The sequence below is a fragment of the Lacihabitans sp. CCS-44 genome (assembly GCF_024343735.1).
In the GTDB taxonomy this organism is placed as follows: domain Bacteria; phylum Bacteroidota; class Bacteroidia; order Cytophagales; family Spirosomataceae; genus Leadbetterella.
In genome coordinates this window covers 57,672-115,342 of sequence record NZ_RJUE01000055.1, presented here as the reverse complement: position 1 = coordinate 115,342, position 57,671 = coordinate 57,672, and the positions used below count along the sequence as shown (strand labels likewise).

Genomic DNA, 57,671 nt, shown 5'->3' with positions numbered 1-57,671 from the left:
AAATCTCTAAAAACCGAAGCTTCTTGAGCCAAATATCCGATACCTAACTTGGCACGTTTGTACATCGGAAGACTAGTAATATCCACATCATCAAGCCAAATTTTACCTTCGTTCGGCTTTACCAACCCCACGGCCATATAAAAAGAGGTGGTTTTACCAGCACCATTTGGACCCAAAAGTCCGACAATTTCACCCTGAGCCACTTGATAGCTCACTTCGTTGTTCACGAGCCTCTGTCCGTATTTTTTTATAAGATTTTCGGTGCGTAATATCATTCTTTATCAATTTGGCTGTAAAAATACCAATTTATTCTTTAAGTGAGGTTGTTAAAAAATGTTAGATAGGCCTAAAACTTAATATCCCTCACAAACAATTGCAAAGTAGTTTTATCTCGAAAAGTATTTTCTTCAATCGAATAAGCCATGCTAAATTTATGTCCTGCTTTGAGGTTTTGATAAAAATCATCTACCATTCCGAAACCTATTGCCGAAAAAACCGAACCTGTGTCTTCGTCCAAAATCTCCAGTTTCAGGTGTTTTTCTTTTAAAATTCTTGGTTCTGCGGCCAAGGACAAGTTTTCTGAAACAAAAATAGGCTGCATATTGTGCGGCCCAAACGGAGCCATTTGTTTCATGATCCTATAAAACTTCGGACTGATTTCAGACAAATCTATTTTGATATCAATATTGATTTTAGGAACCAATTGTTCCTCCAAAATCATTTCAGTTACAATTTGGTCGAAAAGAGCCTTGAATTCATCAATTTTATCAATTTCGATGGTCATTCCAGCTGCGTGCATGTGCCCACCAAATTGTATCAACAAATGTGCACTTCGTTCGATAGCCGCATACAAATCAAAACCCGGCACTGACCTTGCCGAACCAGCCGCCACTTTATCTCCTGATTTTGTGAAGATTATAGTTGGTCTATGAAAATTCTCAATACATCTGGAAGCCACAATGCCAATCACGCCTTTGTGCCAATTTTCAGAAAACAAAACCGTGCTTTTGGCTATATTGAGCAGCCAATCGTCCTTCCGAATCATGTCCAAAGCTTCCTCTGTTATTCTCGAATCATGCCCTTTTCGCTCGGTGTTGTTATTTTGAATTTCATAAGCAAAACTCAATGCCTCATCAAAATCATCTGCCAACAGTAACTGAACTGCCGCTTTAGCATGTTTTATTCTCCCAGCCGCATTTATTCTTGGCCCAAGTACAAATACCACATTTTCAATACTCATTTCTCCTGAAAAACCCGCCACTTGTTTGAGAGCTTTCAGGCCAGTCCTAGGATTTTCATTGATTTTTTTTAGACCAAAATAAGCCAAAATTCTATTCTCACCAACGATAGGCACAATATCAGAAGCGATACTAACCATGGCCAAATCTAGAAACTCAAACAAGTTTTCAATCGGAATTTCCTTACGAATACACAATGCGGTAAGGAGCTTAAAACCAACACCATTGCCCGTCAATTCCTTAAATGGATAAGGACAATCTGAGCGTTTGGGGTCTAAAACTGCCACCGCAGCCGGGAGTTCATCACCTGGTTCGTGGTGATCGCAGATGATAAAGTCTATGCCATATTTCGTTTGAGCATATTCAATTTTGTCGATGGACTTTATACCACAATCTAGACTAATCATCAAAGTAGCTCCAATTTCAGCGGCATAATCAATTCCCAAAGTAGAAATCCCATAGCCTTCTTTATATCTGTCGGGGTTATAATATTCGATGTTGGGATAATAGTTTTTCAGAAAACCATAAAACAAAGCTACGGCCGTAGTTCCATCCACATCGTAATCGCCAAAAATCAAAATTATCTCATTTTCGTCAATAGCTTTTATAAGTCTATCTACAGCAATATCCATGTCTCTCATCAAGAACGGATCATGCAAATCATCGATTTGAGGTCTAAAAAAGTGTTTGGCTTCATCAAAATCTTTCACTCCTCGTTGCCAAAGCATTGTAGCCATCGACTTGGAAACAGATAGTTGATTTACCAAATCGCTAACAATTTGGAGGTCTGTAGACTGCGTAGGTGTGGGTTTAAAATTCCAGTTTTTTTCCATAATCAACAAATTTAGAAATTATGGCACAGAAATTGAAATCAAATCAAAAGAAAACAAGCAATGTTGACATTCAGGGCATTCAAGGTTTTACCCAGAAAATGTATTTTCGCTAAATTTGTCAAATAAACCGTTTGAGAGAGTGCCGTGGAGGCACTCTTTTTTTGTTTTTGGGCAAATAATGTTTGAATGACTTGATTAATCCTATTTCGTATACTTATTTTAAGTTTCAAAAAATGTTTTAATGAAAAACCTCCTCAAAAATCTTATTTCTTCCACCGATCTTAGCCTCGAAGAATCTCGCCAAGCCATCCTAAAAATTGGTTCTGGCGAAATAAATCCAGCTCAAATAGCAGCTTTTTTGATGGCAATTCAGCAAAAAGGTATCACGGTAGATGAATTGAAAGGATTTCGTGAAGGAATGCTCGAACTTGCCATTGGCATAGATTTGACCGAATTTGATGCCATGGATGTGTGCGGCACTGGGGGAGACGGAAAAGATACTTTCAATATCTCCACAACCTCAGCATTTGTAGTAGCTGGAGCAGGTCAAAATGTAGCTAAACATGGTAATCATGGCGTAAGTTCGCCAGTAGGAAGCAGTACCGTTTTGGAGCATTTGGGTGTACAATTCACTAATGACGCAGATTTTCTGAGATCTAAATTAGAAAAAGCCGGCATTTGCTATTTACATGCACCCCTATTTCATCCGGCTATGCGATTTGTAGGGCCGATTAGAAAAGAACTAGGCATAAAAACTTTCTTTAATATCTTAGGCCCGCTAATGAATCCTGCCAAAGTGCAGAAGCAACTGAGTGGAGTTTTTGATCAAAAGACGTTTGAATTATATAAAGACCTATTTCTTACGACAGGAACAAAATTTGGTGTTTTACATGCTTTAGATGGTTATGACGAGGTTTCTTTAACGGGTGATTTTAGGCTTGCAAATAACCAGTCAGACAAAGTTCTGGAACCGAATAATTTTGGCTTTGCAAATATTAACGCTCAAGAACTTTCAGGTGGAAACACTTTAGAAGAATCTGGAAAAATAATGACAGATATTCTGAAAAACCAGGGAACCAAAGCCCAAACCGACACCGTAATTATCAATGCGGCTATAGCGTTGAGTGTAGCCCGAGACATCAAAATAGAGGAAGGAATAGCCCAAGCCAAAGAATCTCTCGAAAGTGGAAACGCATTAAGGTGTTTGGAGCTTTTGGTGGCGTAATTTTAAATTTCAATTTATAAGATACTTTAAATATGCTAAAACTAGGATTTGTATCTGCCATATTAGCAGATTATAGCTTTGAAAAAGTTGTCGATTTTGCGGCAAATAATGATTTCAAATGTGTGGAAATGATGTGCTGGCCAGGTGATTCAGCAGACGCACGTAGATATGCAGGGGTAACACACATTGATGTGGAAAACATGGATATCAACCACATAAATAGCTATTTGAAGCAAAAAAACATAAGTATATCTGGCTTAGGCTATTACCCAAATCCACTTGACGCAGATACCAAGAAATCGGAGTTCTACATCGAACACATTAAGAAAATAATCGGATCTTGTAATCAGCTAGGCGTACCTGTAATGAACACATTTATAGGTAGAAATCAGGCATTGAATATGCAAGATAACCTCGAACTGTTCAAAAAGCTTTGGAAGCCCATCATCGAAACTGCCGAAAAAGAAGGCATAAAGATTGGTATAGAGAACTGCCCAATGTTCTTTACAAATGACGAATGGCCAGGAGGTAAAAACTTAGCGATTTCCCCCGCAGTTTGGGATAGAATGTTCGAAACTTTTCCTACTCCCCTATTCGGACTAAACTATGACCCGTCGCACATGGTTTTCCAGATGATGGACGAAATCAAGCCGATTTATCAATACAAAGACCGCCTGCATCATGTACATATCAAAGATGTAAAAGTCTACAAAGACAAACTTGACAGAGTAGGCATTTTAGCCAATCCGCTAGAATATCATTCTCCAAAACTCCCTGGATTGGGTGATGTAAATTGGAGAGCTTTCTTTGCGGCATTGACAGACATTCGTTACCGTGGCCCAGTGGTGTTAGAAGTAGAAGACAAAGCCTATGAAGGCAGCGAAGAAGATGTGCATGCTGCTATCAGAACAGCGAGGAATTATGTGAAGCAATTTTTGGATTAAAAATTCAAAAAATACAAGCATATTAAAATACTATAAATCAAGTATTTAATATTCAATGTCGGAAATTTCTCATAGATTTATTTAAATAAAATTCCAACGCTCAAGCGTGTTTCCGGGTCAATAAGAAAAAACAACATTACAAATGAAAATGCTAACATTATTGGCCATCATGGCTTTCACCTTCACATCTTGCGAACAAACTGAGGTAGTTGTAGGAGAGAATTTCTCAGTAAGCTACAAGCCTACTCAATGCTCAGAGCCATGGGATGAGGCCGCTTATACTGACAAAGGGAATCTGTCAAGACAAGAACGATTCAAACTTTTCTTGAAAGATAAAGGGGTAACCGAACTGAAAGAATTCAAGAACACACAGGATGACAAAATATATTGTACTGCTTGTACTTGTCCTTCAAACGACCTTTTCTCGTTCAAAGTAAGTGAGTCAGACTTAGCAAAATTGAAAACTTTTGAGCCGTTTAAAACTGCTTTGAAGTAAGCATTTGGGTTATAATGAAAAAGGCTGGAGCTTCGCTCCAGCCTTTTTTTGTTATTTCAATGAGTTGATATAACTCGCTATCGTTAGTGCATCTTTCTTAGGCACCTGCGGCATTGGAGCCATTGGTGTGGCAAAATCTGGCCAGTTTTCTGGCTTTGGATTATATATCAATTGTACGATTTTCTCGTTGGTATATTTACGTTTTGCTATTTCTTTAAACGCTGGCCCAACTACTTTCTTATCTTCAGAGTGGCAAGCCAAACAAGTGTGTTTTTGAAGCAATGGCTTCACTGTTGCAAATGTTACTGCCGCTGGCTTCGCTGTTGTAGTAGCTGTAGGCTTACCTTTTCCATCTGGGGAAACTAACTCTTTTGCAGGTTTTGAAGGTGTTGTTGCCTTTGTTTTTCCAGAATTAAAAGTTTTTAATTCAGAAGCGGCAATTTTATTTCCAGCAGGAATGGCGTTTAATGTATAGTAAACCGTAGGATGCACCAACGACCAAGAATTGGCAGCCGAACGAATACCTTCGAGATTTAGCTCATGAATATAGTAAGGTCTCAATCCATCCAAAACGACTCTTAGCGTTTTGCCATCTTCGCTCAATTTCACTCCTTTGATTTTCAAATCTTGTTTGTTTACCGGCGGTGAACCATAAACTGGATGATGTTTGTACAAAAAGCTGCTTGCTGCTATTGAAGCCAAGTCTTCTGCTGACTTTCTATCCACTGGCATCGTAAAGTTGATCTCGAAACCATCAGGCATGGCCTTGCAAGTCAACATTTCGAATGGCACTTTGCCGTTCCAAACCAATCTTTGCAAACCTTGGTTGGCATCACCAGCACTTCCCCAACCACGGTTGGTTTCGCCCACAAACATAGAACCATCTGGTGAGAAAGTCATACGCATTACACCTGACTGAAAACCACCACGGAAATCCCAAGCTGCTCCTTGAAATTCGCCGTTTACTTTTTCCATAAAAACCCTCATGATTTTAGACTGACCTTGGTCACCAATAAAAACTTGACCAGCAAAAGGCCCAAAATCCCCATTGGTTTCGTCTCTAATGATTTCGGAGTTAGAAATACCCAAGATACCATGAGGCAGCCAAACTACTGGCGTCTGCACCATCGGATATTTTTCTTTCAATTCGTAAAGCATCTTAAACTTCTCTTCTACTACATTCTCTGGCTTGATATAATAACCATTGGCACCTCTAACTTTCCTATTGTCTCTTTCAGCAAAAAACTGCTCTTCAGTTAGTTTTACTGGAGAATTTTGTGATGCTGCCCATTGCAAACTCGCGGGATGACCCACGAAAACGCCTTTTCTTACATGCCAAATACCACCAGAACCCATCCAGTCGCCTTGGTTATCAGAATAAAAAAGTTCACCATCTATCATGCCCAAGCCCGCTGGCGAACGCATGCCTGCCGCCCATGGTTCGTATCTTCCATCTTCGTAAATTTTAAATACAGAACCTCTGGTTTTGGCTCTGGCCTCACCTCTCCACCATTCTTCGTCTCCAAAAGCCACATTACCGCTTACAAAAAAACCACCATCAGGTGCAATTTTCGGCCCGAAAGAATACTCGTGATAATGTCCAGAAACTTCCCAAGCATGGATAGTTTCGTAGCTGTCTGCTTTTCCGTCGCCATTTTTATCGGTCAATTTGGTTAGTTCTCCTCTTTGAGCACAATAAAACGAACCATCTTTATAAACCAATCCTAGCACTTCGTGCAAACCTGAAGCAAACTTCCTAAAATAAGGATTTCTTGAACTTGGGTTTTCTACTACCCAAATATCCCCTCTTCTGGTAGCCAAAGCCATTGAGCCATTTGGCATCATGGTTATCCCACCTACTTCGAGCAAAATTCCCTCTGGAACCGGCAAGGTTACTATCTTGTAATAATCCTCTTCTTTTGGCGATTCTTGTGCCCAAGCCACACAGGACATCATTAATAAAAAGCCTAATATTTTAACTTTCATCTCTATCGAATATTTAGAATATGATTGAATAAATGATTTTATTATCAACTGGACTCGCTACCAGTTCATTACCGTTTCTGATAGTAGCCGGGCTACTTATTCTGATGAAATAAGATTTTCCATCTACAGCAAAAAGACCTTCAGCTACTTTCTCTATTATTGAGCCTTCGGCAATTCTGGCTACAACGTTTCCAGCCTTTGAAAGACTGATTTCTCTATTAAATTGTTTTCCTTCTACAATCCTGATTTTGTCTTGAACTTCAGTTCCCAATATTCTGTATTTAAAAGTCGGCAAGTCGTTTTCATCCATTGTATAACCCAAAGGCTTGTAGCCAGTTCCTGATGTATCTTTTGGCCAAGCTGCATTAGCATCTCCAGCTAAAGTTAAATCATGATTCAGTATGGTAACGCTTCCTAAAGGCCTAGAGGAACCGTCTCCCCTATCTTCCCACATCGGTGTGGCATCAAGAAACTGACCTTTCCATATTTGTACAATAGCACCTTTGTCCAAATCATATGTGTAATGCATACCCTCAGGAGAACCAACCGAAATGGCATGTACAATTCTAAAGTTCTTGTCTACCAAAGATTTCTTAAAGTCCATAAAACTCCTCAAAGTTGTGTTTGTATTGGCATTCACCAAAATCGGATCGCTAGGTTTTGAAGCGATCAATGAACCCACCACATGGTGCGGAGTACTTCTAAATCCTGGCCCTTCTGACCAAAAACCAAGAGCTGGCTTTAACCATCCATCTCTTTTATTATTAAAAATCTCGAAAGAGTGCTCGCCCGCAGTAAGATCAATACTGGCTTGGCGTTGTTGCGAAGCTACCGTCCAATTGTTGCCCAAAATCTCTTTGTTGTCAATTTTCAGTGTACTATTACCTCCCAATTGTGTGTAAAAAGTATATTTCCCAGCTACTGGAGCTGTGTAAGTTCCTTTGATTACAAACACATAATCGTTTTGTTTTTTAGTTACTTCCCAAGTCAAATCTTCGGTTTTTCCTTGCTCATCAATTTTCAATTTCGACAAGTCGGCATCGTGCATATAGCTTCCGTAATAGACTTTATAAGAGAGATTTGACACTTTACCAGCAGTTTTATCATACTGATTTACAACAATATTCTTAAAGGCCACTGAGCCATGGTCTCCCTGAATTCTCAAAGGCCCACTTTTGGTTTCTTCTTGTGATATACTTCCCCTAGTCACTCCAGAAAGCTCAACGTTTTCATGAAGCAAAACACCATTTAGCTTGATGTACAAAATCTTTGCATTGGCTATTTTCTTTCCTGATGCATCGAATCTCGGGGCTTGAAATGAGATTTTCATATTCTGCCAAAGACCAGGAGCTTTGTAGGCATTAAATCTCGGGGCATAGCCTTCGTATCCCTTTTGCCCCTCAGGCTTACTGTCATTCCAACGCTCATAAATACCTCCACAATCATAATATTTTGGCACATTTGCACCCCAACTATCATTCAACTGGATTTCATACCTTCCTTGTAGATAAAGACCTGAATTTGATCCTTTGGCCATCATGAAATCGAATTCTATGTCTAAATCGCCATGCTCAAGTTTGCTGAAAAGATCATAGTCTAAGCCATATTTACCTTGTTCGTGTTCGCAAAGTAAAATACCCTTCCCAGCAACAGAACTTACCGAATTTTTCTTATCAATATCCACATTCACATCTCCAACAATCTTCCAATTGGTAGATTTAGAAACAAATGCCGACAAATCATTTAAAGGAATGGGGGTTTGCCCAAATACCATACTTTGGCAAAAAGCCAGAAGTAGAAATAGTTTTTTCATAAAAGAAAGGTTTTTTTGTTACAAAAATAAGGTATCGAAACGCTAATTGCGATATTTTTTAAAAAAATTTATTAAATATTAAACTCCACTAAAAACACAAAAAGGTTGAAACTCTATTGAGCTCCAACCTTTTCAAAAAAAGTAATACTATTCTTAAACTACAGCTTCGGCCAAAACCAAAACCTTGTTATTAAACACTTGTAAAACTCCACCATCTACCAAAATGGTTTCTTTCTTGTTTCCAATTTCATATACCAAATCGCCAGTCTTGAGTGTACTCACCATCGGAGCGTGATCTTTAAGCACTTGAAATTGTCCGTTTTTACCAGGCAAGATAACTGAATCTACCTCGCCGTTAAAAACGTTTTTTTCTGGAGTTATTATTTCTAAATTCATAATTATTCAATTTGGAAATTCGCAAATTTGATAATTCGCAAATTAAGATAAACGTTATCAAGTTATAAATATCCTAATCAATTAACTTTTTTGCTGGATGAAATGATTTTATTTACAATCCTAGCTAATTCCAAAACATCCTCTAACTCTTCATTAACATTTGGATAGTTTTCAGACTCCTTACAAAGCATTAGCCAATATTTCGTTTCATCAATTTCTTTGGCTGCAATCTTCATTTTATGAATAAAATCAGCCTTACTTTCGGCATTTTGAGCTTCATGAATATTAGCACCAATCTAGTTCCCGACTTCAAGAGTTGATTTGAAACTATAAACTTTCTGTTCTGTTCTAATATTTCACAATATCTAACAATCTTTAGTGCGAATTTAAATGATTTTGTTACAACAACATTTTCACCCAAAATATTCATACTAATTTTTGCAACATAATTAGCAAATTTTCAAATTGCCAAATTTGCTAATTAAAAAAGCCAATTATTTAGTCGCCTCAGCAATCAATCTCTCTCCTTTCACTACTGCGTCTTCGATAGTTCCTACCAAGTTAAAGGCTGCCTCTGGAAGGTGATCAAATTCACCTGCCATAATTTGATTGAAGCCTTTGATGGTGTCGTTAATATCTACCAAAACGCCTTTCAAACCTGTAAATTGCTCTGCAACAAAGAATGGCTGAGAAAGGAAACGTTGAACACGACGAGCACGAGATACAACCAATTTATCGTCTTCTGAAAGTTCTTCAAGACCAAGGATGGCGATGATATCTTGCAATTCTTTGTAACGTTGAAGAATGTTCTTCACGTTTTGAGCACAGTCGTAGTGAGCATCACCCAATACTTCTGCCGAAAGAATTCTTGAAGATGAATCCAGTGGGTCCACCGCAGGATATATACCTAGCTCAGCAATTTTACGACTTAATACCGTAGTAGCATCTAAGTGAGCAAACGTTGTAGCTGGAGCAGGGTCAGTCAAGTCATCGGCAGGTACGTAAACGGCCTGTACCGAAGTGATTGATCCTCTTTTTGTTGAGGCAATACGCTCTTGCATCACACCCATTTCTGTAGCCAATGTCGGTTGGTAACCTACTGCTGATGGCATACGACCCAAAAGTGCCGAAACCTCAGAACCCGCTTGTGTAAAACGGAAGATGTTATCAATAAAGAAAAGGATATCACGTCCTTTGCCTTCGCCGTCACCATCGCGAAAGTGTTCCGCTACTGTAAGACCAGAAAGGGCAACTCTAGCACGAGCACCTGGAGGCTCGTTCATTTGACCGAAAATAAATGTCGCTTGAGACTCTTTCAAAGCTTCTCTATCTACTGAGTCAAGATCCCATCCACCTTCTTCCATTGAATGTTTGAAAGCCTCACCATATTTCACGATGCCAGACTCAATCATCTCACGAAGAAGGTCATTACCCTCACGTGTACGCTCACCCACACCAGCAAATACTGAAAGACCAGCATAAGCTTTGGCGATATTGTTGATAAGTTCCTGGATCAATACGGTTTTACCCACACCAGCACCACCGAACAAACCAATTTTACCACCTTTTACATAAGGAGCAAGAAGGTCAATAACTTTTATACCTGTAAATAATACTTCAGTGGCAGTAGCCAAATCCTCAAACTTAGGTGCATTGCGGTGAATCGAAAGCCCAGGAGTGTTTACTGGACCTAAACCATCAATAGCCTCACCAACTACGTTGAAAAGACGACCTTTGATTTCCTCGCCTGTTGGCATTGTGATTGGAGAACCCAAGTGCGTAACTTCTTGTCCTCTTTGAAGACCGTCCGTACTGTCCATTGCGATGGTACGAATTCTATCTTCACCAAGGTGTTGTTGACACTCAAGGATTACTTTTTGACCATTTGACTTTGTTACAGACAAAGCATCTAATATTGCAGGTAGAGAAGCGGCTTCCCCCTCAAAACTTACGTCCACAACGGGTCCGATGATTTGTGAGATTTTACCAATATTTGCCATTTATGAAATATTTAAAATTTATCTACTGATTTTTGGACTGCAAAATTATGAATTATGCATGATAAAACAAATTCGAACCAAATCTTTTTTTGTATTTTTTTTAGAGAATATCAAAAATATGGCACTTTTTATTGTAGTAAACTATGAATGCTCTCTTATGGATTTACTCAAAGTACTCAAACTTTTGATCTAAAACAAAAAACTTGCATGAGGCAAGTTTTAAGATTGTTTCAGTTTGGATTCAATAGTCTGCTGGGTATGAGGAACCGCTCTGAGTCTTTCCTTTGGAATCAACTTGCCCGAATCTCTACAAATACCATAAGTACCGTTCTTGATTCTTATAAGTGCTGCCTCTAACTGAGAAGCAAATTTTTGTAGTCGAGAGGCTGACTGACTCAACTGTTCTTTCTCCCTAACATCAGCTCCATCTTCAAGTGTTTTTGAACCAACAGCTGTGTTATCCGTACCGTTGTCGTTTTTTCTGCTAAGAGTTTCTCTAATGAAATTCACTTCACTGTTGGTAGCGGCCAACTTTTTGATGATAATTTCTTCAAATTCTGCCAATTCGGTTTCCGAATATCTGGTTTTTTCTTCTATTGAATTAGCCATAATAAAAACTTTTTTCTTTGGGTTGTAAATAAGTAGTCTCTTAAAATTTCCGCAAATATAAGTCATTTAAAAAAACTAGCAATCTTTTTTTAAATATTCCTAAAATTGGCTGTTTATCAAGCGGTTGGAAAAACATAAATGATAACAAAAAAATGATTTGAAATTGTGTTTGAGTTAACAAAAAAGCCCGTCGAACAGAATATTGTTTTGTAGAAAAAAATTTTCATATCACATTTTTACCAAAATCAATAGATTCAACTGTTTTTAGCTCAGAACACCTATTTTAATATTTCATTTTAACAAAAAATCAATATAAAAATTTTAAGAATAAATATGACATTTGAAAGATTTGAAAACTTTATAGTAAGTTTGCAATCAAATCAACAAATAAAACAAATGACCTATTTAGAGCCTGCTCCAATAAAGGACAAAGAAAACCCTTTGGAGTCAATGATGTCTAGGTTTGACGCTGCCGTGAAAATCCTTGGAATCAGCGACGAAATGTACAATATATTGAAAGTTCCCGCCCGACAAGTAATCGTAGGATTGCCTGTAACGATGGACAACGGAAAAATCGAAGTTTTTGAAGGTTACCGAGTTATTCACTCCACTATTTTAGGCCCCGGAAAAGGAGGTATTAGGTTAGACCCAGATGTTACCTTGGACGAAGTGCGTGCTTTGGCAGCTTGGATGACTTGGAAATGTGCAGTAGTAGACATACCTTATGGTGGTGCAAAAGGCGGAATAGCCTGCAATCCACGAAACATGTCAGCAGGAGAAATAGAGAGATTGATACGAGCCTACACTTTGTCTATGCTTGATATTTTTGGCCCTGACAAAGATATTCCAGCCCCTGATATGGGAACAGGCCCTAGAGAAATGGCTTGGCTCATGGACGAATATTCAAAAGCAAAAGGTATGACGGTGCAAGCAGTAGTAACTGGTAAGCCATTGGTATTGGGTGGATCACTCGGTAGAACCGAAGCGACGGGCAGAGGAGTAATGGTTTCGGCCTTATCTGGCATGGAAAAACTAAAACTGAATCCATACAGAGCCACCGCAGCCGTACAAGGTTTCGGAAATGTAGGCTCACATGCTGCAGCACTTTTACATGAAAAAGGTGTTTCCATCACTGGCATCAGTGACATCAGTGGAGCATATTACAACGACAATGGAATTGATGTAGAGAAAGCTATGGCATACAGAAATGCAAATAACGGCACATTGGAAGGGTTTGGTGGAGCTGAAAAAATTGATGCAGAAGAGCTGTTATTTCTGCCAGTAGATTTACTTGTTCCGGCCGCAAAAGAGGACGTTATTACTAAAAGCAATGCTGGAAAAATTCAAGCCAAACTTATTGTGGAAGGTGCAAATGGTCCAACATCAGCCAAAGCCGACGATATCATCAATGAAAAAGGTATTATGGTGGTTCCTGATATCTTGGCCAATGCAGGTGGTGTAACGGTGTCTTATTTTGAATGGGTTCAGAACCGTATTGGCTATAAATGGACACTGGATAGAATAAACAGACGTAGCGACAGAGCCATGAAAGATGCTTTCAATAACGTATTCGAAATATCTCAAAAGCATAAAGTGCCTATGAGGCTTGCAGCATATATTTTGGCCATAGACAAGGTTTCTAGCTCGTATAAGTTTAGAGGAGGATATGGATGAGTCGATTGAAGATTGGTTCGATTGAAGATTAACGATTTTAGATTAACGATTGAAGATTGAGTCGATTGAAGATTGAGTCGATTGAAGATTGGTTCGATTGAAGATTAACGATTTTAGATTAACGATTGAAGATTGATTCGATTGAAGATTGGTTCGATTGAAGATTAACGATTTTAGATTAACGATTGAAGATTGATTCGATTGAAGATTTTAGATTTCTTGAAAAAAGACTTTTGCTTTAGGCGAAAGTCTTTTTTTGTTTAAGACACACCAAATATTTTATTAAAATTTTAACTTTGCCTAAACCTAAATTTTTAAATGAAAGACTTAAAGGATAAAATTGTTTGGATTACGGGAGCTTCTTCGGGTATTGGCGAGGCTACAGCTTATAAAATGGCTAAGGAAGGGGCGAAACTCGTGCTTTCGGCAAGAAGAAAAGAAGAACTAGAACGGGTAAAAAAAGCATGCAATCTACCTGAAAACGATATACTTGTACTTCCATTAGACGTAGAAGATTTTGAGTCATTCGAAAAACATAAGAATACCGTATTGGCAAAGTTTGGCAGAATAGATTTACTTTTCAACAACGCTGGGATTTCGCAAAGAGGTGGTGTTTTAGAAAGCAATTTAGAAGTTTTTCAGAAAATAATCAATATAAATCTAATGGGCGTGATAGCACTTACAAAGGTGGTTTTGCCTGAAATGATTAAACAAAAATCGGGTCATTTTGTTGTTACAAGTAGTTTATCAGGCAAATTAGGCTCTCCGATGAGGTCAGGATATTGTGCATCCAAACACGCACTTCACGGTTTTTTTGATGCCTTACGATCAGAGGTTCACAAAGACAATATCAAAGTAACGATGGTTTGTCCGGGATATATCCAAACTGATATTTCAATAAACGCAATTGGCACTGACGGCACTCATCATGGCAAAATGGACAATAACCAAGCTAATGGAATTCCGGTAGAGGTGTGTGCAAGCAAAATCGTAAAAGCCATAAAAGCTGACAAAAGCGAGATTTATATTGGTGGAAAAGAAGTATTAGGCGTATATTTGAAACGATTTTTTCCAAAAATTCTGGAGAAAATTGTTCTAAAACAAGCACCAAAGTAAAACTATAAAGCTCTAACCCTAAAACAACCATGGAAAAAAATTTACTACTTATAAGACACGCCACTGCAGAGGATGTTACCAACTCATCGATGGTACGAGACCGAGACAGAGAACTTACATCAAGGGGTATAATGGAATCTGCTAGAATCGGCAAATACCTAAAAGACAATGAATTAAAAATAGACGCCATTCTGTGTAGCCCAGCAACTAGAACCCACGCAACGGCCAATCTGATAGCCGAGCAGCTAAAGTTTGACACAGAAAACATTGAAATAGCTGAAGGCTTATATGGCAGCGGACCAAGGGGGTATTTGGCACTGCTAAATGGCCTGAATGAAAGTTTGGATACCGCGATTATCGTCGGCCACAACCCCGATATTACGTTTTTTGCTGATTACCTCTGTAGTCAAGACTGTGGCGGTAGCATGTCCAAAGGAACTGTCATTCAATTAAAGTTTGGCGATTTGAAATGGGCAGAGATTTCACAAAAATCAGGTACTTTGGTGAAAAGAGTGGATGTAAAAGACTTAAATTGAGATGAAAAACAACAAAATTTTCAAGATTGTGTTTTTTCTTTTTGTACTAGGTGTGATTATAGTTTTGGTGGACATGGCCAGACAAACTACAGCACCTTGGAACAAGAAAAAGCAGTTAGAAAGAGCCTTGCCCAAGTAGAAGGGTCTGATTTTAGATTGACGATTACCGATTTGCGATTTTTGAATTACTGAATAAGATTATTTAAACATCTTCATAAAAGTAGAAGTCAACCACGATTCTTCGGCTTTGGTTACCAAGTCTAGGGTGTTGTCTGCAAAGCCAGCAACTGCGTAGATATCGTTTACAACTTTCAGAAATTCAGCACTTTCTGGCGAACTATCGCTTACGCCTTTTTTGATTTCTTCCATGGTTTCTAGGATTGGAGAAAGCTCCCTTCTGCGTCTTTCCCTACCTATTTGTCTTGCGGCCTTCCAAATGTCTTTTTCGGCTTGAAAATACTCTTTACGCTCACCAGGAAGTAGTTGTTTATATATTAGACCCCAACTCATGAGATCACGAAGATTCATATTTACGTTGCCTCTTGAAATCTGTAGTTCTTCCATGATTTCGTCGGCATTGAGCGATTTTGGTGAAAGCAAAAGCAATGCGTGAATTTGCGACATAGTTCTGTTTATCCCCCACTGTGTGGCAAGGGTACCCCAGGTATGGATAAACCGATCCTTCGCTTCTTGTAATTCCATAAAATAGGTCTGTTATATAATAGCACGTACAATAAGTTCCAAATTAAAATAGTTATTTTGAATTTTCAAAATATTCTGAAAGTTTTCTTTCTAAAAAAAAGACTATTGGAGTCTTTAGAGTACGTTTTTATACGATTAACAATGATATCATAGATTCACATTCCAAAAACGTGCCAATTTTTATAAGTGTTTTGGAGAAAACACTAAACCGTTAACTGAACCAGTATATTAGCAGCAACCATCTGACTAAGTGTTTTTTCAGAGGCATCATTGACCAAAACTCGCATGGTTTTATCAAAATCTTGAATTTCCAAAATTTCAACCTTATCTCCCAATTTAAGGTTAAGTTTGTCAATTAGCTTCAAAAAACTATCTTGAGACGAACCGACAGACATAAACATAGCTATTTGTTTCTCAGCACATTCCTCCAGTTTCATGTAGTTCTGAACAGCTATGTCGCCGTTGATATCTGGTATGGGTGACCCATGCGGATCAACCTTCGGAAAATCCAACAATTGGTCTATTCGATCAAAAAACCTTTGTGACTTTATGTGCTCTATTTGCTCCGCTATTTCATGTACTTCGTCCCAGCCAAAGCCCAAGTGCTGGACCAAAAACATTTCTACCAGCCGATGTTTACGGATAATAAGTCCAGCAGCCCGTCTTCCACTTTGGGTGAGCATAAGTGGCTTGTACTTTTCGTAAGAAATCAAACCTTTACCCGAGAGTTTCTTGACCATACTGTTTACAGTTGGCATTTTTATGGTCAGGCTCTTGCTCAAATCCAACACCGAAACTTCCTCATTTTCAGTACTTAAATGAAACAAAGCCTTTAAATAATTTTCCTCTGTCAAAGTCATCATGCACAAATTTATCCCATTTTACTTTCTGAAATAAATATTTAATCTAAAAATTTTGTTAGACTATTCTAACTTTTTAGTTTTAATCTGCTACCTTTATGCATTGATTAGAATCATTTTATGAAAAAATATATATTTATAGTATTCACATTGATAGCCATAGCACAGCCAATCATGGGTCAATATGAACTAAAAGGTCAAGTTTTGGCCAGAAGTAATGGAGAAAAACTACCGTTTGCATCTGTAAAAATAAAAGGTACAACCACAGGAACGACCACCAACGAAGACGGTGAGTTTACATTCAAAGATTTAGAAAAAGGCAACCATGTTTTTGTTTTTAGCTATGTAGGCAAACTAGAAAAAATTTCCGAAATAAAAATCGAGAAAAATACCTCTATCAAAATAGAACTGAATGATGACCCCAGCCAATTAAACGAAGTGGTAGTGACTGGCAATCTGAAAGAAATGAGCAAGTCGGAGAGTGCCATTCCGATTGATATTATTACACCCTCTTTTTTTGCAAAAAATCCGACACCAAACATTTTTGAGGCCATGCAAAGTGTAAATGGTGTGCGACCACAAATAAATTGTAACGTCTGCAACACGGGCGATATACACATCAATGGCTTAGAAGGCCCTTACACCATGATTTTGATAGATGGCATGCCCATCGTTTCGTCGCTTGGGTCTGTCTATGGTTTGTTTGGAATACCTAACGGACTGATAGAGAGAATAGAAGTAGTAAAAGGGCCTGCCTCCACCTTGTATGGCTCAGAGGCAGTAGGTGGCCTGATAAACATCATTACGAAAGTACCGCTAAAAAGTCCAAAATTTAGTTTTGAAAGCAACAGCACAAGTTGGGGTGAATGGAATACTGACCTCGGCGTAAAGTATAAAATAGGCAAAGTTAATGCTCTATTGGGTGTTAATTATTTTAACTATAACCAAACAATAGACAAAAACAACGATGGCTTCACTGACCTAAGCCTGCAAAAAAGAGTCTCTATTTTTAATAAATTTCAAAACAAAAATAGTTCGTTGGCTCTAAGGTATTTTTATGAAAATAGGTGGGGTGGAGAGACAAGCTGGACTGAAAAATACAGAGGAACTGACCAGATTTATGGCGAAAGCATATATACAAGGCGATTGGAGGCGATTGGAGCCACTAATTTCTCCAATACATTGTCATTAAACTATTCTTACAATAGTCATAAACAAGACTCTTACTATGGCAATGTGCCTTTGGTAGGCACACAACATATTGGATTTGTGTTGGCAAAATATCAGAAGACTATAGGTCAAAACGATTTGCTGGTGGGTGTGCCTCTAAAATATAATTTTTATGACGACAACACTGTGGCCACCCAATCAGAGAATCAAAATAAGCCTCAGAAATTGTGGATTCCGGGAATATTTGCCCAACACGAAAGAAAAATTGGAGAAAACATAAAAACCATGGAAGGTTTGAGGCTAGACTATAACCAAGCCCATGGATTGATATTTACGCCGAGAATTGCTTTAAAATGGAACAATAAACTCAATATTGTAAGGCTTAACATTGGCAAAGGATACAGGATTGTGAACGTTTTTGCTGAAGAACACGCAGCCATGACCGGTGCACGAGAAGTGCAGATAACTGAAAATCTAAAGCCTGAACAAAGCTGGAATATAAACTTAAACTACAACAAAAAGACCATAATCAACGATGGTTTTATAGGTATTGACGCTTCTCTTTTTTATACCTATTTCTCCAATAAAATCATCCCAGATTATGACACACCAGACAAAATAATTTACAAAAACTTAAATGGCTATTTGGTGTCAAAAGGAGCAAATGCGAATTTGGATTTCACATTTAAAAATGGCCTGAAAATATTAGGTGGCGTAACATTTTTAGATGTAAAAAAGATCGAAAACAGCACAAAATCAGTCCCTTATTTCACAGAAAGACTATCTGCCAACTGTGTTGTTTCCTACGAAATTATTAAACCAAAGATACTGATTGACTATTCTGCCAACATGGTGGGAGCCATGCGTCTTCCCTTACAAAACGAATATGACCCACGCCCTTCAAAATCCCCTGTAAGCAACATCCAGAACCTACAAGTGACTAGGAGCTTTAATGCCAATTTTAAAATTTATGGTGGTATAAAGAATATTTTCAATTTTGTGCCTTATAAAAATCTTCCGTTTATAATTTCTCGAAGTCAAGACCCTTTCGATAAAAAAGTTATATTTGAAGAATCGGGACCAGTACTGAGAAATGTAGAAAACCCTTATGGCCTAACATTTGATCCGACTTACGTGTATGCTTCGCTTCAAAGCCGCCGGATGTTTTTGGGCATTAAATACAATATACAATAAGGCCAAAGGCACGCTTTTTGATTACATTTAAGCTTTAGAGATAAAATAAACAAAAATTTAAGCCAAAAGCATGTTTAATAATCTGAAGGTTGTGGTAGTTTTTCCTGCCTACAATGCATCTGCCACGATAAAAAAAACGTATGACGAAATCCCCTTTGATATAGTGGACGAAGTGGTATTGGTAGACGATGCATCAGTAGATGCCACCGTAGAAATGGCCAAACAGATAGGTATAAAACACATAGTGGCTCACCAAAGTAACAAAGGCTATGGGGGCAACCAAAAGAGCTGCTACAACAAAGCTCTGGAACTTGGAGCAGATATAGTGATAATGTTACATCCTGATTATCAGTACACTCCACTACTGATTCGTTCTATGGTGAGTATCATAGCCGAGGGACTTTATCCGGTGGTGATAGCGTCTAGAATCCTTGGAAAGGGTGCATTGAAGGGTGGTATGCCAGTTTATAAGTACATTTCTAACAGATTTTTGACTTTGGCTCAAAACATAATTATTGGGCAAAAACTCTCCGAGTATCATACAGGATATAGGGCGTTTTCGGCAAAAGTCATTCGTGATATCAACTTTATGGCCAACTCCGACGATTTCGTTTTTGACAACCAAATGCTCTGCCAGATTTTTAACAAAAACTATGAAGTGGGAGAAATCACTTGCCCTACCAAATATTTTGAAGAAGCTTCTTCAATCAATTTTTCGAGAAGTCTGAAATATGGAATCGGCTGTTTGCTGACCTCCATTCAGTATTGGCTACACCGCAAAGGGCTTACTAAAAACATCATTTTTAAATAAAAAAACTCCCCGAATTTTCATTCAGGGAGTTTCGGTCACTTCGAGACCTTCGGTCGCAATTTCATTCAGATTATCATCTGAATTTCATTGTGCTCAGTGACCACCGCTCAGTGACCATCTCTCATTGAACACAAGGTTTACTCCGTTGTCTGAGTGGGGGCTATTGAGCATGCCGAAATGAGCCGAAGACAAAAACTACAATCGTTGCCTGAGCATAGCCGAAGACAAAAGCGATTTCAATTAGTCTTAATTCACTCTTTTATAGGTGCTTTGGGCGGTGTAGGTGGAGACGGCACGTCTTTCGGTGCTACGATACTTTTTGGAGCCTTTGGAGCTTTAGGAGCCTTGGGTGAAACAACACTTTTGGGGGCCTTAGGAGCTTTTGGGGGTGTAGGCAATTTTGGCCTATCTTTCAAAATGTTCATCCTGATTTCAGCAGGCATCAAATCTATGATTTCGTCTACATTCCTGTCCAATTCCACCGAAATAGCATTCATTGGAGCGGATATTTCATCCATTTTTGCCGAAATAGCATCCATAGGTGTTGATACTTTGTCCATTTCAGAAGCGTATTCGTCCATTTGTTTGCTGTACTGCTCCATTTCTTTATCGTACTCAGCCATCTCTGCATCAAATTTCTTCGAAAAAGCATCCAAGTCCTTGTCGCCGAATTTTTTATTATTCAACTCGGTGGTATATTTTTTTGCAGCCAACTCCATTTTCTTTCCAATCACCTCCATTTTTTTGCCTATTTCTTCCATAGGTTTAGAATTTACTTCCATTTGGGAGCTAAACTTTTCCATTTCATGACTTTGCTCTTCCATAAGTTTGCTTTGGGCTTCCATTTGCTGCTGATTGACCTCCAGAGACTTCAGTCTGACATTTACTTTTTCTTGCACTTCGGGGCTAAGTTGCACCTCTTTGCCGTTATAAAAAATCTTGTTGTCTTTGATTCTAAAATCGTTTTTATTATCTTGAATCACAATAGAAGCCTCATTTTTCTTCGGCGAGATCAGAGTGTCCGCAGTTGCAGAACTCTTGGAAATGCTCGTAGAGACTGTCCTTTTTTCTTCATTTTTTTGAGCAAAAGCAAAGAACGTTACAAACAAACCCACCACTATCCAAATGCTCTCTTTGTTGAAGTTTCTTGGCGAACTGATGCCCACAATGCGTTGAACACGCTCCAATAAAGAGTAACTTTTTTTGCCAAAAGCCATGGCCAATTTGGGTGTAAAAGTGGTTTCTTGCAATTGCACCAAAGTCTTGGCCAACAATAATTTACTGCCAGAAACTTCAAGAGCTAAGTCGTCACAACAGTTTTCTCTTTCTTTCCTGATTTGAGCCGAGAGTAACCACATGGCGGGATGGAAAAAATAGATTACATCCAATACTGACTGTAAGCCATTTAACAGAAAATCGTGGCGTTTTAAGTGAGCCAGTTCATGGGCTAAAATAGTCTCCAATTGTTCCTGACTAAATCCCGAAACCAGACTGGCTGGAATAAGAATTACGGGTTTCAGAACGCCCATAATCATGGGAAGCGAAACCATTCTTGAAACCTTCACCTGCACGTTTTTTATGATGTTCATCTTCTGTTTTATATCAGACAAAATCTGAGTTAATTTCTCATCAAACTGATTTTGGGGGCTATTTTTCAGCTGATTTACCCACAAATATCCAAGAATTAACCTCGAAAAAAGTATGGCACATCCCAACACCCATATGCCCACCACAAGCGGTAGATTGGTTTGGAGAAAGCTCAACATAACTTGGACACTACTAAGCATTTTAGGAGCCAAAGCCACACCACCAAAAGTTTTTGCTGAGGAAGAAAACTCACTGATAATAAAGAAAGTAATACCGCTGGCCATAAATTGCAGCAGCAACAAAGACATACCAGACCAATATCGGGTATTCGCTTTTTTGGTAAAGATTACTACCAAAAAGTAAACCAACGTAATGGCCAAAATCTGCCATAAAGAGTGCACCAAAGTCCAGCCAAGTGTCTTGGCCAAGGGATTTGAAAAGAATTCTGTGATGTTTTTCATAAATTTTTTTGAATTACTCCCCCTCTTGGCTTCGGCTCCGCTCAGCCAACGGGGAAGGATTGTTTAATTTTTTAAAATAGCTTTTTCATAAATTGTTATTTGTCTTTTTCGAGTTGTTTGATGAGTTTTTTGAGTTCGGATAGTTCTTCTTCCGAGGCGTGATGATTGCCGAGAGCCTGCATCACCAAGCTCATGGCATTTCCTTGGAAGGTGGAATCTATGAAACGATTCAATAGCGATTTTTGGGTGTCTTCCTCCCCTATTTTTGCTTCAAAAATATGCTGTTTGCCATCGGCGTTTTTCGACACAAGGCCTTTCTCAAACATAATTTGCATGATTTTCAAAGTAGTCGTGTAGCCAGTATCCTTGGTTTTGTTGATTTCCTCGTTTACTTGCTTCACCGTGGCACGGCCCATTTGCCACAATACTTTGAGTACTTCAAGCTCCGACTCTGTTGGTTTTTGGAAAGTTTCCATCTATCTACGAATTGTTTCGTACAAATGTAATACGAAAAGATTCGTACTTCCAAATTTTTTCTACGAAATTTTTCGTAGGTCTTCGATTCTTTACCACAAAGAGCACAAAGGGATTGCACAAAGCACACAATGCTAGACGTTTATCGAATTCTTTGTGAAACTCTGAGATAAACTCTGTGTATCTCTGTAGTAAAAAAATCAAAGCCCTAAAACCCCTCGAATCTCCAAAAGTTTTTCCTCATACGAAGACCCCACGGGTATTTCTTTACCCAAAATCCAAACAGAGTTACGGCTAATTTTCTCGATTTTTGACATTGAAATAAGGTAAGAACGATGAATTCTGACGAATTTATCGGTAGGCAGTTGGCCCAGAGCATCCGAAATACTCTGTCTCGAAAGCAGTTTTCGGTTATTTAGTACGTAAGTCATGTAATTTCCTTCAGCTTCTATATAGTGGATTTCGTCCAACAGCACCTTCTCTTCTTCATAGCCCGTTTTTAAGAAAATATAGCCCGGCTCGCCAACCTTCTTCATATCCAGGGCTTTGTTGCAGGCTTTTGTAAATCTGGCCAGAGAGAAAGGTTTCAGAAGGTAGTCAATAGCATCGAGCTCAAAGCCTTTTACGGCATACTCGGAGTAGGCAGTGGTGAAAATCACCATCGGGCATTTGGGTAGTATATTCACAAACTCTATCCCCGAGATATCTGGCATGTTGATGTCCAAAAAAAGCAAGTCTATCTTATTGTTTTGCAGATAGGGAATCGCCTCAAAACAATTGGTAAAAGTAGCTTCCAAACTCAAAAAAGGCACTTTTTCGGAGAGCATTTTCACCACCTCCAATGCGTGTGGTTCGTCGTCGATGGCGATGGTTTTTAGGGTCATTTCAAATCAATTAAAAATAATGGCATCAATTTTCTTTATCATACCATTCAAATAAATATTTCTCATTGTACTCAATTCTAAATTTTTCTAAAAATTCTAAATATTCTTGTTTGAAAGTCTTCTTTTTATGGTGTTGTTCCTGATTTAATATATACTGATAAACATTGTCTATATGTGAATGAGAATAAGAGAATGAACCAAAACCTTCCTGCCAATTAAATTTACCTTTCACCCATCCATTTTCATTCACATATTTTGAAGAATTGTTTTTTATATCCCTAACCAGATCTGAGATGGCCATGGCTGGTTTTAGTCCAACAAAACAATGTACATGGTCAGCAACACCATTTACAATTATTGACTTTTGGCCTTTTCCAGTAATAATTCCTGAGATGTATTTGTGTAATTCATCTCTCCATTCTCTATTAATTAAATTTTCACGGCCTTTAACAGCAAAAACTATTTGGATGTATAATTGTGAGTAAGTACCGGGCATATTTTAGAAAATTTTTAAAAATGCGTTTGGAATTAGGTTTGAAATGGAAATTAATAAAATTCTTGAATATTAGCACACCTTCCGTTTATTTTTAAATGCAATTTGGTCCCGTATTTTCTAAAACAATTTCACCCCTTCGGGGTTTTTATAATGTTATTTGCTACCTGTTTTCTATAATAATATCACCCCTTCGGGGTTTTACATTTACGAACCAAAACCCCGAAGGGGTGAAACTATTATAACATCTCAATACACAATGGAACAATAACCCAGAAGGGGTGAAACTATTATAACAGCATAACACACCAAAGAACAATAACCCCGAAGGGGTGAAACTATTATAACACCTCAGTACACACCCAACACCAAGCTCACAAAATAATCATGATCCGTGGCCTGAATCTCCAGCTTGTGGCGGTTGGGATAAATCAATTCCAAGCGTTTCTTCACATTTTCTAATCCGATTCCGTGGCTATTATCATCAAGACTTTCGTCAGATTTTTGGTGGATGCTGTTGTGCACCTTGAAATACAAATGCTGTGCGTCATGCGTCAGCGTGATGTATATCCACGACGACGACCTGAAACTGATGCCATGCTTAAAGGCATTCTCAATAAACGGATTTAGCAACATCGGAGCTATAAAAATCTCACGGTCAGCATTTTGTATATTCACCTCTATCTTGATATCCTGATTCTCGTCTATCCGCATCCGTTGAATATCTATAAAATTATTGAGATACTCTATCTCCTTGCCCAGCGGTATGCGGTCTTGGTGGTTTTCGTGGAGCATAAACCGCATCATGTCGCCCAGTTTTTGTATGCCATCAGAAGTTTGAGCGGCGTTTTCTCTCAGCGACACCGAATACAGCGTGTTCAAGGCATTAAATAAAAAATGTGGATTAATCTGCGATCTCAGGTTGCCCAACTCGGCCGTTTTTTGGCTGATTTGCGTCTTCAGTTGTGTCTTTTCTTTCGTAAAAACCTTTCTTAAAAAAGCCAACACCACAGCCGCAATAATAAAAACCATAAACATCGTCACCATCCACTCGGCATGCCAGCCAAACGGCACCGGCTGAAACGAATGCCAACCAATAAACAGAATACAATACATGCCAAACGTACCCACCAACAGTGTCAGCCCAAACTTTAATAGCCCAGTTTTGAACGCCACCGATCGGTAATCCCTGTAATTGGGCAAAACCTCCAGATAGAAGAAATTCTGAGCAAAAAACACCGTAAACGCCCCAATGGCCATCATCGAGAGTTCTTTAACTGCACCATACCAATAATCTTTGCGAGGCAGATTGGCAAAAAAAGCCAGAAAAAGCAACAAAACCACCATAGAAGCCACCAGAATATGGCCTATAAAACCACCCTCCTGCTCCTCTTTGAGTTTGGCCTCCACATAATAATACAGCTGAGCAAAAAGCTCATAAAATACCAAAATTATCACCACCGCAATGCTGTCGGTCAGCAAAAACAGCTTCCGAAATTCCGAAAACACTCTGATGCCGACTATTACCTCCGGGTCGTTGGAACTCATGGCCCGGTAGTACAGCCTGAAATAATTATGTACAAAAACACTCCCCAACACCAACAGCACCGTCACCACCGTATACACCAGTGTACTTACTGACGACTCCGCCGCCCGCAGCTTAGGAAACAGCCCTACATGAAACACCGCCCACGCCACAAAAAACAAAAAACCACCGCCAGCTATCGGAAACATGGCGTTCCAAAAATGCGAGTAATGGTCTAGCTCACGCCAAATAAGCCACATCACATTGCTCGGTACCCTGGGTTGCAGGCCATAGATAAAATTATCAAACCAGCTGGCCTCCTGAAACAACCGCCTGACCACATAAATGGCGAAACAAACAAAAACCAACAAAACCTCTAACCGACGACCCTTCAAAATTTTCTGCATAGTATTTTTCATTTTACCGCCAAGTTGCTAGAACGCAAAGAGGCTTTTGCTCTCCTTGTGTCCGTAGCCGCCTAAGCTTTTTCATAATTGTAGCCCAAAAGTAGGAACCCCACCCAAGCCAAATGAAAAAATGTTGTGAAAGCCACCAAAAAAGTGACCAAAAACCATAAACCCCAAACTTAGGGCAGCCACGCCGCCTACGTCAGGCGTGCCGGGCTATCACTCCTACTCCTCGCGGCTACGCCAGCTGTGGGGTATCCGTTACTATCCCTGCTGCGGGGATTGGTGGGTGAAGAAATATTCTGCTAAAATTTGTAGAAAAACATGGCCCAGATAATACCAGAACGCATTGTTACTTATCGGATGTTGACTCATAGACTACAAACTCCCTTTATTACACCAAATATGGACATTAAGCAAAAAATAGGAAAACGGATTGCTCACTTGAGAAATCTAAAGGGCCTTACCCAAGAAGGTCTTGGCTACGAATCTGAGATTCACAGAACCTACATAGCAGCAGTAGAAACTGGCAAAAGGAATATTTCTGTGGAAGCATTAGAAAAAGTAATCAAAGGTTTAGGAGTAACATTTTCAGAATTTTTTAAAGATGGAGTTGATGACTAAGACGTTATATCATATTGATTTATTTGCTGGTATGGGCGGACTTCCCGAGGGGTTTATAAGAACTGTTTTTCTAGAGATTACCTACAAAACACAATTTTAACATGGAAAAAACAACCATAATAAACTTAAATAAGCGATTTGAAGAATATGCATACCAACAAGATGGTATTGAATATTGGTTAGCTCGTGAATTGCAAGAGTTACTAGGTTACACTGATTGGCGGAATTTCTTAAATGCAATAACCAAAGCAAAAGAAAGTTGCAAAACCACCAATGAAGCAGTTTCAGATCATTTTGTTGACGTCAACAAAACGATACCAATGCCCAAAGGAGCAAGCAAAATTGTAGAAGATTTCATGCTTACCCGATATGCATGTTACCTAATTGCCCAAAACGGTGACCCCAAAAAAGAACAGGTAGCATTTGCTCAAAGTTATTTTGCCATTCAAACCCGCAAGCAAGAATTATTAGAAGAGCGTATCCAATTGATGGAACGCTTGCAGGCACGAGAAAAATTGGCAGCCACCGAAACCGAACTTTCCAAAAACATTTTTGAAAGAGGTGTAGACAATAAAGGCTTTGCCAATATTCGCAGCCGAGGCGATTGGGCTTTGTTTGGCGGAAATAACACCAGCGAAATGAAACGCAAATTAGGAATTAAAGAAAATAGACCTTTAGCAGATTTCTTACCAACCATCACTATTACAGCGAAACAATTAGCCACCGAAATCACCAATTTTAATGTTAAGAAAAATGACCTTAAAGGTGAAAGTAACATTACCCACGAACATGTTAAAAACAACCAAGACATAAGAAAACTGCTAGGCAAAAGTGGTATAAAGCCCGAAGAACTACCTGCCGAAGAAGATATTAAAAAGCTAGAACGCAGGGTGAAAACCATGGACAAAGAAATAGCAAAGAAAAACTTGAAAGGTATGTAGGTACTTTAATGTCAATTTCATTAAGCTCATAAATTTAAAATGGAAAAGAACAAAAATTTATTTATGTCAATATGGATTTATAAAACAGAAGACGAATCAGTTTTTGTCTTGGAAGTAGACTTATTATTATCAAAAATTTATCCATGACAACTGTTGTTTGTGCTGTAATAATTAAAGAAAATAGAATTTTAGTTACTCAGAGAAGCCTAAAAATGGCATTGCCTTTAAAATGGGAGTTTCCTGGCGGAAAACTAGAACAAAACGAAGATGAGATTTCTTGTATTAAGAGAGAAATTAAAGAAGAATTAAATATAGAGATAGTAATTTTAAAACGATTAATCCCAGTAACACACAAATATCCGAATATCGAAATTAATTTAATTCCATATGTTGTTCAATATCAATCTGGAGAATTAAAACTAAATGAACATATTAACTATAAGCTACTTAAGACAAATGAATTAAATTCGCTTGATTGGGCAGAAGCTGATATTCCAATTTTAAAACAAATAACACACATATAAATATGCTAGAAGGTATATACGAAGAGCTGGTTACAAAACTTGTTAATCATAAAATTAATGACCTTGACAAAACCTGTTTTCAAATAAAGAAAACAGAAATTGATAAAATCGAAGCCGCCCAATTACTTTCAACTCATATTGGCAAATCAGTAAGACATGCTTTAACACTCATAAAAGGAGATGATATTCTTGATAATCAAATAGATATCGCAAATAAAATAATTCGGTTTCTGAAAGATGAGTTTAAAAAAGAAGACTTTGAGGAAGATTTAATCGAAACAGAGGGAAAAATACTAAAGGCTGTTTTTTCTAAAATTGATTCTCATTTTACAGATTTAGATTTACACCTTAAGGAAATAACACCCTACACTCGATTAATACATAGTGAACTTTTTACTGGTGGGAATTCCGCGACATCACTTGAAAGTGAATTACGAAAAGAAATTTTATCTTCCAATAAAATAGATTTACTTGTTTCATTCATAAAATGGCAAGGAATAAGGATTTTGGAAAAAGAACTTGTTGAGTTTACTAAAAGAGGCGGAAAGTTGAGGGTTATAACAACAACCTATGTTGGTGCCACTGATTCAAAAGCTATAGAGTTTTTATCTTCACTTGAAAATACCGAAATTAAAATATCCTACAATACTGGAAATGAAAGATTACATGCCAAGGCTTATTTGTTTATAAGAAACTCTGGATTTCACACTGGCTATATTGGTTCTTCAAACTTTTCTCGTTCAGCTTTAACTGATGGCCTAGAATGGAATTTAAAGATAACTACAAATGAAGTAGGTCACATAATTGATAAGTTTAGAAAAACATTTGAATCATATTGGCAAAATTCTGAATTTGAAACTTTTGACAAAAATATTCATGTTGAAAAACTTAAATCAGCACTAAAACAAGGGAAGTTTTCTAAAGAATATACAAATTCTGCAGCTTATTTTGATTTAAAACCTTTCCCGTATCAAAATGAAATTTTGGAAAAACTTGATGTTGAAAGGAATATTCATAATAGATTCAGAAATCTAATAGTTGCAGCTACAGGAACAGGAAAAACTGTAATATCAGCTTTTGATTACAAAAACTTCAAGTCAAAGAATATATCTTCAAAATTACTTTTCGTTGCCCATCGAAAAGAAATTCTTCAACAAGCAATGGCAACATTTCAAGGGGTTTTGAAAGACAATAATTTTGGTCAGCTTTGGGTAGATGGAATTGAACCGACTAGCAATGAATTTGTTTTTGCCTCTGTTCAAACTTTAAATAATCGGTTAAAAAACTTAAATGTTAAGCCAGATTATTACGATTACATAATTATTGATGAGGTTCATCATATTGCTGCAAATACTTATAGACCAATAATTAATTATTTTCTACCAAAAATACTTTTAGGATTAACTGCAACTCCCGAAAGAATGGATAACGAAGATATTTTAGAGGATTTCTGCCATAAAATTGCTGCCGAAATTAGATTACCAGAGGCATTGAACAAAAAATTGCTTTCTCCATTTCAATATTTCGGAATAACAGATAGTGTTGATTTAACTAATGTAAAATGGGAAAGGGGAAAATATTCGGTAAGTGAGTTAAATAATATTTATACGAAGAATAATATTAGAATTAATCAAATAATAAATAGTTTAGATAAATATACTTTAGACCTAAATGATTTAAGAGCAATTGGGTTTTGTGTTTCTGTAGAACATGCAATATTTATGGCTGAAAAATTTAATTTAGCTGGACTAAAGTCAAGATATTTAACAAGTATAAATAGCAATGAGAGAGATAGTATTCGAGAAGATTTTAAAAATAAAAACTTCAATTATCTATTTGTGGTCGATATTTTTAATGAAGGAGTAGATATTCCCGAAATTGATACTGTATTATTTTTAAGGCCAACAGAAAGTTTAACAGTTTTTCTTCAACAACTAGGTCGAGGATTACGATTAGCCGAAGGTAAAGATTGTTTAACAGTACTTGATTTTGTGGGAAATTCAAGGCCAGAATACGATTTTGAAAGCAAATTCAGAGCATTAATAGGCAAAACTAAAACCTCTGTTCAGAAAGAGATCGAAGATGGTTTCCCTCATCTCCCTTTGGGTTGTTCAATAGTACTTGAGAAAAGAGCAAAAGAAACCATATTAGACAATATCAAAAGAGCCACAACACTCAATGTTAATCAATTGATTACTAAAATCAGAAACTATAAACATCAAACAACGCTTCCATTATCTTTAAAAAACTTTATTGAATTTAATAATATCCCTATTGAGATAATTTATAAAAAGGATAATTGGTCACGCTTATGTCAAAAAGCTGGAATTATTGAAGATTTTAATTCAAAAAATGAAAAAGAAATTTCTTCAGCAATCTCTAACAAATGGGTTTCTGTAAAGTCTTTAAGTTACTTTAATTTCATTTTAAAACTCGCTAAAATTGATTTCAACTTAAAAAATAGAGATTTTTCAAGTGCTGAAAAAATAATGCTTTTAATGTTACACTACGATGTTTGGCAAAAACAAGGAGGTTTCAATTCTCTGGAAGATAGCATTCAAGAAATTGGAAAGAACAAAGTTTTGGTAAAAGAAATTGTTGAATTTTTGGAAATTCAAATTGATAAAATTGACTTTATTGAGTCTGAAATAACATTGCCTTTTGTTCAACCACTAAAACTTCATTCTAGATATACTAGAGATCAAATATTAGTAGCTTTTGGATTAAGTACATTCGAAAAAAAGTCTTCAAATAGAGAAGGATGTGCGGAGAATAAAGCCTTAAACACAGAAATATTATTTATAGACCTAATAAAATCGGAAGAAGACTTTTCTCCAACTACAATGTACGATGATTATGCTATTAGTGAAACGTTATTTCATTGGCAGAGTCAAAATGCTTCTAAGCCAGAAATCGGCAGAGGCTTATCATATATTACTCAAAAAGAAACTAATAAAAAGATACTATTATTCGTAAGAGAAAAAGCAAAAGATGAATTTGGAAATACAATGGGATATGTATTTATAGGTGAAGGCAACTTAAAAGAATACGAAGGTTCGAAACCGATGAGTATTAAATGGGAATTGAATGAACCAATTCCGAATTATCTATGGAAAGATTCTGCTAAGTTATCAGTTGGATAATGTTTCTATTTTTTAAGTGATAAACCAATAAATTGCATCAAATTTCAAACACAAACATGCCAAACCTAGAAAAATATCTACAAACTATCATTGATAACGTGATAGCCTATTAGACAAAACTTGAGACGAAAATCTTTGATTCCAATTAAACTTTGATAGGAATACAGAAATTCGGTTTTCCCCAACAGATCACGAAATCACCAATTTTGTAAAATTCTTACAGCTATAAATTTGAATTTTCTGTTATCAATATAATATAAATGGCCCCTTTCATTCAAAATTCCCAAAATCCTTAGCAATCAGAATCCACTTTTAGCCATTATCTTCACATTACAATCACACCAAAAAACATCCAATGAAAGACTTAAAACTATTTGAAAGCAAGAAAATACGCTCCAGCTGGGATGCTGAGCAAGAAAAATGGTATTTTTCTATAGTAGACGTTATAGATACTTTGACGGAAAGTGTTGACCCAAATTCTTATTGGAGAAAACTAAAACAAAGACTTAAATTAGAAGGAAATGAAACCGTGACAAATTGTCACGGGTTGAAAATGCTTGCACCTGATGGTAAAATGAGAGTTACTGACGTAGCTGATACCGAGCAGCTTTTCCGTTTGATTCAGTCGATACCTTCGCCAAAAGCTGAGCCATTTAAGCAATGGCTGGCCAAAGTGGGTTATGAACGAATAGAAGAAAGCCAAGATCCAGAAAAAAGTATAGATAGAGCTATGGAAAATTACCAAAAGCTTGGTTATAGCACTGCTTGGATAAATCAAAGGCTGAAAAGTATTGAGGTCAGAAAAGAACTTACTGACGAATGGGAGAACAGAGGCGTAAAGCAAGGGCAAGAATTTGCTACTTTGACCGATATTATTACTCAAGCCTGGAGTGGAAAAACTGTAAAGCAATACAAGGAATTTAAAAACCTTAAAAAAGAGAATCTGAGAGATAACATGACCAATCTTGAATTGGTGCTTAACATGCTGGCAGAAGCCACCACCACAGAAATAAGTAAAGAAACTAATCCAGAAACGTTCTCAGACAACGTTAAAGTTGCAAAAAAAGGTGGCCAAATAGCCGGAAACACCAGAAAAGAAATAGAACAACAAACTGGTAAAAAAATAGTGAGCAAAGTAAATGCGAAAATTTTGAAAGAACCAAAGAAGCTAAATTAAATGCCAAACCTAGAAAAATACCTGCAAGTCATATTAGACAACATCATAGCCTACGCACCGAAATTGGTGGGGGCAATAGCGATTTTGATTATTGGATTTTGGGCTGCCAACAGGCTTGAGAAAGTTGTTATAGAACGCCTAAAACACTCCAATTTCTCTCCTGAAATCACTTCTTTTTTGGGGTCAATGTTTGGCATTGCTTTCAAGATAGCGGTGTTGCTGATGGCCGCAGGCATTGCTGGTTTTGATACTTCGGCATTGGTGGGTATGTTGGCGGCAGCCGGTTTTGCGGTGGGTTTGGCTCTTCAAGGTGGCTTGGGCAATTTCGCTTCGGGTATATTGATACTTATCTTTAAACCCTACAAAGTGGGCGACTGGATTGACATCAATGGAAAGTTTGGCAAAGTGGAGGAGATTCAGATATTCAACACACTATTGATTTCTCCAGGACTAAAAACCCTTATTATTCCCAACGGTCAGGTAACCTCCAATGTCGTCACGAATTATTCTAAAAAGGGACATATCCGCTTGGATATTCTGGTGCATATTCCTTACGAAGAGAGTTTTCCGAGGGCGAAAACGATTATTGAGGATATTTTAGAAAAAATGCCGAGTGTGTTGAAACAACCCGAGCCACAAATCGGTATAGAGAGTTTTGATAATTTTTCAGTTCAAATTAGCATAAAACCTTACGTACATCCCGACCTTTATTGGGATGTCACTTACGATATTCGGGCCAAAGTAAAGGCCGCATTTAGCCAAAACGACATCCAAGTCATGTACCCTGACAGTGTAAAACTCGGCAAAATTGGGGACTGATTGATAGTTTTTTTAACTATTTGAAAAAATAAATACAAATGGTTCTTTATAACAGCCAGCACTGTTTGAACACAATCAAAATTTTCTTTCGAGAACCAATATTTCATAAACAACTGATTTAGAAAATTTTGAGTGTGTGAGTTTGTGGACGGTCGGCCGCAGCCGTGCAGTTTTTTTTGGTGGAACGCCACTCCGATTCGTTTTTTCTCGAACGGTGCGACGACTCGCAAAAATGAAGGCCCAGCCGGCAGGCGACACAAAGAATAGATTTCAGTAGTGCTATTAAAACCGAAATTTTAGAGAAACAAATTTCCTCGAATACCAATAATCACAAAACCCAACCCAACATCAAATAAAACAAAGAAGGACAAAGCAAACAACCCAAACCCGTGTAAAAGGTGGCCGTAACAGCTCCATAAGGCACTAAAGCGGGATCTGTGGCAGCCAAACCTGCCGAAACGCCTGAGTTGGTACCCATCAATCCACCAAAAGCCATGGCCGCTGCTGGGTTGGTTAGTCCGACTCTTTTGGCCAAAAGTGGTGTAAGAATAGTCACCAAAATGGCTTTTAAAACACCAATAGCGATACTCAAGGCAATGATGTCGGAACTTGCTCCTAAGGCAGCACCCGTCACTGGCCCAACTATATAGGTGCAAGAACCCGCACCTATGGTACAGAGACTTGCCGCATCCCTAACGCCCCATATCAAAGCCAAAGCTACCCCGAAAACAAAGAAAAAAACAATGCCGAACAACAAAGAAACCAAGCCCAGCCAACCAGCTTTTTTCATGGTGAGGTAGCTTGCACCCATAGCCGTGGCCACAATCGTGAAATCCCTGAACATGCTACCACCAAATGTACCGACTCCTTTGAACACAACAATATCTGCCAAGCCTTTTTCTCCACCAGTAAAAACGCCCCCAAAATATGCCAAAATCAAACCTGCCAATATGGCAATGGCGGAACCAGGCAGATAACCTCTAAGTACTTTTTTGGAGAAAACTTCAGAAAGAAAAGCAATAATGCCAATCACCAAAAAACCCACAACGAGTCCGTTTTTATCAATAAAATTGTTGAATATCTCCATGTCAGTTTTTAGCACTTAGTTTTATCAAATAGGGCAAAGTAAAAAATGCGGCTATAACCGGCACTGCTCCTACTATTAAAGCCAAAAAACCACTCGAAACAGCCACTTTTACATTTTGAGACGCCGACATGGCTATGATAACGGGGATGTACATTTTGTTCCAAAAATCTACACCTCTTTCAAATTCTGTATCCAACCAACCTCTTTTCTGAAGCCATTCTTTACAAAGCAAAAGTATAATCATGGCAAAACCTACCCCTCCTACATTTGCTTTAACTCCAAGAAATTCACCAAGATATTCGCCACAAAGCTGACCTGTGAGATAAGAAAATGCCAATATCGCCACTCCGTAAATAATCATAATCAAATATTTTTAAAGAGTTCTTTTACATCGTTTTTGGTGACTTTACCCATGGCATTTCTTGGCAATTCGTCCACCACTAAATACTTACGTGGTGTTTTGTAGGCGGGCATCATGCTACGCATCCATTCGTTGAGTTGTTTCAAATCCAAGGCCTTGTTGCGAACTACCACGCTGGCTACCACCAATTCGCCCCACTCTTCATCAGGAATGCCTACTACCGCACAGTCATCCAGTTGTGGATGTTTTCTCAAAACTTCTTCTATTTCTAGAGCCGATATTTTATACCCACCCGATTTAATAATATCTACAGAATCACGGCCTAGAATACGATAATAGCCGTTTTCAACAACCGCCACATCACCCGTTTTAAACCAACCATCTTCAGTGAAAGCCTTTTCAGTAGCCTCTGTCTTTCCCCAATATTCTTTAAAAACATTGGCACCTTTTATCTGTATTTCGCCTGGAATTTCTTCTTTTTCAATAGTACCATTTTCGTCAATCAGCCTCACAGCAACGCCAGCAAGCGGCTTGCCGATATAGCCAGCTTTTCGCTCTCCGTCATAAGGATTGCTGATACCCATGCCGATTTCGGTCATACCGTAGCGTTCTAACAAAGTATGACCAGATATTTCCTGCCATTTTTCCATAACAGAAACTGGCAAAGCAGCCGAACCTGAAACCATCAGCCTGAATTTCTTGAGATTTTCGGTTATTTCAGCTTTCTCAGTTTCTGGTAAATTATCCCAATAAGTAATGAGTTTAAAATAGATAGTTGGCACCGCCATAAAGACGTTGATTTTGCCCAAAGCGAATGCTCCAAAGACTTTTTCTGGACTAAATCCATCTAAAAACTCGACTGTAGCACCCGCCCACAAAGCACAAGAAATGACATTGATAATGCCATGCACGTGGTGCAGCGGCAACACGCAGACAGTATGATCAGCAGACGTCCATTGCCAAGCAGACACCAAAGTACTTATTTGTGCTTCGAGATTGTCATGTGTCGTAACTACCCCTTTTGGAAGACTCGTCGTACCACTGGTGTAGAGAATTAAGGCGTTGCGGTCGGTGGAAATCTCTGGCAAAACCGATTCAGCCACATTTTTTGGCGAAAAATTAGAAGTTTTATAAAAAATGAAGGTCTTTGGATGAACCAATGGCTGCAAAATATCCACATATTCAGGCCCCGAAATCACGATTTCGGCAGCTGTATCTTCTATTACATACTTTAATGAAGGCAATGGATAAGTAATACACAGCGGCACTGCCACGCCACCCGCTCGCCAAATACCCCATTGAAAAGCCACATATTCAAAACCTGGTGAAACCATGAAGGCCACTCGTTTTTGGTGCAAATCCTTCTCCCCATTGAGGAGTTTGATAGCTATTTGGGCTGATTTTTCTAGGAGATTTTCGAAAGCAAAACTTTCACCATTAGATATAATTGCAGTTTTTGCTAAATACTGATTGGCGTTTTGAATGATTTGGAGCATTAAAAATTAGGTTCGGTAATTATTGCAAGTTAAAGGTAAAAGCCAACATCCAAAAGTGTTTAGAAAATATTTAAAACAATTCTTCACTTAAATGAAAGCTCAAGCCTTTGGAATTTAATACTTTATAATCTAACTTCCATGCACCATAATTAACCTTATTATAAATGAAGCGGATTCTTAGCACAATTTTACTGAGTTTTTGGACTGTTGCTAGCTTTGCCCAACTTAAGATTAAGCAAATATTGGTTGATGGCAAAGTGGTCAACATGAAACAAAAAATAGTGCTTTCACCGACCAACAATGACTTACTTTTTGAATTTGAAAAGCCAAACACAACGGCTAGCATTTTCTATTACAGACTCCCCAAACTTTCAGAAAAATGGACACAAAGCTTCTATCCATCAGCTCATTACCAGAATCTTTCTGGAGGAAAATATACTTTTCAAATTTTTGAACAAAGCCCAAACCACAAATCCAGAACAGAGACCCTAACATTTGAAGTAAAAGAAGCCTTTTGGCAAAAGTCTTGGTTTTGGCCGTCTATTATAATCTATGCTTTGATGGTGCTGGGCATTGGCATTTACTTGTTTTCCTTGTACGATTTTCGCCAAAAACTCAAAATGCAATACGTCAGAAACCAGATTGCCTCCGACCTCCACGACGAAGTGGGCTCCAATCTCAACTCCATAGCCATTTTTGTGGAGCTTTTGAAAAAGAAAATGCCCCATGCCCCACCAGAGCTGATGTCGCTTTTAGGCAAAATAACCGACAACTCCGAAGAGACCGTTTCTCTAATGCGTGACACCGTGTGGGCCATCAATCCTGACAACGACTCCACCGAAAAGTTGCTTGAAAAAATGGAGTCTTTTGGCATAGAAATGCTAAGTTCTAAGGGCGTGGCCTTTGATTTTGAAAACTTGTTAGATATCAAAAAGAGCCATTTCCCGATGGAACAACGGCGGAATATCTATCTGATATTTAAGGAGGCCATCAACAACATCGCCAAACACGCTGAGGCCACCAAAGTCACTTGCAGGCTCTTCTCCGAAAATGGGAATAATTACATAGAAATAACCGACAATGGTCACGGTTTTGACCCAGAAGAAACCTTTGAAGGCAACGGATTGAAAAACTTTAAGTTTAGAAGCGAAGACGATGACATAAGAGTTATTATACATTCAGAAATAAACAAAGGCACAAAAGTGCGGATTGAGATATTTGAGTAACTTTAAAGAGATTGTCTGGTAAAATAAAACGACCGTTTAATAAAAAAACCTGCCTTGAAAGTTTATTCTATTTACTTTTAGTCAAGCATCGGTTCTCACCAATATTGGGGATTTTGAGCCGACAGAAAGTAGCATAATTTTACAAAAAATTATATCGGCCTTTTAACAAACAAGAAGAATGATAAGTGTGTTGCTTTTTGAAGACAATAAAAACCTCCGCGAGAGTCTTTCTCTCTATTTGGCGAGTACAGATGGCCTTTGGCTATCAGGAGCGTATGCCGATGCCACCGATGCTGTAAAACTCGTAAAAAAATATAAGCCCGACGTAGTGCTGATGGATATTCAAATGCCGCATTTGTCGGGCATTGAAGCCTTGATCGCCATTAAAACCAACAACAAAGAAACGAAGGTGTTGATGCAGACTGTGTTTGAAGACAACGACAAGATTTTTGCGGCAATATGTGCAGGAGCAAACGGCTACATACTCAAAAACCCTAAGCCAGAAACCTACGTGCAGGCTGTGAAAGACGTATTCAACGGTGGTTCGCACCTAAGCCCTGTAGTAGCCACCAAGGTACTGAGAATGTTCCAAAACCAGTTTGCCGAAGCAGAAAAAACATACATCCAGCTGACCAAACGTGAGCAAGAAGTGCTAAAATGCATGGTAAAAGGCATGAGTTACAAAATGATCGCCGATTCCTGCGACATCAGCTTTAACACGGTACACAGTCACGTAAAAAACATATACGAAAAACTACACGTCAATTCAGCTTCAGAGGCCGTGGTGAAGGCTTTGGAGTGGCGGTTGGTGTGAGGTGGAGGAATTGGAATATCAAATATTAATAATAATGACAATAACAGAAAATGCACTAAGTGTAATAGAAGACTTAAATTTTAGGCCTCTAATTTTAACTAAAACTCAGGTTTCAGCGATTCTTGCAATCCCAAACTTCAAAGAGATTTGTTTCTATTTGACAAAAGAAGACCGAGGGCTAAGGAATCAAGAGAAGGGTGTTTTCACTCTAAGATATGGAATTATAGATACCACTAATCGTCTAGTTTTTTTTGACGGAATACCAATTGGAAGAGGGTTTAATCTAAATAACTTTCACAATTCAAATGAAAAATTTGAGGTTACATTTAGCACTGCAGGAACTCCATTTGCAAGAGGCACTTCAAATAGTTCAAATTCTGGTGTCGTTATCTTGAACTCTAATCCACGTGAGTATTTTTTAACTGAACTTAGTGTAAACCTTAATGCAGCCGCTGTAAATACAATGGCAGGATTTTTTGTTACTAAAAACCTTTCAGGAAACTATGAAGTTCATGTTGCAATATTAGCCACGGATTTTGGAGTTGGCGGAGGTCCTGGTTCTACTAACACAAAACCTGGCCCTTGAAACTATGGAATTAGAGTTTTGGAGAAATGCATATAGCATCTTCATGGATTTGGTAAACATATCATTGTATCTATGTTTTGGATATGCTAGTTTTTTTGCGACAAAATTGGATAAAAGATTCAATAAAGTGTATTTCTATCTACTTGGGAGTATTTTATTTGAACTAACCTCCATCTGCATACTAAAAATAAATGACGAGGCTATTTACTTTAAATATGTGGATTTTATATTCGGATTTTTTGAACTAGCATTTCTTTATTGGTTTATCTTTCTTTCTTTCAGATTTAGCTCAATTATTCCCAAAATTATTTTGGTGAATATTTTTTTAATGGTTGTTTTTTTAATTTTTCAAACATTTAAAAATAAAGATTTTACATCAGAAATCTTCAATGCATTTACATCTACTCTTCATATTTTCTTAATTCTAATTTGTCTTTACGAGCTGACTTTGAAATTTCCAAATAAAGGTTTATTCAAATCTCCAGTAAGTTTAATTTTAATTCCTTTCTTAATAGCATATGCAATGCTAATTATCGTTTTTTTCTTATTACAAGATGTTATTAGCTATTCAAGAATTATAGCAAATCAAATGTTGATTTTCAAACATATAATAAGTATTCTATTTTATATCACTATCACTTATGGGCTTAAAAAAAGTTTATCAAAAAACTAGTTTAGTATTGATATTTTGCACGATTTCAATCACTCTCATGTCTCAAAAAAATATGGAAATTAAAGGAAAATGGAAAGCTCAAAACTATGGGAATTCTTGCTGGGCGGCATCATTAAGTAACCTAACGAGAGTTAATTGGGAAAGTTCAAATGTGCTTCCTGAAAGTTTTTTTTACAATAAATTCACTGCGGGAATATCCCCCAGAAACATTGAGCCAATATTCAAGGACAGTATTTTTTCAAAAACTTTTAATTATAATTCTGTTCATAATAAAATATTAAGCTTTGAGAGTATAAAGCAAAACTTTAATGTTTCATTCCCAAGACCAATGATTTACAGCTATGGATATGATGATGGGAACGGTGGTCATTTTGTTAATATAATAGGAACTAGGCAAATTAATACAACTAGCCAAGCTCATAATAATTGGCTTTTAATTTTCGACCCAAAACCTGATAGTTTGGGAAATAGATATTTGAAAAATTATATTTCATATCGAATGGTTGAGGAAGCCCAATACCCCCTTCAAGGCACATATTATAATATTGTAAAAAAAGAACTAAAAAGAGCTAAACAAATTACAACTGATGCTTTTCTAAATAATGAGAGTCCCATAAAAGGATTAATCAATGGCACATTGTTAGCAAGTGTTGATTCTATATTAAGAAACCCCGGATTAAAAGATTTTATTGGAGAAGGTAATATTAGTTACACAGAACTTTTTTCAATACCAATAATAAAAAATGAACAGCAAATCGTTAGGAATGATACTTCGACAACTCAAACCTCACATATTACTGTAGAAACAGTAAATTCAATACTTTTTTTCCCGATTTGTAATGGTGTAATCAAAGGTGGTGCAATAGTTCAAGAATTAGGCAATAATAGATACTTAATAGATAGAGTTGAAGACATTGGGCATTTTGATATTTTAAAAAGTATAATTATCAGTAAAATAAAATCAACCCAAAATTTTGGACAAAACAACAAGTATCACAAAATGGATTCATTCGAAATATTGGATTTTAACAATGGGAAAGCTATTCTAAATGACATTTCAGACCGGAATAGTAAAGGTTATGACCTTTTTCAACTAAAAAAAGAAAACATTCAAAGTTCATTATCATTCAATCAACAAATTATTCCTCTTTCATTTCCTCTAGATATAGACATACTGAAGAATTGGAAATTCAACAACTTTGATAACGAAAATAGCTTTAATAAAATCCTGAAACGAAATTAAATTAGCCTCCCCCTCACAACCACCCAAATCGCTCCACGAGTTTCTCTTTCTGATTGCGGGCTACTGGGATGGACACTTCGTTGGACATAATGAGGTAATTGCCCTCGCCTTTTACATAGCGGCTTATTTGGTCGAGGTTAACAAGAAATTGACGGTGAACACGCAGGAAATTACGTTCTTCCAAAATTTCCTGAATATCTCTGAGGGTTTTTGACACTAAACTTGTAGTACCGTTTTTGAGATAAAACTTGGTATAATTATCGTCTGATTCACAATAGATTATGTCGGCGATGAGTACAAATGTCACGCCGTTTTTAAAGGGTAGTGCAATTTTGTCTGGCAAGGCTTTTTTGGGCGAGGCATATTGAATTTTCAACATGTTAAGTTGGCGTTCGTCAATTCTTTTTTGCTTTTCAATTTTCCTCACACATTCCTGTAACTCTTTGGTTTCTATAGGTTTAAGCAAATAGTCTACTGCACTATATCTAAAGGCCTTTACAGCAAACTTGTCATAAGCTGTCACAAAAACCAAGGCAAAATCTATGTCACCCAACGCTTCAAGCAGTTGAAATCCGTTCATTCTGGGCATCTCTATATCCAGAAAGACCATGTCGGGTTTTAATTCTTGTATCTGTTTTAGTCCTTCGAGGCTTTGTGTACATTCTGCCACTACTTCTATCTGTGGGCAGCACATTTTTAACTGCAACGAAAGTAGTTTTACACAGTCCAGCTCGTCATCTACGATTATTGCTTTCATTTTAAATTGGGATTTGTATGGTTACTTTTGTGCCTATTCCACATTTTGTGTCATCATAGAGATCCTCTATTTTTACTTTAGCATCTGTTTTATAAATCTGATTGATGAGCTCTATGCGTTCGTTGGTGACTTTCATGCCAAAAGACTTGTGTTTAGTGGCAGTTTTGCTTTTATACTCAGCCGATTTATCTCTGCCTACGCCATTGTCAATGATTTGTATTTCAAGCATATTTTCTGCCAAGAGATTTACCAAAATGCTCACTTTACCGCCAAACTCTTTGTGCATGAGTCCATGCCAAATGGCGTTTTCAACAAATGGCTGAATGAGAAGAGGGGGAATCTCAACATATTGCAAATCTATCTCTGGCGAAATGATCATCTCATAAGTTACTTTCTCTTTAAACCTCATGATTTCCATTTCAATATATAATCGAAGAGTTTCTATCTCTTTTTCGAGTGTAAGTCGCTCAGAGCGAGAGTTGTCCAGTACCAAGCGAATGAGTTTCGAAAACTTGGTTAAGTACACGGAAGCACTTTCTGAATCGTTTTCGAGCGAATATAACTTAATGCTGTTGAGGCAGTTGAATATAAAATGGGGATTCATCTGCGAACGCAAAGCTGTGATTTCTGTCTCGGCTATTTTTTGTTCAAATTCAGTAGTTAGCGTATTTATGCGTTGCTCCTCTAGTAGTTTGTCTTGGGTTTGGATAACGTCTAAACGCTGACTGAGCTCAAGTTCAAGCCTTGAGGTATAATTTTTCTGAAGCTGCTGATTTTCAAGCTGAATCAACCTTGACCTTTGGCTCAATGCCAAAGAAAAACACGCCAGTTCCCACACAGAACCTATGCCATAGCAGACTATTGGAATAAACCAAAATCCTACTTTGTCTTGTATTTCAGTAATTTCAACAACTACAGAAATGGTGGCTGCTGATAAAACGCCAATAGAGCCAATCATTAACATGTTTTTTTGAGGGATTTCAGAGCGAATTATGTAAATAACTGTAAACAGAATTAACAAGTTGGTTACAACCAAAAACATATCGGCGTAGATTGTGAGTTCATAGTCATAAGCCACAACAGCGAACAATGCTAACATAAAACCTACTAACATAACTTTGATGGCAATTCTAATGAAATTGTTAATTCGCTGGCTTTGTTGTCTGATTTCTAAAAAAGAACTGATAAACATCAAATATAAAATACTCACAACAAACTGAATGGCAGTAGGCCAGGGCAAAGGATCATTATCTCTATTAAACTTGGAAATATTCATAAAACCAAAACCAAATGCCCGATTGAGCTCAGCCGCAAAGAACAATGCATTGATAAACAAATACATAGCCCAAAATCCGTAAGTTTTATCTTTGGTAAAAAACGCTTGGAATAATGCTATCAACCCAGTGAAAAAAAACAAGCCAATGACCATGCAGACAAAAGCAAAAAGCTTTGTTCCTTGAAATTCACGTTCGACACGGAGTTTTGTAGGCCTTTCAAATGGAAACAAATAACCTTCCCGATTATTAAAAAATATGAACTTTTCAATCCTGACCCAGTAAGTATTGACGTTTTGAGGTGGTATTATAACTGGAATCAAGACTCCAGAATCTGAAAACTTTATCTGTTTCAAATCAGTATAAACGAGGTTATGGTTGCCATTTTGGGAATAAAAACCCCGCATCAGTTGTTTACCGAAATACCCTTTAAATTTTAAAGTATCAGAGGTTAAACTGTTTTTTATACAAAACTTTACCCAAACAGTATTATTGCGATACAAATCTCTTTTCAACCAATCATATTTCATGAAATCAGCCTTAATGAAAATGTCTTTCAAGGATTTTTCATGACCATTTTCTATATAGTATTCTGAGTTGTTTTTGATTTCAATAATATTGAACGTTTGACTTTTAATATCCAAAGTATCGATTTGGGTGAAAGCAGGTGTCGCCAACAACATACTTACAGCCAACAAAAAAAAAGAGATTCTATGCGGAATATTACAAGAATGTCTGTATGAATTCATTCCATTTTCTTTTTTAATTGAAACACAAGATACCAATTACTACATGAATTAAAAACGATAAAGGGTGAACAGCCATTTTTTTGAGTGAACGGTTCATTCTGAGCGGCATGTGAGAAAATCCTGCAGTAAACCTCAAAAAAACGTCACTCACTCAATATATGCCACCAATCGCCCCTTAGCATTATTTTACTCGAAAGATTAATTACAAATTCGATGAGGAATTCAAAGGAAGTCGGGCTTTTTTCTCACCCAAATTGGGGATTTTTTGGACAACCGCTTCTGCTGACCTTTGACCCATTGATTTAATCCAAAAGTAAACCGAAAACCCATGAACGCATTAAACATACTCGGCCTCTGTGGTCGCGAACAAATAGCCGCCGAAGATATCATCTACTTGGAGGCGGATATTAACTACACCACGATATACACAGTAAGTAAAACCAAACACACCATGAGTTTTACGCTCCGAAAAGTAGAGGAACGGATAGCTGGAACTGATTTTTTACGCATAAACCGTGGACTGAGCATCAACCGAAATTACTTACAGAACATCAGTTCCTTAAAAAAAGAGGCCTTTGTGACCATGAGCAATGGGCTGGTACTGCCGGTCAGTAGGCGAAGGTATCATTTTGTGAAACAGAATTTTGAAATAGTATAACCCATTAAATTTCTCAAAATGAAAAAGATATTTATCTATTTATTATTTATTTATTCTGGTACTGCCCTCGGTCAAAATAGTATTCAGATTATAGCACCTACGCCAACAGCTAGCTGTGGAGAGTCATCTATATCGGTCACTTTTAACGCTTCGGGGAATTTTACCAACCCTAATTTTACGATTAAACTAAAAAAAATAGAATCTTGCTATCTGACCTCAACAACTACTATTGTTTCAACCTATAGCTCTACTTCCAGTCCAATTTCAATAAATATTCCAAATATACCACCAACCACACAAAATACCGGAACGTATTGTAGTACCATGTATGGGTCTTTCCCAGCGAGTAGGTCATACGGTTTGACAGTCGTAAATGGACTAGATAGTAGTACAGTATACACCCTGAATGTTTTACCGTCTTGCAGTTCAATACAAAATGTGAGTAGCATGTTTACATGTTTTGGAACGAATACCCTTAATTCAAATTTTGCCACTTTTGAAATAGTCTCTGGAAATGTTTTTACGGCTGAACTCTCTGATTTAGGCGGAACCACATTCCCAGTTACTCCAGTAGTTGTAGGAAGTTTGAATAGTAGCACAGCTTCCACAATACCAATAACTTTGCCTTCTGGCACTTCGTCTGGTACTTACAAAATAAAAATTAAATCTAGCAACCCCATAGGTGAAAACACTGGAACACTAACTGTAATAGGAATTCCGACAGGCATACCAAACTTGACCAAAAACGCCACATCCCCAGTAGCTGGCGGCACAAGCATAACGCTAACAGCAAGTGATTGCCCGTCTGGTAATGGAGTATTGTGGTCTAATGGGAGTCAAAATAGCAGTATAATTGTAGCTCCATATTCATCCACAAATTATACCGCAACCTGTAAAAATAATTGTGGGCAAGCTCCAACTGCAGCATCTATTTTGGTAGAAGTGGTGGCTCCTCCGAGCATAACTTCCAATAGGTACAATTTTTGCCCAACAGGGTCCTCGATAACTCTTACGGCCGAAGGTTGTACATCACCTGATTTGGTAACTTGGTACAATGCAAGCAATGGAGCAACTTTAGGCACAGGACTCACTTACACTTCCAATGTTAGCTCTCAAATTTATTTTGCAGCCAAATGTACTCGAGGTGGCGGGCAGTCGGCATACTCCAATCAAATTAATATTACCCAGGCAAGCATTCCTCCTACTCCGACAGCTATAACCAAAAGTCCAAATTCTGCAGTGGGACCTTATGGCACGGTGACATTGTCTCTGGCCACTGGTGGAAGCTATGGAGTAAAATGGGAAGATGGCTCTACGGCAAATCCTAGATATGTAAATCCTACAGTTACTACTAGTTATACTGCTAAATTTACTTCTCAGGGTTGTGAATCAAGTAATGGTTTCACTACTACCGTAACCGTCGATCCAAACTTGGCCTCCGGTATTTCTATTAGCTCAGCACCAAATGTAGATTATTACAGCAACGGTCAGGCGAAACTATGTGCCTCAGAAAATATAAATTTAAGCTCTTTGGGTTGCCCAAGTCCTGGGGTTGTAAAGTGGTATAGAAAATGGTATAACAGTACCCCTGTCCAGATTGGCACCGGAACTACCTTAACCACAAATAATATTGCAACTGCTGATGTTGATGGTCGTTTCTTCTATTATCTAGCAACTTGCACCAATGGTACAGTTGTTTCACCATATTCAAACGAAGTTTCAGTTGCTTTGTTCAATAACTGGACACCAACTTCAATTATTGCTACTCCTTCGGGTAATGTAAACCCTGGCACTAGTGTTTCATTATTGGCAAATGGAGGATGTGGAAATTCGACAACTATCAAATGGGACGACAATACTACTGCCTCTACAAGAACAGTGACACCAAACGCCACCACTTCCTATTCATACAAATGTGTAAATGGAGCTTGTGAATCTAGTTCTGTCAGCAAAACTGTAACTGTTGTCTGCCCAACTATTTATGCTCCAACTTTAAGTACAACTTATAGCAATATTGGTTTAGGAGAATCCGCCGACCTAACTTCATACTGTGCATCAGGAACTACCATCAAATGGGATGATAATTCAACTGTGAGTATCAGAACAGTTACTCCAACTGCTTCTAGCACCACATATACAGCCAAATGCGTAAATGATTTGTATAATACTTGCGAATCTGGTATTTCCAGCATTACAATTTACACTGGAACACGACCCTTAGCACCTACTATATCAGGTCCTACTTCGGTGTGCTTAGGCTCAACCATTCTGTTAACGCCATCTGGATGTCCAGCAAATACTTCTGTATATTGGTATCAAAATCAAGGAACTAATAGTTTTAATTCCACTTACAACAATCAAGCATTAAGTGTAACACCAACTGCCAACACTACTTATTATGCCAAATGTTATTTTAATGCTTTATATTCCATAAGTTCAAATGCCGTAGAAGTAACCACACTAAGTTTACCGGCATTGGCAACCAACATTACTGCAGTTTTGACTACACCTGCTATACCTACGGTTTTATTATCAGCCAATTGTTCGGGTGCGACCGTATCTTGGTATTCAAAAGCCGCAACAAACTTCCAAGTATATCCCAATGTTGGAGTAGAGACACTTATTGGATCAGGAACTTCATTCTCTACCAATCTAAGCACGCAAGCTGCCTATGTGGTTAAATGTACCGATGCTATCACCACCTGTGTTTCTTCTTTAAAAGTCAATATACCCAATTCTGTCTCTGGCACCTCAGTTTCTAACATTGATGGCAATTATTCTTTAGGGAGTTTTGTAGGTACAGGCAGTTCTTATGCCTATGGTACCCAAACCGTAGATTTTGTGCCACCGAATGTGGATTATGGGACGTCGTATTTCACCAAGGGAATCGTTTACAATGGGAGCTATTATTCTCAAATTTCGAGTTCTATTCAGGTTATTCAAAGAAAAGATAATAATTGGGAAATTTGGACTTACGATGGCAGACCAGGAGGCTTTATAAATTCTAGCAGCAGAAGTTTTCGTACCAAATTTAAGTACATCTCAAAATTACCTCCATGTGGAGTGGTTTGGATAAAAGACTCTGATGGATCGGAAGTAAACTTGACAATAGGAGATTTTTGCGAAAATGCTGTAGCTGTCCCAGTACCTAACGCTCCAGTCATTACCTCCACCGCCACGACTGTTTGCGAAGGCTCTTCGGTAAGTTTAACAGCCACTGGATGTGCAGTAACAGAAGTAGTTGAGTGGTTTCTTGGAAGTGCCGCGGTTTCCTTTACATCGGGCAACGCCACTATAAATGTCTCTCCCGCATTTACAAATTATTACAGTGATCAGACATTTACCTACACTGCAAGATGTAATATCGGAGGAATAAAGTCATTTGCATCAAATGCGATAAACGTAACCATGCCCTATGTATATGCACCACAACAATTGGCCGTAAACCCAACGGGTACAATTTTCACCAATACCTCAGTCACATTAACTGCCCAAGGTTGCTATTCACCCAATACTGTCAAATGGGAAGACAATTCTATCATAAACCCACGAGTCATAGTTGCTACCACCAGTACAACCTATAGTTTTAGATGCGTGAAGAGTGGCTGCGAATCTCCAACATCTTCGGCCACAAACCTCATAGTGAATCCATGTCCGCTCGTCCGGACGCTTTCAAGTACTGCTTCCCCCACAGATGATGTGGATTCAGGAACAATTATGGTACAAGCGGCAAATGCCATCGGCGGCAAAATAACAGCCACCAACAAAATAACAGGAACAGCAACGGTGACCTATCAAGCAAAAAGCATTGAACTAAATGCTGGTTTCAAAGCAGATAATGGTGTGGTTTTTCTGGCTCAAGTTGGTGGGTGTAGTTAATACGCAAGAGATATAAAAATATGGAAAATAGTAGTTCAAAACCAGTATTCATTGCATTTGTGTTCTTGGCAATTTTACCAATATTTTATCTTGAAAAATACATATACGGGTACAATGTACCCAAAATACTGATGTTTTGGATACTGGTTTATGCTACCCTAGGATTTGCCATTTTCAAGATATTTTACAAAAATAACTTACAAATAAAGGTCTCAATAATCAATATTTTGGTTTTAGTTTTTTTAATAGTTATGTCCATTTCTGGCTTGGTAGGAAGTGGAGTAACAGCAAGTTTTTTTTCGAGCTTCGAAAGGATGGATGGCATTCTAAACTTTTTATTCTTTACTATATTTCTGATAACATTTAGTCAACAAAAAATATCGAATAGCGACTGGCAATCAGTACTAAGAATTTCTTGTACTATCTCATTTTTGATAAGTGTTTTAGCCATCAAACAACATCTTGAAAATCCATTATTAAGATCTCAAGGTAGCTTTTCAAATCCTTTGTCATTAGGTATATATTTAGTCTTCCACATTTTTTTGATTTCGAACTTTTGGTTTTCAGCCTTAATCAATAAAACCAATCCAAAAAAAATACAGCTATTTGTATCCTTAATCTTTTGTGGGGTTTATCTATACGCTTTAACTTCATCGGCCACACGTTCTTCATTTTTGGCTTTATTCGTTGGTACATTCTTTTCGTTGATATATTTATTATTTACCAACCAAACAAGTAAAAAAACAGTAATCTCATTTTCAGTTTGCTTTTTTGCTCTTTGCTATATTTGCTTTAGAGCTTTTAATGTCTCTCCTTGGGCCAAAAGGATTTTGAATTATTCGAATTCTGATAATAGTATTTCTGTAAGGTTGGAACTTTGGAAAATCTCTCTGAAAGGATTTTGGGAAAAGCCATTATTAGGTTGGGGAAAAGAAAATTTCGTGCATTTTTTTGTAAAAAACTACAACAACAAACTGGTTGACTCTGGTGACTGGTATGATCGATCTCATAATTTCCTGATTGACAAACTTATTGAAACGGGCTTACTCGGTTTTTTGTCATTCACCGTATTATTTATATTTGTTTTGATTATACTTTTCAAAAAAACAACCCAAATTTCAAATACTTCCAAAGCAACAATTTTTGGCTTTTTAATAGCCTATTTTGTGTGTTTATTTACTTCCTTTGAAAGCCACATAAGCTACCTTATTTTCTTCTCACTACTTATTTATTTAAGTCAATTTACTGAGTCGAAATACTTTGATATTCCAAAATTGAATTTTGGAATTAAAATCTTATTAATAGCTGCTTACGGACTTTTCGGCTACCTATTTGTATATAAAACCACCAAAACTTATTTGTCTTGGAACACAACATCTAAAAAATATTTAAATACAAATACTGTAGCAGAGAACGAATCAAATTTTGAAGCGTCAATTGTGGGTCGATATGACTTGACTCTCTCAATGGCATCCAACAGATTAAAATTGAACAGCCCAGGAATAGATAACTCATTAAAATTCAGCTACTTATTATATTCCAAAAAGCAACTTCTGGATCTACTAAAAATCTATCCAGATCACCCAATAATAATGTCACAGTTGGGTTTTTTAGAGTTTGAAACTGGCGAAACAGACCACGCAATTTTAACTTTTGAGAAACTTAAAATGATAGCACCTAATCGACATATTAATCTAATTGATTTAGGTATGATGTATTTAAAGAAAAAAAACTTTGAAAAGGCTCTCAAAATATTTGATGAAATTATTGCAATGGATCCCAATTATAAATTAGCTGTCATTAGTAAGGCATATTGTTTTATTAATATGGGAGCAACCCACCAAGCCACTATGCAGCTTAATAATCTCTCTCTTGTAGATATTGTAAAAAACATGGACAAATCGACAGAACTTTTCAGAATGACAAATCGATACAAGGATTTGATTGACAAGCTTGAATCTGCCACAGTGTTAGAATTTAAGTATTTTAAACCAAATACCTATCTAAGATGGATTCAATTGGCTGTACTTACTAATCGACCAAACTCGGTAAAAACCGCTATTCAAGCCTGTGTGAGTAATAATTTCTTTCCGCAAAAAGAAACTGAAATAAATGAGTTAATAAATGGAATTATAAACAAAGACATACCCCCCGAAGCTTTTTATGAGATGTACAAAGAAGTTTGGTGGTATTAAAACTACAGTTTTCAATAATTATAAAAATCAAACAAAAAACAAAAATGAAAAACTCTCTCTACCTCCTCCTTGTCCTGTTTATAGCAATAAGTTCTTGCAAAAAAGAAGACGTTGTGCCTACTGATACTTGTCGCCTCGCTACTATTGACCGAGGCAATGGCAACAAGCACACTTATGCTTACGATGCCAATGACCGCATAACCACCATGACCCGCGAGTTTGACGGCACTGGCTCAGGTGCTATTTCGAAGTTCATTTATACTTTCACTTACGATGCCGCCGGGTTACTTTCCAAGTCTGACATTACATTAGATGGTGTGGCTTATGGCACAGAATCCTATACTTATAATAATGGGAAAGTAACTAAAGCTACTTGGAATAATGCTGATGGCACCAAAGGTGTGAACAACATAAAGCTTGACGTAGCAGGAAATATCCTTGAGTTCAGCTATGAGCCCGACGACAAAAGCTATCATGATGTGCAGTATTTTGAATATGATGCCAACGGAATAACTACCAAGCGTGGTGTAAAAGATGCCGCTTCGGGCTTTGTATATTTTGAATACCGAGAAAAACCAACCAGTATGGCTAAGTCGCCAGAGCAATACTTAAAAGCCAAGGGCTTGCCTTATGATCTCCTTACAGGCTTCTCATGGGTAGCTAACATTGGAGGAGAAGGATCAACAGGCGAAGTATTTATTCCTAACGACAATGGCGTTTTGGTTTCAGATGGAATAGACAAAACTACGTCTATAAAAAAAGATGTCAATGGATATGTAACGGAAGTGAGCTATGAATATCCAGACAAATCTGTAGTGAAGTCAATATTCACCCTCTCCAACTGCAACTAAAAATAGAATCAGGTTAGGTTAAAAATAATAGCAACACGCATCGCTTTTGGTGGTGCGTGTTTTATATTAGGGGTTTTTGAGACTCCCTATTTTAACATACAATAGCGAATTTTAAACTTTTTAGCGTTCTTAACAATGCCCTATCCCTCAATTTTTGATATCAATAGTTGATTTTTTTGAAGGAAGATGCTTCAAGAACAAATTTATTAAGCCCAAATTTGTTCAATTATTCTAATTCCACAAAACTCGAAAAAATCAGAATTGTACCATTCCAATATAAAATTTACGATTGCTTCATCTGTATCCTATCTTTTTCTAAAAATCCTCCAAGAGTCAAAATTAAGTCTATATTAAAAACCATTGTAACATTCTACCCAATGCTTGCACTTTTCATATATGTGTGGTATTATTTCAATATTTTCATGGCATCCTGTGAAGAACTTTCAAATATGTCATTTCAGGTAATTGACACGTATTCAATTTGTTCTGTACATTTGCAACATCAAAGGTTTTCTAGAACGGTAGATTTATTCAAGTACAAAAACAAGATTTAAATTTTTATCAAATTAGAAAACAAACAAAGAAAATTATGAAAAAGCTTATTTTAACAGTTGCAGTTTTGATGGGAGTATCAGCTGCTAACAACACTTTCGCCAACGACAATTTCAACGGAATCAAAATCGTTGAAATCAATGCTGAAGCCAGTGAGCTTCAAGTAAAGGCTTTCAAAGGCCTTAAGTTCCAATTGACCTTAGACAATCTCGATAAAAAAACATATATAGCCATCAAAAACGCCAGCGGAGAAGTATTCCACAGCGAGTACATCTCTAAAACCGAGTCTTTCAGCAAGTTATATGACTTGTCGGCCTTGGCAGACGGCGAATATTTCTTTGAGGTTATTACCGGAAAAGAGAAATTAATGAAAAACTTCCAGATAGCTACAAACGTAACAAGAACTGCTACTGCACAGTAATAGTTTAGCATTGTAGCCGAATCTAAAAAACCTTTGAAGAAAAACCCAAGTTATCATAGCTTGGGTTTTTTATTTATTTAAAATTTTGAGTATTTTTTTTCTTAAATTTGTACCTCAATTTCTAAATAAACAGGTATGTTTCAGAATCTTCAGGATAAACTCAACGGTGCATTTAAAACCCTTAAGGGCAAAGGGCGTATCACCGATGTAAATATAGCCAGCACAGTAAAGGAAATCCGACGTGCCTTAATGGACGCCGACGTTAACTATAAAGTAGCCAAAGACGTCACAGACAGGGTAAAACAAGAAGCTATTGACCGTAAAGTAATGATAGCAGTGGAGCCAGGGCAGCTTTTTGTAAAAATTGTCCAGGAACAGTTGCAAGATCTTATGGGCGGCATGGCCCAGACTGTAAACCTCAAGGGTTCGCCAGCGGTGATTTTGATAGCCGGTTTGCAAGGTTCAGGTAAAACTACTTTTTCAGGAAAATTTGCGGCCTATCTTAAAAAACAAGGAAAGCAAGTGATGTTAGTAGCATGCGACGTTTACCGTCCTGCAGCCATCACTCAACTTCAGGTTTTAGGTGAGCAAATAGGCGTGGAAGTCTATGCTGAACCAGACAATAAAGACGCAGTTTCGATAGCTAAAAATGCTGTGGCGGCGGCCAAAGTCAAAGGCAAGAGTATTGTAATTGTCGATACGGCAGGTCGTTTGGCGGTTGATGAGGTCATGATGACCGAGGTTGAAAACATCAAAAAGACGATATCTCCATCAGAAATATTATTTGTTGTGGACTCCATGACGGGCCAAGATGCCGTAAATACAGCCAAAACCTTCAACGAACGCCTTGATTTTGATGGTGTTGTACTTACTAAGCTTGACGGTGACTCACGCGGTGGTGCAGCCTTATCTATTCGTACTGTAGTTGAGAAGCCTATTAAGTTTATGAGTACGGGAGAGAAAATGGAAGACCTCGACATTTTCCACCCCGATCGTATGGCCAGCAGAATTCTTGGCATGGGTGACGTAATATCTTTGGTAGAAAGAGCCCAGCAGGCTTTTGACGAAGACGAAGCCAAAAAGATGAACAAGAAAATGCGTGAGAACAGTTTTGATCTCAACGATTTTCTTTCTCAGTTGGAGCAAATAAAAAAAATGGGTAACATCAAAGACGTGATGGGCATGATACCGGGCATGGGTTCGGCTGTGAAAGACCTCGACATCAGCAACGATTCGTTTAAGCCTATAGAGTCTATCATAAAAAGCATGACCCCAAAAGAACGTGAACTACCAGACCTCATAGACGGAAGCCGTAGAAAGCGTATTGCTGGCGGAGCAGGAAGAACTATTCAGGAAGTAAACAATCTCTTGAAGCAATTTGACCAAATGAAAAAAATGATGAAGAAATTCAACAAAATGAGTCCAAGTGGTAAATCAAGGATGTTTGGATGAAATTAAATATATATACTGAAAAGCCGTTTAGAGAAATTCTCCAAACGGCTTTTTTATTTCTTAGAATAATAATATAATTTTGGAGGAGTGGGCAATCCTCCCCTTTCGCTTATGGTATAATAGCCTTTAGCTTGATAATCCCAACAAATGGACTCACCTTGGTTTTCCTGAATATACGGTGCTCCAACGTCTCTTGTCCTTGAAAGTGCCTGAAAAACGGTCTCATTGCTTTTCAATTTCCAATAAAAAACTGCAATGTAAGTCTTCAATAATATTTCGTTACCGTCAGCCGAAATATCTCCACCCACTATTCCCCAATAAGGTATAGTTCCTAAAAATTCTGCCTCAAAAGGTTGATTTACTGGTTGCGGATATTTGAGTCTGAAAACCTTTACATTCAATTCATCTTTTGTAATAATATACAAATCCTTTGTTTTTGGGTCTAAAAGTAGTGTTTCAGAGTTATTTGAGGCATTATTTGGATAATAGTACTGAATGGCATCTACTTTCTCTACAAAATTCACACTTGAATTGGGCTCTTCAAACCTGTAAATAGTGTATTGCTTGTGTACACCTCCATTATTATCACCGATATCTGCTGCATATATATAGCTTTTGCCAGTCTCTGGGCCGTTCCCTGTAGCCATATCTTCCCAGTCACGGTTTTGGGCATTGATATTTACAAATTTCTGATAAGATCCATCTTTCGAAAATACATGATAGCCTGCAGCTGCTTCACTGTCGTCTACGATAAACAAATTACCAAAATAAAGTCTGGAAGGTGCTATGCCTGAGGCCTCGTTTGTTTTGTCTAATGGCGTGTCAAAAACCTGTGGAGTTGAATTAAACTGAGTTGTAGAGTCTACTACAGGTTTAGGATCACCACCTCCACTACCGAACAAAAAGCACGAATTTAGACTTATACTTATGAGGACAAATATCAATAATCTCTTCAAAACTTCTTGTTCTTTATTTTGGAAACGCAAAAAAGATACCTTTCGATAAACTTTCAGCAAATTTATTTTTGGTGGCTGTTTTCCAAAACCAATTCCTTTAACAGATTTACCCAGTTTTCGGAGTCGTTGAGGCTTTCCACCAAATCCCAGTTTTCGCCGCCATGTTCCTCAAACAGTTCTTTGTATTCATCTCCAACTTCTATGGTGGTTTCGAGACAATCAGATACAAAGGCAGGTGAAAATGCCAAAACACTCTTGATCCCTTTTTTACCAAATTCTTTGATGACGTCGTCGCTATATGGCTTAATCCAAGGTGTTTTGCCTAGCCTAGATTGGAAACTAGTAGTGTAAGAACCTTCTTTCAGTCCCAATTCTTTCACCAAAAGTCTGGTGGTCTCAAAACACTGAGCTCGGTAGCAATGTTGGTTTTTTTCGGTGATATTGTCACAACAAGTACCAAACTTACATACATTATGGCAGTCGCCTTTGGTTATTTGTCGCTCAGGTATTCCGTGATAAGAAAATAGAAAATGCTCATAATCAAACTTTTCCATGTGTTTGCGGGCATTGGCAGCAAATCCAGCTATAAATTTTGGATAATCGTAAAAGTTATTCACGATTTTTATTTCTGGTATCACCAGCCATTTAGAAACAATCTCCATCACTTTCTGATAAACAGAACCTGTGGAAGCCGAAGCATAATGAGGAAATAACGGTATAACTATCAAATCCTTAATACCTGAGGTTTGAAATTCATCCAACTTAGATTGTATAGATGGATTCTGATATCGCATGGCCAATTTTACCACATATTGGTCGCCCAATTTCGTTTGCAAATCACGCTCATTTGCTAGTCCATAAATTTTTAATGGAGAACCATTTTCAGTCCACAATTCTCTATATATCTTGGCCGACTTTGGGGACCTAAAAGGTGCAATAATACCGTTTACCAACAACCATCTAGGCACTGCGGGTATATCCAACACCCTTTCGTCCCAAAGAAATTCTCTCAAATATTTTCTAACATCTGGCACACTAGGTGAATCAGGCGTTCCCAAATTTACCAACAATACGCCTGTTTTTAACTCTTTACTCACTTTGTTAATTCTGGTTTTTTAAAATCTGTAAAAACACTTTCGTCAAGTTTTTGATATACAGCAATATCCGTCAACTTTCGCTCTCCTCTATCTCCCGAGAGTAAGATTTTACCGTACATTTTATAATCCTTCCAAGGCATTGTAAATCTTGGTTTTTCGTCGGCAAAATTCCCAAAATGACTCCATTGTGTTATCAGGTGTGATTTCTTGTCGACATAAATCCAATATTTGTTATTGGGTGTTACCCCAACTTCTTTAAAGGTCATCTCCAAATATTCTGCGTCATTTCCATCTGCTGTTTTGGCATCACCCATATATTTAAGACTCACACCTGGGTCGTTTAATTTCCATGGCATCACAAGCCAATAGGAATGATTTATCCAAATTCTCTTCGCTTCTTCCAAAAACTTATTCAGACTATCTGCGTGCGTTTGTTCTACTCCTCTTTTCAGAATCTTTCCTGTTTTGTCGTTGATATTTAAAATATATACGGAGTTTTCTTTCAAAAAGTCTATTCTTACTCTACTCTTATGCTTGTCCCACGTCAAGGTTTGATTTCCAAAAAAAGTCCAATGAATAAACCTTGTTTTATCATAGTTTTTCTGCCCTCCCATGGCTTCCACAACCTTGATTTTTAGGCTTTCTGCATCCTGGGCACTAAGCTTGGATGATACACCAATCAAAAGGGAGACGATAACGATTTTTTTAAAAAAACTGAATTTTGTCATATTAATTGATAATTAAAATGTTTTATTTTATGACCTAAAAAACATGGAATACCTTATAATAAAAATTTATAATATATTTTGCGAATTTTCGCTTTCTAACTAATTTTGAACTCAATTTTGAAAAAAGAAATCATGGAACAAGTCACCAACATTTTTGAAAACCCTAAAAATCAATCTTCGTTAGGAATAAAAGATTGCCTAAAACTGATTGGTATAAAGGAGATCACTGCCAATATTTACGCCGTTCCAAAAGGCAAAAAAAACAAAAGTGAGCTCTTGACTGCTTAATTATTCTCAAAACAAGTTTATACAACAAAAACCTCCTTCCGGAGGTTTTTGTTTTTATTTAATATGCTCTCACCAACTTACCTTCCATGAAGTTGATAAACGCTTTGTTCACCACTTTGTTTCCTCCAGGTGTAGGGTAATCTCCAGTAAAGTACCAATTGCCCAAATGATTTGGACAGGCCTTACTCAGGTTTTCCACAGTTTGATAAACCACCGCTACCTCAGCAGATATGCCTTCTGGTCTTATTATTTCTGCTATTTTCTTAGAAATATCCTCATCAGAAAAAGGTTCAAACAAAGACTTCACTAAGTTTTCTTTATACAGTTGGCCATTTTTTTGTAATTCCATGCATGCATGATAAACCTCCTCTTTCTTGTACTCAATACCTCTTTCTTTCAGCAATGCCAACATCGCTCTAAATGCCACAAACTCTTTGACTTTGGACATATCTATTCCATAGCAGTCTGGGTATCGAATTTGTGGTGCAGATGATACAATCACAATTTTTTTAGGGCCAAGTTTATCGAGGAGCTTCAGAATGCTCTTTTCTAGAGTTGTTCCTCTAACTATGGAATCGTCAATAATTACCAAAGTATCTATTTTCTTGCGTATAACGCCATGTGTCATTTCGTAAACATGAGACACCATTTCTGAGCGGTCGTCGTCATTGGTAATAAAAGTACGTAGTTTCACGTCTTTCGACACTAATTTTTCAAATCTCGGCTTAAAATTGAGTAGCTTGTCTAGCTCTTCCTCATTAAGTTTACCTGACTTTATTCTTTCCTTACGCCATTCTGCAAGATGGTCTTCTATGCCCTCAACCATCCCATAAAAAGCGGGTTCGGCAGTGTTGGGAATATAAGAGAATACGGTGTTCTCTAAATCATAATCTATCTCTTTCAAGATTTGAGGGATCAACAAACGCCCCAATGTCTTTCTTTCTTGGTAAATATCTGGATCTGAGCCTCTTGAAAAATATATCCTTTCAAAACTACAAGCCTTTCTTTCGGCTTTTGGCAAAATATTAAACTCGCCAAATTCACCATATTTATCAATTATCAGGGCACTTCCTGGTGATATCTCTACTATCTGGTCATATTTTGCACCAAAAGCCGCTTTGATAGCTACTCTTTCTGAAGCTACCACTATTACTTCGTCGTCATACCAATAATAGGCAGGGCGAATACCGGCAGGGTCTCTCACCACAAAAGAAGCCCCAAAACCTGTGATACCTGCCATTGCATATCCACCATCAAAATCTCTGCAAGAACGATGCAATACACGTTGCATATCCATGTTGTCTTCAATGATGTCGCTTAGAGCTGGGTTTTCGTATATGCCTTTAAAACGCTCAAATACCCTCTGATTTTCTTCATCTAAAAAGTGGCCGATTTTCTCTAAAACTGTTATGGTATCTCCGAGGTCTTTGGGATGTTGACCTAGATCCACGAGCTTTCTAAAGAGCTCATCTGCATTCGTCATGTTGAAGTTGCCTGCACACACCAAGTTGCGGCTACGCCAGTTACTTTGGCGAAGCATAGGATGGCAGTTTTCTATTTCGTTACGCCCATGTGTACCGTATCTCAAATGCCCCAAAAACACTTCTCCCGAAAACGCAATATTCTTCTGCAGCCAAGCCGCATCTTTCATTTTGTCGGGATTATT

At 37.6% G+C, this 57,671-nt stretch carries 50 protein-coding genes (2 of these 50 cut by a window edge); 26 read left to right on the top strand and 24 right to left on the bottom strand.

The genetic code is table 11. From position 1 onward, the window contains the following. Both lptB and recJ read right to left on the bottom strand, forming a co-directional pair. On the bottom strand, nucleotides 1-275 hold the start of the coding sequence (lptB, locus tag EGI26_RS10690; RefSeq protein WP_255078222.1) for an LPS export ABC transporter ATP-binding protein. The gene continues 463 nt to the left of window position 1, outside the view; only the first 275 of its 738 coding nucleotides appear in the window; its start codon is at nucleotides 273-275; the stop codon falls past the left edge of the window. Nucleotides 276-346: 71 nt separating this feature from the next. Further along, the gene (gene recJ / locus EGI26_RS10685; protein WP_255078219.1) at nucleotides 347-2,071 is read right to left on the bottom strand and encodes a single-stranded-DNA-specific exonuclease RecJ; all 1,725 of its coding nucleotides are present in this window, start codon (nucleotides 2,069-2,071) and stop codon (nucleotides 347-349) included. Between the two features lie 241 nt (nucleotides 2,072-2,312). Here recJ and trpD point away from each other — a divergent pair, with 241 nt between their 5' ends. The 3 genes from trpD (at nucleotide 2,313) to EGI26_RS10670 (ending at nucleotide 4,736) form a co-directional block, all read left to right on the top strand. Further along, on the top strand, nucleotides 2,313-3,296 hold the full coding sequence (trpD, locus tag EGI26_RS10680) for an anthranilate phosphoribosyltransferase (protein ID WP_255078216.1): 984 nt from the start codon (nucleotides 2,313-2,315) through the stop codon (nucleotides 3,294-3,296). Nucleotides 3,297-3,328: 32 nt separating this feature from the next. After that, on the top strand, nucleotides 3,329-4,240 hold the full coding sequence (locus EGI26_RS10675; protein ID WP_255078215.1) for a sugar phosphate isomerase/epimerase: 912 nt from the start codon (nucleotides 3,329-3,331) through the stop codon (nucleotides 4,238-4,240). Between the two features lie 142 nt (nucleotides 4,241-4,382). Beyond that, nucleotides 4,383-4,736: a hypothetical protein gene (locus EGI26_RS10670; RefSeq protein WP_255078212.1), complete on the top strand. Its 354-nt coding sequence runs from the start codon at nucleotides 4,383-4,385 to the stop codon at nucleotides 4,734-4,736. A 51-nt stretch (nucleotides 4,737-4,787) separates the two neighbouring features. Here the strand turns inward: EGI26_RS10670 and EGI26_RS10665 are convergent, their stop codons facing one another. From EGI26_RS10665 to EGI26_RS10640, 6 genes are all read right to left on the bottom strand, one after another. Then, entirely contained in the window at nucleotides 4,788-6,722 is a 1,935-nt protein-coding gene (locus tag EGI26_RS10665) for a c-type cytochrome (protein ID WP_255078211.1), read from the bottom strand. Between the two features lie 13 nt (nucleotides 6,723-6,735). After that, a complete protein-coding gene (locus tag EGI26_RS10660; protein ID WP_255078209.1) occupies nucleotides 6,736-8,535 on the bottom strand; it encodes a family 16 glycoside hydrolase in 1,800 nt (599 codons plus the stop codon). A 153-nt stretch (nucleotides 8,536-8,688) separates the two neighbouring features. Continuing rightward, complete coding sequence (gene atpC, locus EGI26_RS10655) at nucleotides 8,689-8,931, bottom strand: ATP synthase F1 subunit epsilon (RefSeq protein WP_255078204.1); 243 nt, start codon at nucleotides 8,929-8,931, stop codon at nucleotides 8,689-8,691. A 77-nt stretch (nucleotides 8,932-9,008) separates the two neighbouring features. Continuing rightward, entirely contained in the window at nucleotides 9,009-9,167 is a 159-nt protein-coding gene (locus tag EGI26_RS10650) for a four helix bundle protein (protein ID WP_255078203.1), read from the bottom strand. 258 nt (nucleotides 9,168-9,425) lie between these two features. Further along, complete coding sequence (gene atpD, locus EGI26_RS10645; protein ID WP_255078199.1) at nucleotides 9,426-10,931, bottom strand: F0F1 ATP synthase subunit beta; 1,506 nt, start codon at nucleotides 10,929-10,931, stop codon at nucleotides 9,426-9,428. A 219-nt stretch (nucleotides 10,932-11,150) separates the two neighbouring features. Beyond that, the gene (locus EGI26_RS10640; RefSeq protein ID WP_255078198.1) at nucleotides 11,151-11,540 is read right to left on the bottom strand and encodes a TraR/DksA C4-type zinc finger protein; all 390 of its coding nucleotides are present in this window, start codon (nucleotides 11,538-11,540) and stop codon (nucleotides 11,151-11,153) included. A gap of 396 nt (nucleotides 11,541-11,936) precedes the next feature. On the opposite strand from EGI26_RS10640, the gene EGI26_RS10635 reads away from it, so the two are divergent. The 4 genes from EGI26_RS10635 (at nucleotide 11,937) to EGI26_RS10620 (ending at nucleotide 15,005) form a co-directional block, all read left to right on the top strand. After that, nucleotides 11,937-13,214: a Glu/Leu/Phe/Val dehydrogenase gene (locus EGI26_RS10635; protein WP_255078194.1), complete on the top strand. Its 1,278-nt coding sequence runs from the start codon at nucleotides 11,937-11,939 to the stop codon at nucleotides 13,212-13,214. Between the two features lie 318 nt (nucleotides 13,215-13,532). Then, nucleotides 13,533-14,330, top strand: a complete 798-nt coding sequence (locus EGI26_RS10630; protein WP_255078193.1) for an SDR family oxidoreductase — start codon at nucleotides 13,533-13,535, stop codon at nucleotides 14,328-14,330. A gap of 29 nt (nucleotides 14,331-14,359) precedes the next feature. Next, nucleotides 14,360-14,866: a histidine phosphatase family protein gene (locus EGI26_RS10625; protein WP_255078191.1), complete on the top strand. Its 507-nt coding sequence runs from the start codon at nucleotides 14,360-14,362 to the stop codon at nucleotides 14,864-14,866. Nucleotide 14,867: 1 nt separating this feature from the next. Continuing rightward, complete coding sequence (locus tag EGI26_RS10620) at nucleotides 14,868-15,005, top strand: hypothetical protein (RefSeq protein WP_255078189.1); 138 nt, start codon at nucleotides 14,868-14,870, stop codon at nucleotides 15,003-15,005. Nucleotides 15,006-15,064: 59 nt separating this feature from the next. Here EGI26_RS10620 and EGI26_RS10615 read toward each other — a convergent pair whose 3' ends face one another. Both EGI26_RS10615 and EGI26_RS10610 read right to left on the bottom strand, forming a co-directional pair. Beyond that, on the bottom strand, nucleotides 15,065-15,568 hold the full coding sequence (locus EGI26_RS10615) for a GbsR/MarR family transcriptional regulator (RefSeq protein ID WP_255078187.1): 504 nt from the start codon (nucleotides 15,566-15,568) through the stop codon (nucleotides 15,065-15,067). 203 nt (nucleotides 15,569-15,771) lie between these two features. Then, nucleotides 15,772-16,431, bottom strand: coding sequence for a metal-dependent transcriptional regulator (locus EGI26_RS10610; protein ID WP_255078186.1), 660 nt, complete (start codon nucleotides 16,429-16,431; stop codon nucleotides 15,772-15,774). A 117-nt stretch (nucleotides 16,432-16,548) separates the two neighbouring features. Here EGI26_RS10610 and EGI26_RS10605 point away from each other — a divergent pair, with 117 nt between their 5' ends. Further along, nucleotides 16,549-18,792, top strand: coding sequence for a TonB-dependent receptor (locus EGI26_RS10605; RefSeq protein ID WP_255078185.1), 2,244 nt, complete (start codon nucleotides 16,549-16,551; stop codon nucleotides 18,790-18,792). Between the two features lie 70 nt (nucleotides 18,793-18,862). Next, nucleotides 18,863-19,603, top strand: coding sequence for a glycosyltransferase family 2 protein (locus EGI26_RS10600; protein ID WP_255078184.1), 741 nt, complete (start codon nucleotides 18,863-18,865; stop codon nucleotides 19,601-19,603). 251 nt (nucleotides 19,604-19,854) lie between these two features. Here EGI26_RS10600 and EGI26_RS10595 read toward each other — a convergent pair whose 3' ends face one another. The 5 genes from EGI26_RS10595 to EGI26_RS10575 form a co-directional block, all read right to left on the bottom strand. After that, on the bottom strand, nucleotides 19,855-21,651 hold the full coding sequence (locus EGI26_RS10595) for a M56 family metallopeptidase (RefSeq protein WP_255078183.1): 1,797 nt from the start codon (nucleotides 21,649-21,651) through the stop codon (nucleotides 19,855-19,857). Nucleotides 21,652-21,746: 95 nt separating this feature from the next. Further along, nucleotides 21,747-22,127: a BlaI/MecI/CopY family transcriptional regulator gene (locus tag EGI26_RS10590; RefSeq protein WP_255078181.1), complete on the bottom strand. Its 381-nt coding sequence runs from the start codon at nucleotides 22,125-22,127 to the stop codon at nucleotides 21,747-21,749. 198 nt (nucleotides 22,128-22,325) lie between these two features. Beyond that, entirely contained in the window at nucleotides 22,326-23,009 is a 684-nt protein-coding gene (locus EGI26_RS10585) for a LytTR family DNA-binding domain-containing protein (protein WP_255078180.1), read from the bottom strand. A gap of 25 nt (nucleotides 23,010-23,034) precedes the next feature. Beyond that, nucleotides 23,035-23,505 (bottom strand): IS200/IS605 family transposase, encoded by a 471-nt coding sequence (tnpA, locus tag EGI26_RS10580; RefSeq protein WP_255078178.1) that lies wholly within the window; start codon nucleotides 23,503-23,505, stop codon nucleotides 23,035-23,037. 348 nt (nucleotides 23,506-23,853) lie between these two features. Continuing rightward, nucleotides 23,854-25,434 carry a sensor histidine kinase gene (locus EGI26_RS10575; RefSeq protein WP_255078177.1) on the bottom strand — a complete coding sequence of 527 codons (1,581 nt, stop codon included), beginning with the start codon at nucleotides 25,432-25,434 and terminating at the stop codon, nucleotides 23,854-23,856. A gap of 324 nt (nucleotides 25,435-25,758) precedes the next feature. Here EGI26_RS10575 and EGI26_RS10570 point away from each other — a divergent pair, with 324 nt between their 5' ends. The 6 genes from EGI26_RS10570 (at nucleotide 25,759) to EGI26_RS10545 (ending at nucleotide 32,662) form a co-directional block, all read left to right on the top strand. Then, entirely contained in the window at nucleotides 25,759-26,058 is a 300-nt protein-coding gene (locus EGI26_RS10570) for a helix-turn-helix domain-containing protein (protein WP_255078176.1), read from the top strand. 101 nt (nucleotides 26,059-26,159) lie between these two features. Continuing rightward, entirely contained in the window at nucleotides 26,160-26,999 is an 840-nt protein-coding gene (gene dinD / locus EGI26_RS10565; protein WP_255078175.1) for a DNA damage-inducible protein D, read from the top strand. Nucleotides 27,000-27,142: 143 nt separating this feature from the next. Then, complete coding sequence (locus EGI26_RS10560; RefSeq protein ID WP_255078174.1) at nucleotides 27,143-27,523, top strand: (deoxy)nucleoside triphosphate pyrophosphohydrolase; 381 nt, start codon at nucleotides 27,143-27,145, stop codon at nucleotides 27,521-27,523. Nucleotides 27,524-27,525: 2 nt separating this feature from the next. Continuing rightward, a complete protein-coding gene (locus EGI26_RS10555) occupies nucleotides 27,526-30,666 on the top strand; it encodes a DUF3427 domain-containing protein (protein WP_255078173.1) in 3,141 nt (1,046 codons plus the stop codon). 355 nt (nucleotides 30,667-31,021) lie between these two features. Further along, nucleotides 31,022-31,843, top strand: a complete 822-nt coding sequence (locus tag EGI26_RS10550; RefSeq protein ID WP_255078172.1) for a Bro-N domain-containing protein — start codon at nucleotides 31,022-31,024, stop codon at nucleotides 31,841-31,843. Beyond that, nucleotides 31,844-32,662: a mechanosensitive ion channel family protein gene (locus EGI26_RS10545; protein WP_255078171.1), complete on the top strand. Its 819-nt coding sequence runs from the start codon at nucleotides 31,844-31,846 to the stop codon at nucleotides 32,660-32,662. It begins immediately after the preceding gene. Between the two features lie 328 nt (nucleotides 32,663-32,990). Here the strand turns inward: EGI26_RS10545 and madM are convergent, their stop codons facing one another. The 3 genes from madM to EGI26_RS10530 are packed head-to-tail and all read right to left on the bottom strand — an operon-like array spanning nucleotide 32,991 to nucleotide 35,606. After that, nucleotides 32,991-33,749, bottom strand: coding sequence for a malonate transporter subunit MadM (gene madM, locus EGI26_RS10540; protein WP_255078169.1), 759 nt, complete (start codon nucleotides 33,747-33,749; stop codon nucleotides 32,991-32,993). Nucleotide 33,750: 1 nt separating this feature from the next. Continuing rightward, a complete protein-coding gene (gene madL, locus EGI26_RS10535; RefSeq protein WP_255078168.1) occupies nucleotides 33,751-34,110 on the bottom strand; it encodes a malonate transporter subunit MadL in 360 nt (119 codons plus the stop codon). Between the two features lie 2 nt (nucleotides 34,111-34,112). After that, nucleotides 34,113-35,606 (bottom strand): acyl-CoA synthetase, encoded by a 1,494-nt coding sequence (locus tag EGI26_RS10530; RefSeq protein WP_255078166.1) that lies wholly within the window; start codon nucleotides 35,604-35,606, stop codon nucleotides 34,113-34,115. A gap of 164 nt (nucleotides 35,607-35,770) precedes the next feature. Between EGI26_RS10530 and EGI26_RS10525 the strand changes: the two genes are divergently transcribed. From EGI26_RS10525 to EGI26_RS10510, 4 genes are all read left to right on the top strand, one after another. Then, nucleotides 35,771-36,832, top strand: a complete 1,062-nt coding sequence (locus EGI26_RS10525) for a sensor histidine kinase (RefSeq protein ID WP_255078165.1) — start codon at nucleotides 35,771-35,773, stop codon at nucleotides 36,830-36,832. A 178-nt stretch (nucleotides 36,833-37,010) separates the two neighbouring features. Beyond that, complete coding sequence (locus EGI26_RS10520; RefSeq protein WP_255078163.1) at nucleotides 37,011-37,646, top strand: response regulator transcription factor; 636 nt, start codon at nucleotides 37,011-37,013, stop codon at nucleotides 37,644-37,646. A 34-nt stretch (nucleotides 37,647-37,680) separates the two neighbouring features. After that, on the top strand, nucleotides 37,681-38,232 hold the full coding sequence (locus EGI26_RS10515; RefSeq protein WP_255078161.1) for a hypothetical protein: 552 nt from the start codon (nucleotides 37,681-37,683) through the stop codon (nucleotides 38,230-38,232). A gap of 725 nt (nucleotides 38,233-38,957) precedes the next feature. Beyond that, entirely contained in the window at nucleotides 38,958-40,148 is a 1,191-nt protein-coding gene (locus EGI26_RS10510; RefSeq protein ID WP_255078159.1) for a hypothetical protein, read from the top strand. Between the two features lie 13 nt (nucleotides 40,149-40,161). On the opposite strand, the gene EGI26_RS10505 is transcribed toward EGI26_RS10510, so the two are convergent. Together EGI26_RS10505 and EGI26_RS10500 are read right to left on the bottom strand one after the other, a co-directional pair. Then, nucleotides 40,162-40,905 (bottom strand): LytTR family DNA-binding domain-containing protein, encoded by a 744-nt coding sequence (locus EGI26_RS10505; protein WP_255078157.1) that lies wholly within the window; start codon nucleotides 40,903-40,905, stop codon nucleotides 40,162-40,164. 1 nt (nucleotide 40,906) lies between these two features. Next, nucleotides 40,907-42,928 carry a sensor histidine kinase gene (locus EGI26_RS10500; protein WP_255078156.1) on the bottom strand — a complete coding sequence of 674 codons (2,022 nt, stop codon included), beginning with the start codon at nucleotides 42,926-42,928 and terminating at the stop codon, nucleotides 40,907-40,909. Between the two features lie 328 nt (nucleotides 42,929-43,256). Between EGI26_RS10500 and EGI26_RS10495 the strand changes: the two genes are divergently transcribed. The 6 genes from EGI26_RS10495 (at nucleotide 43,257) to ffh (ending at nucleotide 52,936) form a co-directional block, all read left to right on the top strand. Beyond that, entirely contained in the window at nucleotides 43,257-43,586 is a 330-nt protein-coding gene (locus EGI26_RS10495) for a LytTR family DNA-binding domain-containing protein (protein WP_255078155.1), read from the top strand. Nucleotides 43,587-43,604: 18 nt separating this feature from the next. Further along, the gene (locus tag EGI26_RS10490) at nucleotides 43,605-47,465 is read left to right on the top strand and encodes a 3-coathanger stack domain-containing protein (protein ID WP_255078154.1); all 3,861 of its coding nucleotides are present in this window, start codon (nucleotides 43,605-43,607) and stop codon (nucleotides 47,463-47,465) included. Between the two features lie 20 nt (nucleotides 47,466-47,485). Next, the gene (locus tag EGI26_RS10485) at nucleotides 47,486-49,660 is read left to right on the top strand and encodes an O-antigen ligase family protein (protein WP_255078153.1); all 2,175 of its coding nucleotides are present in this window, start codon (nucleotides 47,486-47,488) and stop codon (nucleotides 49,658-49,660) included. Nucleotides 49,661-49,704: 44 nt separating this feature from the next. Further along, nucleotides 49,705-50,511 carry a hypothetical protein gene (locus EGI26_RS10480; protein WP_255078152.1) on the top strand — a complete coding sequence of 269 codons (807 nt, stop codon included), beginning with the start codon at nucleotides 49,705-49,707 and terminating at the stop codon, nucleotides 50,509-50,511. A gap of 589 nt (nucleotides 50,512-51,100) precedes the next feature. Further along, nucleotides 51,101-51,484 (top strand): hypothetical protein, encoded by a 384-nt coding sequence (locus EGI26_RS10475; RefSeq protein WP_255078150.1) that lies wholly within the window; start codon nucleotides 51,101-51,103, stop codon nucleotides 51,482-51,484. 135 nt (nucleotides 51,485-51,619) lie between these two features. Next, entirely contained in the window at nucleotides 51,620-52,936 is a 1,317-nt protein-coding gene (ffh, locus tag EGI26_RS10470; RefSeq protein ID WP_255078148.1) for a signal recognition particle protein, read from the top strand. Nucleotides 52,937-52,989: 53 nt separating this feature from the next. Here ffh and EGI26_RS10465 read toward each other — a convergent pair whose 3' ends face one another. From EGI26_RS10465 to EGI26_RS10455, 3 genes are all read right to left on the bottom strand, one after another. Further along, complete coding sequence (locus EGI26_RS10465; RefSeq protein WP_255078147.1) at nucleotides 52,990-53,892, bottom strand: PE-PGRS family protein; 903 nt, start codon at nucleotides 53,890-53,892, stop codon at nucleotides 52,990-52,992. Between the two features lie 62 nt (nucleotides 53,893-53,954). After that, nucleotides 53,955-54,989, bottom strand: coding sequence for a ferrochelatase (hemH, locus tag EGI26_RS10460; protein ID WP_255078145.1), 1,035 nt, complete (start codon nucleotides 54,987-54,989; stop codon nucleotides 53,955-53,957). After that, on the bottom strand, nucleotides 54,986-55,717 hold the full coding sequence (locus tag EGI26_RS10455) for a hypothetical protein (RefSeq protein WP_255078142.1): 732 nt from the start codon (nucleotides 55,715-55,717) through the stop codon (nucleotides 54,986-54,988). Before EGI26_RS10455 ends, hemH begins: the two co-directional genes overlap by 4 nt. Before the next feature lie 132 nt (nucleotides 55,718-55,849). Between EGI26_RS10455 and EGI26_RS10450 the strand changes: the two genes are divergently transcribed. Continuing rightward, the gene (locus EGI26_RS10450) at nucleotides 55,850-56,005 is read left to right on the top strand and encodes a hypothetical protein (protein ID WP_255078141.1); all 156 of its coding nucleotides are present in this window, start codon (nucleotides 55,850-55,852) and stop codon (nucleotides 56,003-56,005) included. A 58-nt stretch (nucleotides 56,006-56,063) separates the two neighbouring features. On the opposite strand, the gene EGI26_RS10445 is transcribed toward EGI26_RS10450, so the two are convergent. After that, on the bottom strand, nucleotides 56,064-57,671 hold the 3' portion of the coding sequence (locus EGI26_RS10445) for an amidophosphoribosyltransferase (RefSeq protein ID WP_255078139.1). Its footprint extends 285 nt past the window's final position; the window shows 1,608 of its 1,893 coding nt (coding positions 286-1,893); its start codon lies off the right edge, out of view; its stop codon occupies nucleotides 56,064-56,066.

Bases quoted from the DNA above. Each gene is read 5' to 3' on its own strand.
- recJ (WP_255078219.1), bottom strand. From the start codon at position 2,071: ATGGAAAAAAACTGGAATTTTAAACCCACACCTACGCAGTCTACAGAC.
- trpD (WP_255078216.1), top strand. From the start codon at position 2,313: ATGAAAAACCTCCTCAAAAATCTTATTTCTTCCACCGATCTTAGCCTC.
- EGI26_RS10675 (WP_255078215.1), top strand. From the start codon at position 3,329: ATGCTAAAACTAGGATTTGTATCTGCCATATTAGCAGATTATAGCTTT.
- EGI26_RS10670 (WP_255078212.1), top strand. From the start codon at position 4,383: ATGAAAATGCTAACATTATTGGCCATCATGGCTTTCACCTTCACATCT.
- EGI26_RS10665 (WP_255078211.1), bottom strand. From the start codon at position 6,722: ATGAAAGTTAAAATATTAGGCTTTTTATTAATGATGTCCTGTGTGGCT.
- EGI26_RS10660 (WP_255078209.1), bottom strand. From the start codon at position 8,535: ATGAAAAAACTATTTCTACTTCTGGCTTTTTGCCAAAGTATGGTATTT.
- atpC (WP_255078204.1), bottom strand. From the start codon at position 8,931: ATGAATTTAGAAATAATAACTCCAGAAAAAAACGTTTTTAACGGCGAG.
- EGI26_RS10650 (WP_255078203.1), bottom strand. From the start codon at position 9,167: ATGAAGATTGCAGCCAAAGAAATTGATGAAACGAAATATTGGCTAATG.
- atpD (WP_255078199.1), bottom strand. From the start codon at position 10,931: ATGGCAAATATTGGTAAAATCTCACAAATCATCGGACCCGTTGTGGAC.
- EGI26_RS10640 (WP_255078198.1), bottom strand. From the start codon at position 11,540: ATGGCTAATTCAATAGAAGAAAAAACCAGATATTCGGAAACCGAATTG.
- EGI26_RS10635 (WP_255078194.1), top strand. From the start codon at position 11,937: ATGACCTATTTAGAGCCTGCTCCAATAAAGGACAAAGAAAACCCTTTG.
- EGI26_RS10630 (WP_255078193.1), top strand. From the start codon at position 13,533: ATGAAAGACTTAAAGGATAAAATTGTTTGGATTACGGGAGCTTCTTCG.
- EGI26_RS10625 (WP_255078191.1), top strand. From the start codon at position 14,360: ATGGAAAAAAATTTACTACTTATAAGACACGCCACTGCAGAGGATGTT.
- EGI26_RS10620 (WP_255078189.1), top strand. From the start codon at position 14,868: ATGAAAAACAACAAAATTTTCAAGATTGTGTTTTTTCTTTTTGTACTA.
- EGI26_RS10615 (WP_255078187.1), bottom strand. From the start codon at position 15,568: ATGGAATTACAAGAAGCGAAGGATCGGTTTATCCATACCTGGGGTACC.
- EGI26_RS10610 (WP_255078186.1), bottom strand. From the start codon at position 16,431: ATGATGACTTTGACAGAGGAAAATTATTTAAAGGCTTTGTTTCATTTA.
- EGI26_RS10605 (WP_255078185.1), top strand. From the start codon at position 16,549: ATGAAAAAATATATATTTATAGTATTCACATTGATAGCCATAGCACAG.
- EGI26_RS10600 (WP_255078184.1), top strand. From the start codon at position 18,863: ATGTTTAATAATCTGAAGGTTGTGGTAGTTTTTCCTGCCTACAATGCA.
- EGI26_RS10595 (WP_255078183.1), bottom strand. From the start codon at position 21,651: ATGAAAAACATCACAGAATTCTTTTCAAATCCCTTGGCCAAGACACTT.
- EGI26_RS10590 (WP_255078181.1), bottom strand. From the start codon at position 22,127: ATGGAAACTTTCCAAAAACCAACAGAGTCGGAGCTTGAAGTACTCAAA.
- EGI26_RS10585 (WP_255078180.1), bottom strand. From the start codon at position 23,009: ATGACCCTAAAAACCATCGCCATCGACGACGAACCACACGCATTGGAG.
- tnpA (WP_255078178.1), bottom strand. From the start codon at position 23,505: ATGCCCGGTACTTACTCACAATTATACATCCAAATAGTTTTTGCTGTT.
- EGI26_RS10575 (WP_255078177.1), bottom strand. From the start codon at position 25,434: ATGCAGAAAATTTTGAAGGGTCGTCGGTTAGAGGTTTTGTTGGTTTTT.
- EGI26_RS10570 (WP_255078176.1), top strand. From the start codon at position 25,759: ATGGCCCAGATAATACCAGAACGCATTGTTACTTATCGGATGTTGACT.
- dinD (WP_255078175.1), top strand. From the start codon at position 26,160: ATGGAAAAAACAACCATAATAAACTTAAATAAGCGATTTGAAGAATAT.
- EGI26_RS10560 (WP_255078174.1), top strand. From the start codon at position 27,143: ATGACAACTGTTGTTTGTGCTGTAATAATTAAAGAAAATAGAATTTTA.
- EGI26_RS10555 (WP_255078173.1), top strand. From the start codon at position 27,526: ATGCTAGAAGGTATATACGAAGAGCTGGTTACAAAACTTGTTAATCAT.
- EGI26_RS10550 (WP_255078172.1), top strand. From the start codon at position 31,022: ATGAAAGACTTAAAACTATTTGAAAGCAAGAAAATACGCTCCAGCTGG.
- EGI26_RS10545 (WP_255078171.1), top strand. From the start codon at position 31,844: ATGCCAAACCTAGAAAAATACCTGCAAGTCATATTAGACAACATCATA.
- madM (WP_255078169.1), bottom strand. From the start codon at position 33,749: ATGGAGATATTCAACAATTTTATTGATAAAAACGGACTCGTTGTGGGT.
- madL (WP_255078168.1), bottom strand. From the start codon at position 34,110: ATGATTATTTACGGAGTGGCGATATTGGCATTTTCTTATCTCACAGGT.
- EGI26_RS10530 (WP_255078166.1), bottom strand. From the start codon at position 35,606: ATGCTCCAAATCATTCAAAACGCCAATCAGTATTTAGCAAAAACTGCA.
- EGI26_RS10525 (WP_255078165.1), top strand. From the start codon at position 35,771: ATGAAGCGGATTCTTAGCACAATTTTACTGAGTTTTTGGACTGTTGCT.
- EGI26_RS10520 (WP_255078163.1), top strand. From the start codon at position 37,011: ATGATAAGTGTGTTGCTTTTTGAAGACAATAAAAACCTCCGCGAGAGT.
- EGI26_RS10515 (WP_255078161.1), top strand. From the start codon at position 37,681: ATGACAATAACAGAAAATGCACTAAGTGTAATAGAAGACTTAAATTTT.
- EGI26_RS10510 (WP_255078159.1), top strand. From the start codon at position 38,958: ATGGAAATTAAAGGAAAATGGAAAGCTCAAAACTATGGGAATTCTTGC.
- EGI26_RS10505 (WP_255078157.1), bottom strand. From the start codon at position 40,905: ATGAAAGCAATAATCGTAGATGACGAGCTGGACTGTGTAAAACTACTT.
- EGI26_RS10500 (WP_255078156.1), bottom strand. From the start codon at position 42,928: ATGAATTCATACAGACATTCTTGTAATATTCCGCATAGAATCTCTTTT.
- EGI26_RS10495 (WP_255078155.1), top strand. From the start codon at position 43,257: ATGAACGCATTAAACATACTCGGCCTCTGTGGTCGCGAACAAATAGCC.
- EGI26_RS10490 (WP_255078154.1), top strand. From the start codon at position 43,605: ATGAAAAAGATATTTATCTATTTATTATTTATTTATTCTGGTACTGCC.
- EGI26_RS10485 (WP_255078153.1), top strand. From the start codon at position 47,486: ATGGAAAATAGTAGTTCAAAACCAGTATTCATTGCATTTGTGTTCTTG.
- EGI26_RS10480 (WP_255078152.1), top strand. From the start codon at position 49,705: ATGAAAAACTCTCTCTACCTCCTCCTTGTCCTGTTTATAGCAATAAGT.
- EGI26_RS10475 (WP_255078150.1), top strand. From the start codon at position 51,101: ATGAAAAAGCTTATTTTAACAGTTGCAGTTTTGATGGGAGTATCAGCT.
- ffh (WP_255078148.1), top strand. From the start codon at position 51,620: ATGTTTCAGAATCTTCAGGATAAACTCAACGGTGCATTTAAAACCCTT.
- EGI26_RS10455 (WP_255078142.1), bottom strand. From the start codon at position 55,717: ATGACAAAATTCAGTTTTTTTAAAAAAATCGTTATCGTCTCCCTTTTG.
- EGI26_RS10450 (WP_255078141.1), top strand. From the start codon at position 55,850: ATGGAACAAGTCACCAACATTTTTGAAAACCCTAAAAATCAATCTTCG.